The organism is Roseibium sp. (assembly GCF_039982295.1).
Taxonomy (GTDB): domain Bacteria; phylum Pseudomonadota; class Alphaproteobacteria; order Rhizobiales; family Stappiaceae; genus Roseibium.
In genome coordinates this window covers 284,708-342,378 of the sequence record NZ_JBDWYP010000082.1, presented here as the reverse complement: position 1 = coordinate 342,378, position 57,671 = coordinate 284,708, and the positions used below count along the sequence as shown (strand labels likewise).

Annotated in this window: 50 protein-coding genes and 1 riboswitch (1 of these 51 cut by a window edge); of the genes, 19 read left to right on the top strand and 31 right to left on the bottom strand. The window is 56.0% G+C overall.

The features are described from left to right. Positions 1-37: 37 nt before the first annotated feature. Positions 38-1,393: a DUF3422 domain-containing protein gene (locus tag ABJZ52_RS17545; RefSeq protein ID WP_348186093.1), complete on the top strand. Its 1,356-nt coding sequence runs from the start codon at positions 38-40 to the stop codon at positions 1,391-1,393. Positions 1,394-1,449: 56 nt separating this feature from the next. Here ABJZ52_RS17545 and ABJZ52_RS17540 read toward each other — a convergent pair whose 3' ends face one another. Together ABJZ52_RS17540 and ABJZ52_RS17535 are read right to left on the bottom strand one after the other, a co-directional pair. Further along, entirely contained in the window at positions 1,450-1,830 is a 381-nt protein-coding gene (locus tag ABJZ52_RS17540) for a cytochrome c family protein (protein ID WP_348186091.1), read from the bottom strand. A gap of 165 nt (positions 1,831-1,995) precedes the next feature. Next, positions 1,996-2,943, bottom strand: coding sequence for a LysR family transcriptional regulator (locus ABJZ52_RS17535; RefSeq protein WP_348186089.1), 948 nt, complete (start codon positions 2,941-2,943; stop codon positions 1,996-1,998). A gap of 162 nt (positions 2,944-3,105) precedes the next feature. Between ABJZ52_RS17535 and ABJZ52_RS17530 the strand changes: the two genes are divergently transcribed. The 4 genes from ABJZ52_RS17530 (at position 3,106) to ABJZ52_RS17515 (ending at position 7,913) form a co-directional block, all read left to right on the top strand. After that, positions 3,106-4,602 carry an FAD-linked oxidase C-terminal domain-containing protein gene (locus ABJZ52_RS17530; RefSeq protein WP_348186087.1) on the top strand — a complete coding sequence of 499 codons (1,497 nt, stop codon included), beginning with the start codon at positions 3,106-3,108 and terminating at the stop codon, positions 4,600-4,602. Positions 4,603-4,610: 8 nt separating this feature from the next. Continuing rightward, positions 4,611-5,801 carry a glycolate oxidase subunit GlcE gene (gene glcE / locus ABJZ52_RS17525; RefSeq protein ID WP_348186085.1) on the top strand — a complete coding sequence of 397 codons (1,191 nt, stop codon included), beginning with the start codon at positions 4,611-4,613 and terminating at the stop codon, positions 5,799-5,801. Between the two features lie 26 nt (positions 5,802-5,827). Beyond that, on the top strand, positions 5,828-7,162 hold the full coding sequence (glcF, locus tag ABJZ52_RS17520; RefSeq protein ID WP_348186083.1) for a glycolate oxidase subunit GlcF: 1,335 nt from the start codon (positions 5,828-5,830) through the stop codon (positions 7,160-7,162). Positions 7,163-7,232: 70 nt separating this feature from the next. After that, positions 7,233-7,913: a hypothetical protein gene (locus ABJZ52_RS17515; RefSeq protein ID WP_348186081.1), complete on the top strand. Its 681-nt coding sequence runs from the start codon at positions 7,233-7,235 to the stop codon at positions 7,911-7,913. Between the two features lie 49 nt (positions 7,914-7,962). Here ABJZ52_RS17515 and ABJZ52_RS17510 read toward each other — a convergent pair whose 3' ends face one another. Further along, positions 7,963-8,685, bottom strand: coding sequence for a L,D-transpeptidase (locus ABJZ52_RS17510; protein ID WP_348186227.1), 723 nt, complete (start codon positions 8,683-8,685; stop codon positions 7,963-7,965). A 262-nt stretch (positions 8,686-8,947) separates the two neighbouring features. After that, complete coding sequence (locus tag ABJZ52_RS17505) at positions 8,948-9,661, bottom strand: DUF2927 domain-containing protein (protein WP_348186079.1); 714 nt, start codon at positions 9,659-9,661, stop codon at positions 8,948-8,950. 269 nt (positions 9,662-9,930) lie between these two features. Between ABJZ52_RS17505 and ABJZ52_RS17500 the strand changes: the two genes are divergently transcribed. Further along, positions 9,931-10,650 carry a protein phosphatase CheZ gene (locus tag ABJZ52_RS17500; protein WP_348186077.1) on the top strand — a complete coding sequence of 240 codons (720 nt, stop codon included), beginning with the start codon at positions 9,931-9,933 and terminating at the stop codon, positions 10,648-10,650. Positions 10,651-10,777: 127 nt separating this feature from the next. After that, entirely contained in the window at positions 10,778-11,419 is a 642-nt protein-coding gene (locus ABJZ52_RS17495; RefSeq protein ID WP_348186075.1) for a DNA-3-methyladenine glycosylase I, read from the top strand. Positions 11,420-11,444: 25 nt separating this feature from the next. Here ABJZ52_RS17495 and hisG read toward each other — a convergent pair whose 3' ends face one another. From hisG to hisS, 3 genes are read right to left on the bottom strand one after another with little or no spacing between them, the layout of a single operon-like run. After that, the gene (hisG, locus tag ABJZ52_RS17490; RefSeq protein WP_348186073.1) at positions 11,445-12,407 is read right to left on the bottom strand and encodes an ATP phosphoribosyltransferase; all 963 of its coding nucleotides are present in this window, start codon (positions 12,405-12,407) and stop codon (positions 11,445-11,447) included. After that, a complete protein-coding gene (locus ABJZ52_RS17485) occupies positions 12,404-13,555 on the bottom strand; it encodes an ATP phosphoribosyltransferase regulatory subunit (protein WP_348186071.1) in 1,152 nt (383 codons plus the stop codon). Before ABJZ52_RS17485 ends, hisG begins: the two co-directional genes overlap by 4 nt. A 2-nt stretch (positions 13,556-13,557) precedes the next feature. Continuing rightward, entirely contained in the window at positions 13,558-15,105 is a 1,548-nt protein-coding gene (hisS, locus tag ABJZ52_RS17480; protein WP_348186069.1) for a histidine--tRNA ligase, read from the bottom strand. 440 nt (positions 15,106-15,545) lie between these two features. Between hisS and ABJZ52_RS17475 the strand changes: the two genes are divergently transcribed. From ABJZ52_RS17475 to ABJZ52_RS17450, 6 genes are all read left to right on the top strand, one after another. Further along, on the top strand, positions 15,546-16,640 hold the full coding sequence (locus tag ABJZ52_RS17475) for a glycosyltransferase family 2 protein (RefSeq protein WP_348186225.1): 1,095 nt from the start codon (positions 15,546-15,548) through the stop codon (positions 16,638-16,640). A 10-nt stretch (positions 16,641-16,650) separates the two neighbouring features. After that, the gene (locus ABJZ52_RS17470; RefSeq protein WP_348186067.1) at positions 16,651-18,153 is read left to right on the top strand and encodes a glycosyltransferase family 39 protein; all 1,503 of its coding nucleotides are present in this window, start codon (positions 16,651-16,653) and stop codon (positions 18,151-18,153) included. A gap of 97 nt (positions 18,154-18,250) precedes the next feature. Continuing rightward, positions 18,251-19,048 (top strand): ChbG/HpnK family deacetylase, encoded by a 798-nt coding sequence (locus ABJZ52_RS17465; protein ID WP_348186065.1) that lies wholly within the window; start codon positions 18,251-18,253, stop codon positions 19,046-19,048. A 216-nt stretch (positions 19,049-19,264) separates the two neighbouring features. Beyond that, complete coding sequence (locus tag ABJZ52_RS17460) at positions 19,265-19,954, top strand: Crp/Fnr family transcriptional regulator (RefSeq protein WP_348186063.1); 690 nt, start codon at positions 19,265-19,267, stop codon at positions 19,952-19,954. Positions 19,955-19,958: 4 nt separating this feature from the next. Continuing rightward, positions 19,959-20,423, top strand: a complete 465-nt coding sequence (locus ABJZ52_RS17455; protein WP_348186061.1) for a group III truncated hemoglobin — start codon at positions 19,959-19,961, stop codon at positions 20,421-20,423. A gap of 174 nt (positions 20,424-20,597) precedes the next feature. Beyond that, on the top strand, positions 20,598-20,954 hold the full coding sequence (locus ABJZ52_RS17450; protein WP_348186223.1) for an acyl-CoA thioesterase: 357 nt from the start codon (positions 20,598-20,600) through the stop codon (positions 20,952-20,954). 27 nt (positions 20,955-20,981) lie between these two features. On the opposite strand, the gene ABJZ52_RS17445 is transcribed toward ABJZ52_RS17450, so the two are convergent. The 8 genes from ABJZ52_RS17445 to ABJZ52_RS17410 all read right to left on the bottom strand — a co-directional run bounded on the left by ABJZ52_RS17445 (position 20,982) and on the right by ABJZ52_RS17410 (position 28,224). Beyond that, positions 20,982-21,299, bottom strand: a complete 318-nt coding sequence (locus ABJZ52_RS17445; RefSeq protein ID WP_348186059.1) for a hypothetical protein — start codon at positions 21,297-21,299, stop codon at positions 20,982-20,984. Positions 21,300-21,371: 72 nt separating this feature from the next. Beyond that, a riboswitch (SAM-I-IV-variant riboswitch) is annotated at positions 21,372-21,478 on the bottom strand. Between the two features lie 103 nt (positions 21,479-21,581). Beyond that, a complete protein-coding gene (locus ABJZ52_RS17440) occupies positions 21,582-22,127 on the bottom strand; it encodes a ricin-type beta-trefoil lectin domain protein (RefSeq protein ID WP_348186057.1) in 546 nt (181 codons plus the stop codon). A gap of 148 nt (positions 22,128-22,275) precedes the next feature. Continuing rightward, positions 22,276-23,283, bottom strand: coding sequence for an NADP-dependent oxidoreductase (locus ABJZ52_RS17435; RefSeq protein ID WP_348186055.1), 1,008 nt, complete (start codon positions 23,281-23,283; stop codon positions 22,276-22,278). A gap of 7 nt (positions 23,284-23,290) precedes the next feature. Beyond that, positions 23,291-23,509 (bottom strand): SlyX family protein, encoded by a 219-nt coding sequence (locus tag ABJZ52_RS17430; RefSeq protein ID WP_348186053.1) that lies wholly within the window; start codon positions 23,507-23,509, stop codon positions 23,291-23,293. Between the two features lie 242 nt (positions 23,510-23,751). Then, on the bottom strand, positions 23,752-25,398 hold the full coding sequence (gene groL, locus ABJZ52_RS17425; protein ID WP_348186051.1) for a chaperonin GroEL: 1,647 nt from the start codon (positions 25,396-25,398) through the stop codon (positions 23,752-23,754). A 53-nt stretch (positions 25,399-25,451) separates the two neighbouring features. After that, on the bottom strand, positions 25,452-25,739 hold the full coding sequence (gene groES / locus ABJZ52_RS17420; RefSeq protein WP_348186049.1) for a co-chaperone GroES: 288 nt from the start codon (positions 25,737-25,739) through the stop codon (positions 25,452-25,454). Between the two features lie 319 nt (positions 25,740-26,058). Further along, positions 26,059-26,628 carry a hypothetical protein gene (locus tag ABJZ52_RS17415; RefSeq protein ID WP_348186047.1) on the bottom strand — a complete coding sequence of 190 codons (570 nt, stop codon included), beginning with the start codon at positions 26,626-26,628 and terminating at the stop codon, positions 26,059-26,061. 117 nt (positions 26,629-26,745) lie between these two features. Then, a complete protein-coding gene (locus tag ABJZ52_RS17410; RefSeq protein WP_348186045.1) occupies positions 26,746-28,224 on the bottom strand; it encodes a sigma-54 dependent transcriptional regulator in 1,479 nt (492 codons plus the stop codon). 536 nt (positions 28,225-28,760) lie between these two features. Between ABJZ52_RS17410 and ABJZ52_RS17405 the strand changes: the two genes are divergently transcribed. Continuing rightward, positions 28,761-30,242 carry an EAL domain-containing protein gene (locus ABJZ52_RS17405; RefSeq protein WP_348186043.1) on the top strand — a complete coding sequence of 494 codons (1,482 nt, stop codon included), beginning with the start codon at positions 28,761-28,763 and terminating at the stop codon, positions 30,240-30,242. 17 nt (positions 30,243-30,259) lie between these two features. On the opposite strand, the gene ABJZ52_RS17400 is transcribed toward ABJZ52_RS17405, so the two are convergent. The 8 genes from ABJZ52_RS17400 to ABJZ52_RS17365 all read right to left on the bottom strand — a co-directional run bounded on the left by ABJZ52_RS17400 (position 30,260) and on the right by ABJZ52_RS17365 (position 40,547). Further along, on the bottom strand, positions 30,260-31,591 hold the full coding sequence (locus ABJZ52_RS17400; protein WP_348186041.1) for a pitrilysin family protein: 1,332 nt from the start codon (positions 31,589-31,591) through the stop codon (positions 30,260-30,262). Between the two features lie 3 nt (positions 31,592-31,594). Then, on the bottom strand, positions 31,595-33,040 hold the full coding sequence (locus ABJZ52_RS17395; RefSeq protein WP_348186039.1) for a pitrilysin family protein: 1,446 nt from the start codon (positions 33,038-33,040) through the stop codon (positions 31,595-31,597). Positions 33,041-33,267: 227 nt separating this feature from the next. Next, the gene (locus tag ABJZ52_RS17390) at positions 33,268-33,960 is read right to left on the bottom strand and encodes a hypothetical protein (RefSeq protein WP_348186037.1); all 693 of its coding nucleotides are present in this window, start codon (positions 33,958-33,960) and stop codon (positions 33,268-33,270) included. 87 nt (positions 33,961-34,047) lie between these two features. Further along, positions 34,048-34,593, bottom strand: coding sequence for a signal peptidase II (lspA, locus tag ABJZ52_RS17385; protein WP_348186035.1), 546 nt, complete (start codon positions 34,591-34,593; stop codon positions 34,048-34,050). A 30-nt stretch (positions 34,594-34,623) separates the two neighbouring features. Beyond that, entirely contained in the window at positions 34,624-37,584 is a 2,961-nt protein-coding gene (gene ileS / locus ABJZ52_RS17380; protein WP_348186032.1) for an isoleucine--tRNA ligase, read from the bottom strand. 409 nt (positions 37,585-37,993) lie between these two features. Further along, positions 37,994-38,908, bottom strand: coding sequence for a DMT family transporter (locus tag ABJZ52_RS17375; RefSeq protein ID WP_348186030.1), 915 nt, complete (start codon positions 38,906-38,908; stop codon positions 37,994-37,996). Next, complete coding sequence (locus tag ABJZ52_RS17370) at positions 38,908-39,903, bottom strand: bifunctional riboflavin kinase/FAD synthetase (RefSeq protein ID WP_348186027.1); 996 nt, start codon at positions 39,901-39,903, stop codon at positions 38,908-38,910. The genes ABJZ52_RS17375 and ABJZ52_RS17370 overlap by 1 nt, the downstream gene beginning before the upstream one ends. Positions 39,904-40,100: 197 nt before the next feature. Further along, the gene (locus ABJZ52_RS17365; protein WP_348186024.1) at positions 40,101-40,547 is read right to left on the bottom strand and encodes a MaoC family dehydratase; all 447 of its coding nucleotides are present in this window, start codon (positions 40,545-40,547) and stop codon (positions 40,101-40,103) included. 246 nt (positions 40,548-40,793) lie between these two features. On the opposite strand from ABJZ52_RS17365, the gene ABJZ52_RS17360 reads away from it, so the two are divergent. Continuing rightward, positions 40,794-41,177: a response regulator gene (locus ABJZ52_RS17360; protein ID WP_153770836.1), complete on the top strand. Its 384-nt coding sequence runs from the start codon at positions 40,794-40,796 to the stop codon at positions 41,175-41,177. A 178-nt stretch (positions 41,178-41,355) separates the two neighbouring features. After that, entirely contained in the window at positions 41,356-42,030 is a 675-nt protein-coding gene (locus ABJZ52_RS17355; protein ID WP_348186021.1) for a chemotaxis protein, read from the top strand. A gap of 68 nt (positions 42,031-42,098) precedes the next feature. On the opposite strand, the gene ABJZ52_RS17350 is transcribed toward ABJZ52_RS17355, so the two are convergent. Further along, positions 42,099-42,971, bottom strand: a complete 873-nt coding sequence (locus ABJZ52_RS17350) for a TIGR01459 family HAD-type hydrolase (protein WP_348186018.1) — start codon at positions 42,969-42,971, stop codon at positions 42,099-42,101. A 111-nt stretch (positions 42,972-43,082) separates the two neighbouring features. On the opposite strand from ABJZ52_RS17350, the gene mutL reads away from it, so the two are divergent. Then, the gene (mutL, locus tag ABJZ52_RS17345; RefSeq protein ID WP_348186015.1) at positions 43,083-44,969 is read left to right on the top strand and encodes a DNA mismatch repair endonuclease MutL; all 1,887 of its coding nucleotides are present in this window, start codon (positions 43,083-43,085) and stop codon (positions 44,967-44,969) included. Between the two features lie 37 nt (positions 44,970-45,006). Here the strand turns inward: mutL and ABJZ52_RS17340 are convergent, their stop codons facing one another. From ABJZ52_RS17340 to ABJZ52_RS17330, 3 genes are all read right to left on the bottom strand, one after another. Further along, the gene (locus ABJZ52_RS17340; protein WP_348186013.1) at positions 45,007-46,170 is read right to left on the bottom strand and encodes a porin; all 1,164 of its coding nucleotides are present in this window, start codon (positions 46,168-46,170) and stop codon (positions 45,007-45,009) included. Between the two features lie 363 nt (positions 46,171-46,533). Then, positions 46,534-49,734 carry an ammonium transporter gene (gene amt / locus ABJZ52_RS17335; protein WP_348186010.1) on the bottom strand — a complete coding sequence of 1,067 codons (3,201 nt, stop codon included), beginning with the start codon at positions 49,732-49,734 and terminating at the stop codon, positions 46,534-46,536. 209 nt (positions 49,735-49,943) lie between these two features. After that, positions 49,944-50,414, bottom strand: a complete 471-nt coding sequence (locus ABJZ52_RS17330; RefSeq protein ID WP_348186007.1) for a nucleoside deaminase — start codon at positions 50,412-50,414, stop codon at positions 49,944-49,946. Between the two features lie 164 nt (positions 50,415-50,578). Here ABJZ52_RS17330 and ABJZ52_RS17325 point away from each other — a divergent pair, with 164 nt between their 5' ends. Together ABJZ52_RS17325 and rsmD are read left to right on the top strand one after the other, a co-directional pair. After that, on the top strand, positions 50,579-52,054 hold the full coding sequence (locus tag ABJZ52_RS17325) for a pseudouridine synthase (protein WP_348186005.1): 1,476 nt from the start codon (positions 50,579-50,581) through the stop codon (positions 52,052-52,054). Continuing rightward, a complete protein-coding gene (rsmD, locus tag ABJZ52_RS17320; protein ID WP_348186002.1) occupies positions 52,051-52,605 on the top strand; it encodes a 16S rRNA (guanine(966)-N(2))-methyltransferase RsmD in 555 nt (184 codons plus the stop codon). The genes ABJZ52_RS17325 and rsmD overlap by 4 nt, the downstream gene beginning before the upstream one ends. A gap of 33 nt (positions 52,606-52,638) precedes the next feature. Here rsmD and ABJZ52_RS17315 read toward each other — a convergent pair whose 3' ends face one another. From ABJZ52_RS17315 to ABJZ52_RS17300, 4 genes are all read right to left on the bottom strand, one after another. Further along, a complete protein-coding gene (locus ABJZ52_RS17315; protein WP_348186000.1) occupies positions 52,639-53,454 on the bottom strand; it encodes an MBL fold metallo-hydrolase in 816 nt (271 codons plus the stop codon). A gap of 192 nt (positions 53,455-53,646) precedes the next feature. Beyond that, positions 53,647-53,991: a hypothetical protein gene (locus ABJZ52_RS17310; RefSeq protein WP_202981261.1), complete on the bottom strand. Its 345-nt coding sequence runs from the start codon at positions 53,989-53,991 to the stop codon at positions 53,647-53,649. 118 nt (positions 53,992-54,109) lie between these two features. Then, the gene (locus ABJZ52_RS17305; protein WP_348185996.1) at positions 54,110-54,958 is read right to left on the bottom strand and encodes a patatin-like phospholipase family protein; all 849 of its coding nucleotides are present in this window, start codon (positions 54,956-54,958) and stop codon (positions 54,110-54,112) included. 101 nt (positions 54,959-55,059) lie between these two features. Then, a protein-coding gene (locus tag ABJZ52_RS17300; RefSeq protein WP_348185993.1) for an EAL domain-containing protein crosses the window boundary here: on the bottom strand, positions 55,060-57,671 show its 3' portion. 607 nt of this gene lie beyond the right edge of the window; 2,612 of the gene's 3,219 nt are visible here — the last part of the coding sequence; its start codon lies off the right edge, out of view; its stop codon occupies positions 55,060-55,062.

The window sequence follows — 57,671 nt, the reverse complement described above, 5'->3', positions numbered from 1 at the left end:
TTTTTCTGGCATTTTGTGAGAGTGGGAGCGTCGCGGCATGGCAATAGACAAGAGCGGAGTCAAAGACGGCTCGAGTGGCAGCAATACATCACTCCCATTGGAAGGCGTGCCTTCTTTTTCAACTCATCCGTTGAGAGAAGCAGTCCTCGGTGAAGTGCATGCACGTCCGTTTCGTCTCCTGAGCTCACCAAGGGTGGTGTTGCACTATGCTTTTGCGACCAGTGCGGAAGAAGCCAATCGCGATAGGGTCTGGTTTTCAGATTTTTGCTCCAGCCAAGGCGCGGCAGGGCCTGCACCTGACGCGCGTTATCATGTTTTGCCATTCGCCGGCGGAGCATTAAGTTGGGAGCGTCATACCGAGTTCACGACATACACTTGGGATGGGCGGGCAAATTCCGAAGGTTCTTTCGCACCGTTGCCTGCAAATAATCCATTTGGTTCGGCATTTCGCGCGCCAGGGCTTGTGTTGGTGGCAACGCGCCTCGACTTGCTCGATACCACTCCGGGCGAGAATTGGAGGCGACACTTCGATCCTGCGAGTCTGACTGTTTTCAACGTGGAAGGCAGAGCGGGGCTGGCTGCAACGGACTTTCGACCCGACGGAAACGGGCTGACGCGTTTCCTGGTCTTGAACGAGAGGATGAACGAGGTTCAGTGCGGCGCCGTTGTTCAGCGATTGCTTGAAATTGAAACCTATCGAACGTTCGCTTTGCTCGGTTTGTTCGAAGCGAACAAATTGCAGCCTGAAATCTCGGCGATTGAGAGTGACCTTGTCGATCTGAGCCGTCGCATGCAGGCTAGTGCAGATCTGGATGCCAACAAGGGTCTCCTTGAGGAACTCTCTCGCCTGGCTGCCTCGCTTGAAGCAGGATCTGCCTCAAGCAGTTATCGCTTTGGAGCGGGCCGCGCCTATTACGACATTGTCGCCGCACGGCTGAAGGCGCTGGACGAGGAGCCTGTTGCCGGTGATCTCAGCATGTCAGCTTTCTTGGGGCGGCGTCTTGCTCCGGCCATGCGCACCTGCCAGGCAATAGAGGAGCGGCAGGCGACGCTCTCCCGCAAGCTTGCACGTGCGACGACACTGCTGCGGACTCGCGTTGATGTCGATCTGGAGCAGCAGAACAGGTCGCTGCTGGAATCGATGAACCGACGAGCGCGCCTGCAGCTCCGTCTTCAGCAGACGGTCGAAGGCCTGTCTGTCGCTGCAGTGAGTTATTATGTGGTTGGGCTATTGTCTTACCTTGCCAAAGGGGCGAAAGACCTTGGGCTTCCGGTTCCCGCTCCTGCCGTCGCGACAGGCTTGGCTGTACCCGTTGTTGTCCTGACAATTTGGTGGACCGTACGCAAGATCCGGGTACATCACGCAGAAAAGAGCGACGACAATCCGGACTAGGTAAAGGCCGGGCGTTTGCTCGGCCTTTATTCCGTTAAGGGCCTAACCTGAATTCCTCACTGGAATTGTTTCAGGTAGGCAAGGATGTTGTCGCGGTCTTTTTCCTTGCGCAGACCGGCGAAAGCCATTTTCGTTTTCGGAACCACAGCCTTGGGCTTTGTAAGATAAGCAACGAGGGTTTCTTCGTCCCAGACCTTGCCGTCAGCGCCAAACTCGATCATCGACTTGGAATATTTGAAACCTTCAATCGATGCGATCGGGCGTCCGATAATCGCGTTGAGCTCTGGCCCGACTTTGTTTTTCGCACCTTCGCCAACGGCGTGACAGGCCTTGCACTTTTTGAAGACTTTTTCGCCCGCGGCAGCATCACCCTCTGCATGAGCTTGCACGCTCAGGGCAAGGAGCGCTGCTCCTGCGATCATTACGATCCGCTTCATATGTTTCTCCCTCAGTCAGTCAGCGCGTCGGCGCTGGCTACAAAAAATAGGACTTGGTTTTGAGAAACAAGCCGCGAGGGAACTGCGAACGCCATAAAATCCCTTCCTGGGCGGCTATGTCGCAGGCGCAGACTTTAAGCGCAGAAGCACTGGAGCAGGGCATGTTCAGGCTTCTGCGCGATTGACCTCAGGCAGCGCCAACCAATCGTCGAGACCTTCATCCCAATAGGGTGCATGGCCGTAAAGCTGCGCGAGGAAGTCAATAAACACACGAACCTTGGCAGGAAGAAAGCGTCGGCTTGGATAGACTGCGTGCAGGCCAACATCCTTCGAAGCGCGGTAGGTTGGCAGAATGATCTTCAGCTTGCCTTCCCGAAGTTCGGGGCCGATGTCCCAAGTGGATCGCAGGGCGACTCCGACGCCGGCAATAAGGCATTCGCGCGCGACCTCGGAGGAGTTCGTACGCACTGGGGCAAGGGTTCGGACGTTCTCGGGACCGTTTGGACCCATGAGCCTCCAGGGATCCTGGTTGGCTGCTGCCAGGCAGACATGATTTTCGACAAGATCCTCTATGGAACTTGGTTCGCCGTGGCGGGCCAAGTACTCCGGAGAGGCGCAGAGAATCCGGTGGATGGGCGCGAGACGCCGCGCTACGAGGCTTGAATCAGAAAGTTCTGCAATTCTGATCGCCAGATCATAGCCGTCTCCGACAATGTCGACAAAACTGTCCTCGAGGTCGAGATTGACCGAAAGATCTGGATTGGCATCCAGGAATTTGCCGAGATAGGGAGCGATGTGCAAGCGGCCGAAAGACGTCGGCGCAGCGACCTTCAAAGTCCCTCTGGCTTGTGCTGATCCGCGGGCGACAAAAGCTTCGGCCTCTTCCACTGATGCCAGGATCGCGATGACGCGTTCATAAAATCCCTGGCCTGACTCGGTCATTGCAATCTGACGGGTCGTGCGCTGAAGCAGTCGTGTTCCGAGCTTGTCCTCAAGGCGTCTGATACGTTTTGAAACGACCGCTGGCGAAAGGCCCATTTCCCGCCCGGCGGCAGACATGCTCCCTGCGCTTACAACCCTGGCAAAGATTTCCATGTCTGTAAGATTGCTCATTTTCAACCGCCTGGAAAACGTTCTAGTGCTGCTTTGACGTATCGCTGTGCTGGCTTATTTGCCAAAATGGGGTCTGAGGAGCTAGACAACCGCAGCAACAATGATTTGCGCCCTCAGGGCAACAATGAATCATATTTGTTCGGAAATGGAAAGGGAGAGGCCATGACCGCGATCGCAATGCCAGCGCCCGACAGCGCTGTGATGGCCAAAAGAGCCGAGATCGTAAAGGCACTTCAGGCGATCGTTCCCGGAGAGGGCGTGATCCATGATGAGACGGAAATGCGGCCGTATGAGACGGACGCGCTGACTGCATATCGTCAAATGCCTCTGATCGTGGTTCTGCCGGAGACCGTTGAACAGGTGGCCAGGGTCTTGCGCTACTGCCATGAGAACGATGTCAAGGTCGTCCCCAGAGGGGCCGGCACGTCGCTTTCCGGAGGCGCATTGCCTTTGGCTGACGGCGTTCTGCTTTCGATGATGAAATTCAACCAGGTGCTCGACATCGATTTTGAGAACCGCGCGGTTGTGGTGCAGCCCGGCGTTACCAACCTTGGCATCACCCGCGCTGTCGAACATGAAGGTTTCTACTATGCGCCTGATCCGTCCTCTCAGATCGCATGTTCGATTGGTGGCAACATCGCGGAAAATTCAGGCGGCGTTCACTGCCTCAAGTATGGTCTGACGACGAACAACGTGCTCGGCATCGAGATGGTGTTGATCACCGGCGAGGTGATCAGGCTCGGCGGCAAACATCTGGACAGCGAGGGTTACGACCTTCTCGGTCTCATGACCGGTTCAGAAGGTTTGCTCGGCGTGGTTACCGAAGTCACGGTTCGGATCCTGCAAAAACCTGAAACAGCGCGAGCGCTACTGATTGGGTTTCCGACCAGTGAGGATGGCGGTCGCTGCGTTGCCGAAATCATTGCGGCCGGGATCATTCCAGGTGGCATGGAGATGATGGACAAGCCGGCGATCCATGCCGCAGAAGCATTCGTCAACGCTGGCTATCCTTTGGATGTCGAGGCACTACTGATTGTCGAGTTGGATGGTCCGGAGGCGGAAGTGGATTATCTGATCGATCGTGTGGAGCAAATCGCCAAGGCCAACAAGGCGGAGCATCTTCGCATTTCCAACAGCGAAGAAGAGCGGATGACCTTCTGGGCCGGGCGCAAGGCCGCATTTCCTGCCGTTGGTCGTATCTCTCCAGACTACCTCTGCATGGACGGAACGATCCCGCGCAAGGAACTTCCAAAGGTCTTGGCACGCATGCGTGAGCTGGGAGAAAAGCACGGCTTGGGCGTTGCAAACGTCTTCCATGCCGGGGATGGCAACCTGCATCCTCTGATCCTTTACGATGCCAACAAACCGGGCGAACTCGCAGCTGCTGAGGCTTTTGGTGCCGATATTCTTCGATTGTGTGTTGAGGTTGGCGGCGTGCTGACAGGAGAGCATGGGGTCGGCATCGAAAAACGTGATCTGATGCCTGATATGTTCTCGGAGGAAGATCTGAAACAACAGCAGCGTGTCAAATGCGCCTTCGATGACAAGCACCTTCTGAATCCTGGCAAGGTCTTTCCGGTTCTCCACCGTTGCGCTGAGCTCGGCAAAATGCACGTGCACAAGGGAAAACTGCCTTTCCCTGACATTCCGCGCTTTTAGGACATCTTATGGAAGCGACTCTCAAACCGCGTGACACACACGAAACCTGCGATGCCGTTCAATGGGCTGCCGCGGAAGAACAACCGTTGGAAATTGTCGGAAGCCGATCCAAAGAGGCTCTCGGGCGACCGGTGCAGACGGCGCATGTCCTCGACCTGTCGGGTTTGTCTGGCGTTGTTGCTTATGAGCCTGAAGAGCTGGTGCTGACCGTCAAGGCAGGCACGCCGATTGCGGACGTCGAACAGCTTGTCGCAAGCCGCGGTCAGGAACTGTCTTTCGAGCCGATGGATTATGGGCCACTTCTCGGTCGGCCTGCCGGCGAAGGCACGGTCGGCGGCGTCTTGGCGGCAAACCTCTCTGGACCTCGCCGGATCAAGGCAGGTGCGGCGCGTGATCATATCCTGGGCATGGAAGCTGTATCCGGACGTGGTGAGGTGTTCAATTCTGGCGGCAAGGTTGTGAAAAATGTTACCGGCTATGACCTTCCGCGAGCACTTTGCGGGTCCTGGGGAACGCTGGCCGTCGCAACGACTGTCACTCTCAAGGTCAATCCTGCCGCTGAAACAAGCGCCACTTTCATCATCGAGGACCTCGATGACGACAAGGCGGTGCAAGCCATGTGCATGGCAATGGGCTCTTCTGCGGAAGTCTCTGCAGCAGCACACTTGCCGGGCGGGAGTGATGGAGACCGGCCGCGCACGCTGTTGCGTCTTGAAGGGTTCGAAAGTTCAGTCAACTATCGCCTCGAAAGTCTCAGGAAGACGCTCGCGGGCTTCGGTAGGGCCGCCGATGTGGGGCATGAAGAGACGACAAGTCTCTGGAAGGATCTAAGGGATTGTAAGCCCGTTTCAAGCGGCGCGGAGCCGGTCTGGCGTTTGTCGGTCGCACCGACATCCGGCGCCAAACTGGTCGCAGCTCTCAGGGAGCTCTTTCCGCTGGATGCCTACTATGACTGGAGCGGCGGGCTCATTTGGCTGAAAAGCCTGGATGGCTCTCTCTGGGATGGTGAAATCCGGCAGGCAGTTTCGGAATGCGGAGGAGGTCACGCGACGTTGGTGCGCGCGGACGCTTCGCTTCGCAGCACCGTTTCGGTGTTCCAGCCTCAGGCCACGCCGCTCGCAGCGCTTGCGAAACGCCTGAAGCAGCAGTTCGACCCGAAAGGGATTTTGAACCCAGGACGGATGATTGTTGGCGTTTGAGCCCCGTTAAACAGATGTGATTGACGATGCAGACAAATTTCTCACTTGCCCAACTTGCTGATCCGGCCGTCGCTGAATCTGAGAAGATCTTGCGCAAATGCGTGCACTGCGGGTTTTGCACGGCCACCTGCCCGACGTTTACGTTGTTGGGTGATGAACTCGATAGTCCGCGTGGTCGTATCTACCTGATCAAGGACATGTTGGAGAACAATCGACCGGCCGATGAAAAGGTTGTCAAACATGTCGACCGTTGTCTTTCCTGTCTCTCCTGCATGACCACTTGCCCTTCGGGTGTGAACTACATGCATCTGGTAGACCACGCGCGGACGCACATCGAGAGTACCTACAAGCGTCCCTTTGCCGATCGCATGCTGCGCGAACTCCTGGCCTTTGTTTTGCCGTATCCGGGGAGATTTCGTCTCGCTCTCTTCGGTGCGTTTTTTGGGCGCCCTTTGGCGGGCGTTCTGAAGAAGGTCGGAGGACCGTTGGCAAAGCTTGGTGCAATGCTTGACCTTGCTCCGTCAAAGGCACCGATCAGATCCTCGATGGAAGGACCAGCTGTCTTCGCCTCCGGGCAAGCGGAAAGAAAGGGGCGTGTCGCTTTGTTGAGCGGCTGCGCCCAGCCTGTTCTCAAGCCGTCAATCAATGATGCGACAATCCGGCTACTACAGCGCTCGGGCCATGAGATCGTCTTGCCGAAAGGTGAAGGCTGTTGTGGTGCATTGGTTCATCACATGGGCAAGGAAGAGGCCGCTCTTGAGAACGCGCGCCGGAACGTTGATGCCTGGATGCGGGAAATTGAAGGCGAGGGGCTCGACGCGATTGTGATCACGGCCTCTGGCTGTGGTACCACGATCAAAGACTACGGTTTCATGTTGCGTGACGACCAACTTTACGCGGCCAAGGCCGAACGTGTTTCCAATCTGGCAAAGGACATCACCGAGTATCTCACAGAAGTGGATCTTGGCGAGCCGGCGCTTACTCCGCGATTGCGGGCTGCGTATCACTCCGCTTGCTCCATGCAACATGGGCAGAAAATTACCCGTCAACCGAAAGATCTTTTGAAGGCGGCCGGCTTTGAGGTCAAGGACGTACCAGAGGGACATCTGTGTTGCGGATCGGCGGGCACCTACAACATACTTCAGCCTGAGCTCGCGGGGAGATTGAGAGACCGCAAGGTTGCGAACATTGAGAAGACTAAGCCAGATCTGATCGCGACGGGCAACATTGGCTGCATGACGCAGATCGGAAACGGAACCCAGATCCCTGTGATCCATACGGCGGAACTGCTTGACTGGGTCTACGGCGGTCCAGTTCCCGAAGGATTGGAAGATCATCTTGTATCATCTGCGGCAGAATGAGCGAGTGCCCAACGGACACTCGCTCCCAGGCTGCCAGCAGCAGTATGACAAAATCAGTTGAACCTTCGACATGTCCGCAGGTAGTGAACGCACCGCAATCGTAAGCCTTGGCATTTCTTGCCAAAGCGCGCGCCAGATACGCACCAGCATCGGAATTCTGGCCGATGCACTGGGTGAGGACTTTGTCCCCGAACGACATTTTTTCGATGGGCTGATCTCACCGATTGCAGGCCTGGCTCAGCTATTTGAAGACGGATTTCCGATCTTTCGCCGTCAGGATATCACCGCGGGGCCTGGTCATCCGACCTGGCAGCCCTATGGCTTGCGATTCCTGCACCACTTCCGAGAGGAAGGTATGGATGCGGACATCGATGCACACTTTGAAGAAGATCTCTCGCGCTTCAGCTATTTGAGAGAAAAGTTTGAAAAGCTCGCAGACCGTGGCCGAGTGGTTTTTGTCATCTCGAACAGCCAGAACAATCTGGACGAGGTCGCACGCGATACGATGATAGCGGATCTGAATTTTCGCCGGGGCGAATTAGTGCGGCTCCAACGGGCCGTCGATAGATTTCTCGGTAGGTCCTGTGAGTATCTGATCGTAAGCCATCCGGACCGGCACGGCGGTGTGGAGCTGCCCGAACTGACAGTCCTTGAAGCGGACGAAAGCGAATGGACCGGCGACAAGGATCAGTGGCGCCGTCTTTTCCGAAGCTATCTTGGTCGAAAGAACATTGAGCCTTTCGCAGTCTGAATCAAAAACGCCCCGGCAGGGCCGGGGCGTTTTGACAGTGACCAGTTTGTCAGATCACATGAACTGTAGTGCCCACACCGACCCGCTCATAGAGGTCGGTTACATCCTCATTGCGCATTCGGATGCAGCCGGAAGAAACTGCGTGACCAATGGTCCATGGCTGGTTCGAGCCATGAATGCGGTAGAGCGTCGACCCTAGGTAGAGCGCTCTGGCGCCAAGCGGATTGTTTGGTCCGCCTTCCATGAACTTCGGTAGATCAGGGCGACGCTTGCGCATCTCTGCGGGTGGCCGCCAGTCCGGCCACTCCGCCTTCCTGGTCACCTTGTGAGAACCTGCCCATTCAAAGCCCGGCTTGCCAACGCCGACGCCGTAGCGTCGGGCCGTTCCGTCGCGCTGAACGAGATAGAGATAACGCTCATTTGTATCGATGACGATCGTGCCGGCTTTATGCGGCCCTGAGTAATCGACAATGGTCGGCAAGAATTGTGAAGCGACTCGGCGCTGCGGTGCGCGTGCCTGCCTTCGACGCTGAGGCGCAGCCTGGTGCCGTGCAACTGTCTGAGGACGAAGCCAACCTCTGGTTCGTTGTCTGACCTCTGGAGCCCTCTGAGCTGTTGCCGCACGATTGGGTTTGAGCTGTAGAATCCAGGGTTCTGTCAGATTTGGACTCAGGACAAGCGGAGGAGGTGCCGCCCGTCCAGCTGCAGTTCCCTGTGTGGGGCCTAATGCCAGAGAGCAAAAAAACCCAACGGCGGCGACGGCTTTCACCATATGACCAAAGTGCTTCATGGATGTACTCGCAACATTTCATCTGTAAGCCCGCATCAGGATCAGCGAACTTGGAAACGATCACGAAAGGCTAGAGCTTAGAAGCAAGGTTTTGGTGAATAGGACCGTAACCATATTGTGAAATTTGTCATATGGTTAGCAAAGGCTTGGCGAACATGGTTTGCCAAAGGTTACACGCTTTTGAACCGCCGCGACCGACTGATCGACCGCTTCTGAAAAGGCTGCGCTTTTTACGAGGAGTTGGTTAATACACCGCCAGTTTGGCATCCCGAGCCACAATGGGGAGAAGAGTTTCAATCTGTTTGGAGGACATGCCCGGTTTGATCCTTGGATCATAAAGCATGTTCAATATGATCTGATCGAAGACCGTAAAGCGGCTGTGTCGTGACGTGTCGTTAAAGACGGAGTGAGACAGGGACTGGTCGTCGTTCATGGGCCCCAGTCCTTGAAGAACTTCTTCAACCAAACATCTTTGAAACAGAAACTCTCCCTCATCCGAGACAATTACGGCCGCAGATCGCTTGATACCGCGCCGCCCTGAAACGACACGTACAAGGCAGCGTCCGGGAACTTCGGCATTCTCGTTCCGATAGATGCTCTTACGGACAACATCGGAATATTGCGTCCGATCAACGACGAAGATCTGGAAGTTGGATGTTTCGGGAGTGGAGGCCAAGGCGCTTTCCAGCCCCCTGATCTTCCTGTCGAGTCCCTTCAGGAAACGATGCACCACGGGTGTCCGATTTTTGCGCGCAAGATTATGAACATAGAAGCGCACGGGGACCGTGAATTTTTTTACCAGATACGGACGCCAACTCCAGGATCGGTATTCGAGACCGAAAACAGTTTTTTCGAATCCTGAAAGCAATTCCTCTGTCGAGAAGGGTTGAGCCTTGCAGGAGATCGCAGAGCCGGCCCAAAGCACACAAAAAACAAAAAGAGCGCGGATACAATGCATCGAATATTTATGCCAGTGAGACTTAATCTTGTTGCGAATACCCTGCGTCAGGGATTGTAAGCATAGACAATGGTCAGCGCTTTAGAAACAAGAATTTTCCTAGGGGATCAATGGACTTAGCCATTTGAAAATAAATATCGGCAGGAAAACAATTCTTTAAACATCGCTGGCTATATCTGGTTATTAGCAGAGCAGCCCAGACTGAGTTGACGGGAAGAGGACGAAAACGTATGGCCGCGGTGAAAAGATCCTTTCGGGCGGAAAGCTTGATGCGTGTGCACGCTGAATCCAGCAACGACGCGGTCTTGACGGAAGAGCGCCGCCACCAGGAAGTCATGGCTGAGATCGGCGCAGTGAAGGCTCTTCTGGCCAAAGGTGTGCCCGCAGCGTCTCAGGAACCGGCGCTGGACGCCGAGGCCATGAGTCAGAAGATGATGAGTGAATTCCGCAAGGAACTCTCGGAAGCTGCAAAACTCAAGACTGAAATCGATGCGATGTACGAGGCGATCGCGCAGACCAAGAAAGAAATTGCGACTCTCCATCACACGACCGGTTCCGAAGGTGACGACATGACAAGCGTCACCAATGAACTCGACGCCGTTGTGTCGGGCACGGAAGGAGCGACGGACAGCATTCTTTCGGCGGCCGAATTCATCGATGAGACAGCCAACACACTGTCAGCACGCTTGCAGGGGCAGGATTCCGATCTTGCCAACGACATTCAGGAACGTGTCGTTCATATCTTTGAGGCCTGTAACTTCCAGGATTTGACGGGGCAGCGCATCAATAAGGTGGTCGGTACACTTCGCTTCATCGAAGATCGCATCATTCAGATGATGGACATCTGGGGCGGTATCGATAGCTTTAAGGAGATCGAAGCTGTTCAGCAGAAGCTCGCTGAAGGCGATGCTGCCTTGCTCAACGGGCCATCTCTGGAAACAGATATAGATGTTGCCTCTCAGGACGATATCGACGCTCTGTTCGCCTGATCTTCGGATTGGCTCCAGGGAAGCTCTACAAAAACCCGGCCAGTATGCCGGGTTTTTTATTTCTTGTTGGGCGCGGGATCATCTGCAATAAGAACAAATAGTGAATATTGTGCTTGGGGAGCTTCCAATGGCAAGCGATGATGAAACAGGTCTCATTCGGGGCGATGATGGATTATATCGCTGCTGGTGGCATGGCGGCCTGGATGACTATCGCCGCTACCATGATGAGGAGTGGGGGCAGCCGGTCGGCGACGATATAAGGCTGTTCGAGAAAATCTGCCTCGAGGGCTTTCAGGCGGGCCTGTCCTGGCTAACGATCTTGCGCAAACGAGAGTCATTTCGAGCGGCATTTGCTGGTTTCGATTTCGAGAAAGTCGCGGCCTTTACCGAAGAAGATGTTGAACGCTGTCTTCTCGACACGGGCATCGTTCGCCATCGCAAGAAAATCGAGTCTGTCATAAACAATGCCAACAGAGCTTTGGAGCTTAGGTCCGAATATGGCTCCCTGGCAGCCTACGTCTGGCGCTATGAAGCTGCTCCTGAAACCCGTCCGGAACATCTTGATTATGCTGTGGCACGGACGCTGGCTACATCGGCCGAGAGCATTTCGATGTCCAAGGATCTAAAGAAACGCGGGTGGAGCTTTGTCGGCCCGACAACCATCTACGCTTTCATGCAGTCGATGGGAATGGTGAACGATCACCTCGAGGGGTGTTGCCGTCGCGCGCCGGTCGAGCAGGCGCGCGCGGCTTTCCCTCGTCCCAAGTGATTGTTTTCAATTTCCGGACAGAAATTTAAGACAGCTTTTCCGCCAATGGGCTGAAGAGGCTGTTTTCCTTTGTGAAAACATACTCCAGAGTCTCTACAGTGACAGTATCCGCACCGTTCTGAATGAGGCTCCTTGCACAATCGGCGACACTGTCCTTTGGACAAAGTACGCCAAGCATTTGACCTTCGTTGTTCCCGAAGGGCTGGACACTGGCGATTGCCGCAAGGGCTTCCAGAGCTTTGCCATGATCTGCGATCGCAGCCTTCAGCACACGATTGTCTCGCGCTTTTTCTTCCGCGGCCACCCTGTCCAGGATCGCTTTGGCTCCGGCGAGAGCGGTATCGCTCCAATCGGCGCTGAGCGACGCCACAAGATGCGCCTGGCTCTTCAGGATGACGCCGTCTGCCAGTATTTTCAGATTGTTGGCCTGAAGCGTCGATCCTGTGGTGGTGATGTCGACAATCAACTCGGCGGCGTCAGCAGCCGGCGCACCTTCGGTCGCGCCTGCGCTCTCCACGATACGGTAGTCAGCTATGCCGTGGCTCGCAAAGAACGCACGGGTCAGGTTGACGTATTTGGTCGCGACACGAAGTCGACGACCGTGCCGGTTTCTGAAGTCGGATGCGACATCGCCGAGGTCAGACATGGTCTCGACATCGATCCAGGCTTTGGGAACGGCGACCACGACGTCGGCAGAGCCAAAGCCCAAGGGTGTGACGATGTGAACTGACTTCTCTGGCGAGGCGATGTTTTCGTGAACCAGGTCCAGTCCGGTGATGCCGAAGTGAACCGCGCCGTCAGACAGCTCTCTGGCGATCTCTGACGCTGACAGAAAGGCAATTTCAACGTCAGGCAGCCCTTTGACGGTTCCACGGTAGTTCCGCGCACCACCTGGCCGCTGTATCTTCAAGCCGGCACGTCCGAAAAAGGAATGGGTGTTTTCTTGAAGACGGCCCTTGGACGGGATTGCGATGGTCAGTTTGCTCATGCGCCAGCTCCAGTGATCCTCGCAATGCGGTCAAGCCACAGAGAAAAGCCGATGGCGGGGACTTCAGCCTCAGCTCCCAGCAGTCGCACCAGCTTGTCGTAGCGCCCGCCGCCGACCAGCTGTTCGTCTGAAGGGCTGTTAAGGCCATGAATTTCGAAGACAAAGCCAGAGTAGTAGTCGAGGCGACGGCCAAAATCGGCCGCAAATGTCAGCGTCTGCGTTGCGAGTCCCTTTGCCGTCAGGGCGTCAAGTCGGGCACTGAAACTGGCAAGAGGTTCGGAAAGGTCTATGCCGGTCTCCGCTGCAAAAGCTCTCAGTTCGCGGACTGCTGTGTCCGCAGGACCGCTTATCGCGAGATAGCGTCTTAGAATCTCAGCGGCCTTCGGATTTGATCCGGCTCCGTTCGCAAGTTGGGCTTGCTCGAGAAAACGGTCCGCAATCTCGCCAGGCGTGCGACCGCCCACGGCAGAAATCCCGGCGATCGATAGAAGGTCTTCAACGACTGCGTGGGCCGCGGCTGGGTCGGAGCCTTCCAGGGCGGAGAGAAAACCGAGACGAACGTCGCGTCGCTCGTCTTCCTTGTTTGCCTCGCCGCCGGCCATTCGGCTGAGCGCTTCCGATAGCTTTTCCGTGTCACCAAACAGATCCCGAAGCCGACGCTGCCAGACGACCGGCAGATCAAGGCCTTTGAGGACCTGGACGAAAAGTGTCTCGTCCCCGATGCGGATATCAAGATCGCTGAGGCCGAACCGGCGCACTGCTTCCACCGATAGGGCAAGCATATCGGCGTCTGCAGCGACAAAGTCGTTTCGGCCAAGACTTTCAGCGCCGATTTGGGGTATCTCACCGAGGCCGTCTGCGCGCTGGCGAAAGACCGGGCCATGATAGCAATAAGCGGCTTCCCGCGCCGCGGCGCCGTTTTCCAGATGCAAGCGGCAAACAGGGATCGTGAAATCAGGACGCAGACAAAGATCTTCCCCATCCGTCCCGTTGGTCAGGAATAGGCGACGGCGAATGTCCTCTCCCACGAGGTCAAGGAAGACGTCGGCGGGCTGGAGGATTGGCGGAGAGACCTTGTCATGACCGGCATCCTTGAAAAGTGTCAGCACCGTTTCAATATCGCCAGTCGTCAAACTGCTCTGCGGCATCGTTAAACGTCTCCCGACTGGCGTCTGCGATCTTCAGCTTGCTGGTCAAGCAAGGTGCGAATGGTCTGGACGAGATCGTCCGTCTTGATCGTAATCTGCGCCGGGCGGCTTTCGCGCCAGGTGATGTTGTCGACGTCTGTTGCTTCAGAAGCAAGTCGCGCGCCTTCGATCAGGTCCTTGATCTGCAACTCGCCCGCTTCGCGCTCGTCCGAGCCTTGAATGATCGCGATCGGGCAATCTCTACGATCGGCATATTTCAGCTGGTTGCCGAACTTCTTCCAGTTGCCCTGATACATCTCGGCACGAATACCTGCAGCGCGAAGATCCTGGGTCATTTTCTGATAGCGCCCGAGTGCCTCGGCATCTCCATCCATGACTGTGACCAGGACCGGGGCGACAACATCCTCGACATTGACCTTGCCGAGGTTCTTGAGTGCGCTCATCAAACGCGAGACGCCGATGGAAAAGCCGGTGGCTGGCACATCGCGGCCCGTGAAGCGCTTGACGAGGCCATCATAGCGCCCGCCGCCGCCGACAGAGCCAAACTGGACGACTTCTCCCTTTTCGTTCTTCACGTCGAAAAGAAGCTCAGCCTCATAAACGGGCCCGGTGTAGTATTCGAGGCCGCGGACCACTGATGGATCGATTGAGATACGGTCTGACATGTAGCCGCCGGATTTGACGAGATCCGAGACCAGCTTGAGTTCCCGGAAACCAGCATCAAAGCTCTCGTTGATCGCAAATTTGGAAAGCGCGGCTGTCTTGAAAGTCAGATCATTGGTGTAATCTATCAGATCGTCGATTGCGGAGGCTTCCAGGATCTCGATGATGGCGTCGATCGCCATATCGGACAGGCCAGCCCCAGCCGTGAAATCACCGCTCTCGTCCTTGCGTCCGGCGCCCAGAAGCAAGCGAACGCCGTCTGCGCCAAACTTGTCGTACTTATCCATAGCCCGCAAAACGGTCAGGCGGCGTTCTGCGTCGTCTTCGCCGCCAAGCCCGATGGCTTCCATGACGCCATCCAGAACCTTACGGTTGTTCACTCGGATCACATACTGACCGCGAGGGATGCCGAGGGCTTCCATGGCATCGGCCATCATCATGCACATTTCGGCATCGGTCTGGACACCTGGTGCCCCGACCGTGTCGGCGTCAAACTGCATGAATTGCCGGAAGCGCCCGGGGCCGGGCTTTTCGTTACGGAACACCCAACCAGCGCGATAGGTGCGGTAAGGCATGTGTATTTCATTGATGTTTTCAGCGACATGACGTGCAAGGGGCGCAGTCAGATCGTACCGCAAGCTCATCCATTGTTCGTCGTCGTCCTGAACCGAAAACACGCCGGCGTTGGGCCGGTCAGTGTCTGGGAGGAATTTGCCAAGGCAGTCGGTGTATTCAAAGGCCGGTGTCTCGATCGGGTCAAACCCGTAGCGTTCGTAGACTTCACGGATCTTACCGATCATCTCGTCCGACGCCCGCATTTCTTCAGCAGAGCGATCCACAAAACCACGCGGCAGGCGGGCTTTTAGTTTGTTCGGTTTTTTGGCCATTGATGCGTCAGTCCTGGCGAGGTGCTAGGCCCGGCCGAACAGGTCCATGAACTGGACCACAGCGCAGGCGACAATTTCCCGGGTGTCCTAGACGAAACAGGAGGGTAGGGCAAGTTTAGGACACACTCCGGCCTTAGGGGCCATACGGAAAAGTAATGAGTTTGTGCGATCACCCCGCCCGAGAACGGCAGAAGTGGTGCAGGCTCATTGTGAGCGGCGTTTGAGCATTGATCTGCTCGGCCGCAAATATCGCATGGTCAGGATATAGGGTTGCTTGCATTCCCGGTCTGCAAAGTTATGGTCCGCGCACTTTAAAGCGCGATAAACCTGTCGCAGAAACGAATTAAGAAAGCGGAGCACGCGTGTCGATGGAAAGTGCAGCAGAACTGAGGAAGCTCGATGGAGCTGGCAACGCGGCCCCGGAAGGTTTTGCTGACGCGATGCCACGCGCCGCCGAGTTGAGCATCGTTCTGCCGACCTTCAATGAAGCGCAAAACGTACCAATCCTGATCGAGCTGCTGCATGAAACGCTCGATGGCATCGATTGGGAAGCGATCGTTGTCGATGACAATTCGCCCGACGGCACAACAGAAGCTGCGAGAGCACTCGCCCGACAGGACCCGCGGGTACGTGTTATCCGACGCATCGGTCGACGTGGATTGTCGGGAGCCTGCATCGAAGGCATGCTCGCCAGCTCCGCCGACTATGTCGCTGTGATGGACGCTGATCTGCAGCATGATGAAGCGCTGTTACCTGAGATGTTTGCTGAACTGAAGCGCGGCGAAACGGATCTCGTTGTAGCCAGCCGAAAGGTCGAAGGCGGGACCATTGGCGAAGGCCTTTCCAGGTTCCGTGCCTGGGGCTCCAACATTGCAAACTCGCTCGCTCAGAAGCTCTTGAACGTTTCCCTAAGCGATCCGATGAGCGGCTTTTTCATGATCCGCCGGGAGAAAGCCGAAGAAATTGCGCCAAGGCTCTCTGCACAGGGCTTCAAGATCCTGCTGGATATCGTATCGAGCTTTGGTGGACGGCTCCGGATCAAGGAACTGCCGTTCACCTTTAGGGAGCGGCAGCATGGCGAGAGCAAGCTGGATACGCTTGTGACCCTCGACTATTTTGGACTCTTGCTGGCCAAATATTTTGGCAATGCAATTTCCGTCAGGTTTCTGATGTTTGGTCTGGTAGGTGCCAGTGGGTTGGTTGTGCACCTCATTGCGCTTCGCATGTTCCTGGTCGTCGGCGACTATGGATTTAATCTGGCGCAGACTGCAGCTTCCTTTGTTGCCATGACCTCCAACTTCTTCTTGAACAATCAGCTGACTTATCGTGATCGCCGCCTGACGGGTATCAAGGTCATTCAGGGCCTTTTGACCTTCTATGCGGTTTGCAGCGTCGGTGTTCTCGCAAACGTTGGCGTGGCAGGTTTGATCTATCAGGATCCTGCCTACTGGTTGTTCGCGGGCACAGCCGGTGCAATCATGGGGGCTGTTTGGAACTATGCGGCAAGCTCCGCGCTGACCTGGCGCAGGAGCTGACGAGGGCCAATTGACACGTCATCCTGCGGACCAAACCTTGCCGGCCTATCTGAGGCCGGCATTTCTCGTTGTTTTTGTGGCTGCGCTGACCGGGCTTAAGCTTTGGTCTGCCACGAACGCGTACTTTGTCGAGGACGAGGCCTACTATCGGCTTTGGGGGCTTTCGCCCGCCCTGGGTTACTATGATCATCCTCCTATGATCGCGTGGTGGATCTGGATCGGGCAGGCGATCTTTGGCGATACGCCATTGGGCGTTCGCGCCCTTGTCGTTCTTTCCTCTGCGCTCGGCTCACTGTTTCTCTGGCGCACGGCATATATTCTATTCGACCGGCGCGTTGCCGGCTGGTCGGTGCTGTTCCTCAATACCAGCATTCTCGTGGGTGTCGGTGGAATCCTTGCGACACCGGATGCGCCTTCCGTGTTCTTTTGGGGCCTTGCGCTCTGGGCGCTCGCAGAGCTGCATTCCTCTCAAAAGCCCAACTGGCTGCTGGCTGTCGGATTGTTCGCTGGCTTGGGGTTGGACTCCAAGTATTCTGTCTTGTTCCTGGGGGGCGGGATCACACTTTGGCTTGTTCTGGTGCCTTCAGCGCGCCGCTGGTTCGCAGCATGGCAGCTCTGGGCGGGCGGGCTTATTGCCCTTCTGTGTTTTGCTCCGGTGCTCTATTGGAACCATCTCCACGACTGGGTCAGCTTCTACAAGCAATTTGGCCGCGCAGCGCAAGGTGGCTGGACGAGCAAATACATCTTTGAATTCATCGGAGCTGTTCTGGGATTGGTCAATCCGTTGATCGCGATATTGGCCGTTTTGGGAGCGTTCGGGCTGGTGCGGAAGGCAATGCGCGGTGACGCAAGTGCCGGGCTTCTGATTCTGACGATATCGCCCTTTTTGGCCTATCTCTTGTTCCATTCGCTTCATGCTCGCGTTCAGGCCAACTGGCCCGCGCCCATGTTCCCGACCTATGCTCTGATGGCTGCCTGGCTCGTCGCCACGTCAAGTCACAAGGCCTGGCGTTTTCTCGCGCTTGCCGGTGTGACCCTGGGAGTAGTCGTTTCTGTCATTGTACAGATCCATGCGGTCTCGCCCATCAGCGGAAAACTGGCGCGCAAGGATCCCACGTTTCAACTCCGAGGGTGGCCGGCAATCGGTGAAAAAGTCGCAGAACTGGCAGACAAGGAAGGCGCAGCTTATATTGCAACGACTGGCTATGGACTCAACGGACAGCTTGCCTTTCTGTTTGCGGGCGACTTGCCGGTCATTCAGCTGAATGAGCGCATTCGGTACGCGATGGAAGAGGACGTCGACGACGTTATCTTCGAACGCCCTGGTCTTTATGTAAGCGTAGAAAGACGCGACGATAGCGCGGCACTGTCACGGTCTTACAAGAACGTCGAAAAGGTCGCGGTTTTGCCAAGAACTGTCAAAGGCGTCCCGTTGGAAAATCTGGTTGTCTATGTAGTCAGCGAACCTGATGCTGTACCGCTTGAGCCTGTGAACAACATCCGGGCCAAATGACACTACGGCGGCAATGATGCTGGCAAGGTTGAAATCCAACGCGTGATGACGCAGGGATAGAGGGCATCAATCTTGATTTCCGCCAGGCAATGTTTGCATGAAACGAATTACCTTAGGCGCGCTGGACTATGGTCTGGCTTTTGGCGTCGATCGAACGCTACGGACCCTGTTGTTGGAGGGACGACTGAGCGCGGTCGGCTGCATCGTTGCCACCGATCTTTGGTCCCGTGAGTTCAAGCCCCTGCAAGACGTCTCCGGACAAGTGGGAAAGCGTGCATTGTTTGGATTGACGTTGGCGCTAAGCGGTGACCGCGCGCGCCCGCTAAGCGAGAGGATGCAAAAGGTTTATGGCGATGAGATGCCTACGCGCGCCTCGCTCGAGCGCCGCGCCATGGTTCGCCTGCTTCCAGAAGAAATTCTGACAAGTGAAATCCTGGCGCAGGTCAGTGCCTTTACTGCGAAGATGGAAAGAGCGCCGGATTTTGTGACGGTCAGAGAAGGCCTCTTCGATCGCAGTGCGATTGTCCGGCTCGTGATAAATGCACTCTCTCTTGAGGGTTTTGCCAAAAAGCCGAAGATCGTCACCGCCCTTCCACCCGGTTTCCATACAGCTCGGATCAGGCACATTGCGACAAAGGCTGGTTTTGATGTTTTGCCTTGGGGGCCACCTCTTCCCGAAACCGCAGATCCCGATGAGTTGCAGGTAAAGCTGCAGCATCACTTCGACGGCCTTTCGGACATGACCTTCGTTGCCTGCTTGCCTGGCGCTGCGGACGATCGCTTGCGCCGTGATGAGGCGCCCGGCAAGATCGCGGTTCGTGAGGCTCATCGGGAGGTTCTTGCCAGTGAACGGTTCTTCCACACCTTGGATGAAAGGGGCGTTTTTCTCTACTGACTCTGTCGGGACAGGCTCATTGGCTATTGCCGGAACGAAAAAAGGTTCCGGCGGGGAACGGAACCTTTTTCGGGGAGGTCAGAAGCGGTGTGTGTTCCGCTTCCATGTCTTTCCATATAGGTCTATTTTCTGAATATGCACGTGATGTGAGTCACAAACTTGATGTTGGCCGTCGTTTCCCAACCTGGGAAGGCGCTGCCGGGGAAGGGCTGAGCTGTGGCTGAAATTCAGAAATTTCTTCAAAACAGTTTTTCGCTTGAGGGGCTGTCATCGGATCTTGCAGAGCAGTTGTCGAGCCTGGCGAGGCCCATGAAAGTGGCCGCTGGCGCGATCCTTTTTGAAAACGGTGATCCGGGCAATGGCTGCTATGCAGTTTTGGAGGGATCGATGAAGGTTTCCATTCTCTCCATTGAGGGGGACGAGCAGCTGCTCGCGGTGCTTGGGCCCGGTGATTTGGTCGGAGAACTCGCCCTGCTTGATGGTCGTCCGAGGTCGGCAACGGTCAGTGCACTCAAGGCCGCGCAACTGGCATTTATCGACAAGGCCGCATTCGAGCGATTTGCAGATGAGAATCCGGCGGTTTACCGACATATGCTGTCCATTGTCGGCAAACGCTTGCGTCAGGCCAATGACGTCCTTGCTGCGAGGTCTTTCCTTCCGCTTCCAGGCCGTGTTGCGCAGACCTTGCTTCAACTCTCGGAGACATTCGGCAAGTCGCTTGATGATGGGCGCGTGCTGATCCACTACAAACTCAGCCAGGCTGACATTGCCAATATGGCAGGGGCAGCTCGCGAAAACGTCAGCCGGGTGTTGAATGACTGGAAACGTGCTGGGATCATAAGCCGAATTTCTGGCTACTACTGTCTGGAGCAACCTGAATGGCTCAAGCGAGCAGCGACACTTTGAGATCATGACAGAGATCGCCCATTCGGAGGATTTTAATGTTCGATCTGCTTCCGCTCGAACGCCGGTCCATCACGATATCACGGCCGAGGGCATCGATCAGCTGGTCGAGGTGTTCTATGGCAAGATTCAGGCGCACGAACGACTTGGTCCCTTGTTCGAAGCACGTGTCGATGGTCGGTGGCCAGAGCATCTCGCGAAGATGAAGCTTTTCTGGCAATCGGTCCTGCTCAAGACTGGCGACTACAAGGGTAAGCCGGTTCCGGTTCATGTGAGCCAGACGGCGATCCGATCTGATGACTATGGTGAGTGGTTGTCTCTGTTTCGTCCGGTGGCGGAAGATGTCTTTGGTGCTGAGGCGGGGGCTGCGGTGATCACGTCTGCCGAGCGCATCGCGCAAAGCCTCTGGCTCGCAGGCTTTGGAACACCGGGATGCGATATCCCCACGGAGCTCAATGGGGCCAAGCAATAGACCGCAACCTCGGTTTCCCGTTGAGAACCAGTCACGTGGCCAAGAACGTCTTGCGAAGCGGTTTCCAGCCGGTAGTCTTCAAACAACAAAGATGGCCGGAGAGAGAATGTGAGCACAGACCAAGAGCGCGAAGATGCGATAGAAGCCCCATCAGGGGAGCTCACACTGCGCACCATGGCGATGCCGGCGGATACGAATGCGGCGGGCGATATCTTCGGCGGCTGGGTCCTCTCCCAGATGGATCTGGCCGGCGGCATTGCAGCTGGCCAGCGGGCTGGTGGCCGTGTGGTGACCATTGCGGTCGACCAGATGAAGTTCATTCGGCCTGTCCATGTTGGCGACGTTCTTTGCATTTACAGCCGGGTCGACCGGGTGGGCACGTCTTCGATGGGTATCATCCTCGAGGCCTGGGCACTGCGGCACCGCTACGGCCACCGTGAAAAGGTGACGGAAGCCAATTTCACGATGGTGGCGGTAGATGAAGACGGTCGGCCGCGCCCGGTGCCAAAAGCCCCCCCTATAGGAGGTTAGGCATGGTTCAGGCTCTGAAGTCCGAGCTTATGCCCGCCTTGGGCGCCGCCGTTTGAGGATGTCTGCAAACAGCTTTTCGTCGATGACAAAAGGGCAGCCGTTGGCCCAGTATCCCAAAAGGGTTTCAAGCCGGGTGCGTCGATCGCTGCAATCCAGCGCAGGTTGATGCATGGGCAGCCCGCCGAGAATACGAATAGCGTCGACACGTGCTAGCACACAGTCTTCAGCCGCTTCTTCCCAAACCTGTTTTTCCGTGGAGTTTGGTGAAGCACTCGCGCGTACAAGTACGGCGCGTGAAAGATCTGCGAGCTTTGCCGCCTGCCTCGCGAAAGTGTCCTTAGACAAAATAATCCTCCATCGGTTGCCCGAGGAGAACTGGCGCATGAAACGAAGTACCGCTTGGTTGCCGGTTGTTCCCTGGAAGAAATATCTTCCTGAAACCATCCGGCCGCATCCCTGGCGGGGACCACCTTGCCCGGTTAGGCAGGTTGGCGAGGGCGCCAGCCCTTCTCTTGATGATGGCGAGGCTTATGCCATGTCTACTTACTATTGGCAACCGGACCGTAGGTCCGATTGCCACGCCTGGAAGAAACTAATCCTGGAAAGCGATAAGGTGGATGGTGGAGCCTAAAGCTCGTAGAGCGACCAGGTCTGATAGGCTTCATTCGCCGCATCGCAGGGCTGGAGCGTCAAAGGCCGCATCACGTGAACAGGTGAACCGCCCCGGCCCTCTCTCTTTTCCGTTTGACTGACGGTGACGCAAAGCGATGGATTGGTCTGAGCAATCAACTGTCCATTGTCTTGCAGCGAGAACTTCTGGGTGTCGGCATTGCTGCAAGCTCCCAGGACAATGGGGGCTCCGGCTGCCACGGACGACACTTCCATACAGACATCGAAATAGGGAAGGCGAAACTGGCCCTGGCTGAGAAGTTCGGCATCAAAGCCCTGATCCTCGAGGATGCTGCCTGTATAATGATAACAGGTATGAGCCTGAAGGCCGTGATCGAGGGGAGCGTTCTTGCCTTGCCCGCCTGCGATATCCAGGCAATAGCCGCGTTCATCATCCAGTGTGTCCACCAATTGGACTTCCACAAGTTCTTCAGCTGAATGTGCGGGCAAGGCAGCTGCAGTCAGACAGAGAGCCAGAGCTACCGGGCCGATTTTCGTTTTCATGCTAATGTTCCTTGCGCTTAGAGGTGCAGCCGTGAAAAGGCTGATGTCTTCTATTGTCCCACTTGGCAGAATCATTTTGACCGGAATGAGGTAGGCTGAATGAGGATCAGACTAGCCTTTCGAAAGGTCTGGGCTGTTTTCTAACTCGTCAGCCTGCAAGGTCTGTGACCTTGACGACCAACTTGCCCTGGTTGCTGCCATCGAAAAGCTTGTTGAGGGCCTCAGGTGCCTTTTCGAGACCTTCGACGATGTCGAGGCGGTATTTCAGTTGGCCGGCCTGAAGCATTTCGCCCAAGGCTTTGAAGATCTCGGGATAGGTTTCGAGGTGGTCGGTCATGATGAAGCCTTTGAGGCTCAATCGCCGACGCACGATCGCGGTCATATCCGGCATTTCGTCCGGACTGTCGCCATTGTAAACGGAGATGAAACCACACATGACGATCCGACCGAATGCCTTCATGTTGCGTAGCGCTGCAGCGAAAGGCTTGCCGCCGACGTTTTCAAAGTGAAGATCCAGCCCCTCTGGAGCGAAGGCCTGAAGGCCGGCATCCAGGTCGTCGGTCTTGTAGTTGAGCGCAGCGTCAAACCCGAGGTCATTCACCAGCCAGTCGCATTTCGCCTTTGTTCCGGCAATGCCGATCACACGCAAGCCCAACGCCTTGCCGATCTGTCCGACGAGCGATCCGACCGATCCGGCAGCGCCTGTGACGCAGAGTGTTTCTCCGCGCTTCGGTTCGCCGACCTTGACGAGGCCGTGGTAAGCGGTTGCACCTGCAAGGCCAAAAACGCCCATGTAGACTTCCATCGGGACAGTTTGAGGCACGACGCTCAGTGTGCCTGGCTCAACGTCAAGATATTCGGTCCAGCCGGTGAAGCCTGAAACCCAGTCACCTTCGCTCAAGCCGTCACATCTGCTTTCGGTAACAACCCCGATGCCCAGAGATCGCATTGTCTCACCAAGCGGGATCGGAGGCAGATAGCTGTTAGTGGCAGGAGAGACCCAGCCACGCATCGCCGGATCCAGCGAAACATAGACAACTCGCACTCTTGCCTTCCCTTCCTCGAGGGAGGGGAGCGACTCGTTACGGGTCTCGAAGTCGGTGGCTGCAAGTCGTCCGGAAGGGCGACACGTCAAAGCTATGCGTTTGTTCTGCATGAGGTGCTCAATAGTGCGGGGGTTTTTCTACGGTTGGGCTGCCGAGTGCGTTTTCGATCAATTCTTCCATCTGGTCTGTCATCTCTGCGATCTTGCGGCTCAGGCGATAGATCTGTTTGCCTTGGTCGATGACCACCTGATTGAGTTCATCAATCGTGTGGTTGGCGTGGGCCAAGTCCATTTCGATTTTTTCGATCCGCTCTTGCTGGTCAGTTTCGGGCTTCATCTGTTTGCGCGTTGCCTTCGTTTGCTGAGTGCTTTGTCAGCTCTTCTCTATCGTGAAAATGTGGATCGTATGTCTCACGCATCTCAGTGACTGAGCAAACACTTTCCTCGGCCAATCGTTCCAGCGTGGCGGAAAGGGAAGCAAAAATCCTGGCATTCAGGTGATTGCAATGCAGCAGCACACCAACAAAAAGGGCGGCCCGAAGGCCGCCCTTTTCAAATCAATCCGGATGGACTGGCAGATTACATCATGCCGCCCATGCCGCCCATGCCGCCCATGTCAGGCATTGCCGGTGCGCCGCCGTCTTTCTTCGGCAGCTCGGCAACCATGGCTTCGGTGGTGATCAGAAGACCGGCAACAGAAGCCGCGTCCTGCAGGGCAGTACGGACAACTTTGGTCGGGTCGATGATACCAGCGTCGATCATGTTGACGAATTCTTCGCTCTGAGCATTGAAGCCGAAGGTGACGTCATCGTTTTCCTGGATCTTGCCAACAACGATGGAGCCTTCAACACCAGCGTTTTCAGCGATCTGACGGATCGGAGCTTCGAGAGCGCGCAGGACGATCTTGATACCGGCTGCGATGTCGGAGTTGTCGGAAGAGAGAGCTTCAACAGCCTTCTTGGCACGCAGGAGAGCGGTGCCACCGCCAGGAACAATGCCTTCTTCAACCGCAGCACGGGTTGCGTTCAGGGCGTCGTCGACGCGGTCCTTCTTTTCCTTCACTTCGATTTCCGTAGCACCGCCAACGCGGATCACGGCAACACCGCCAGCAAGCTTGGCAAGACGTTCCTGCAGCTTTTCACGGTCGTAATCGGAAGTTGTTTCTTCGATCTGAGCCTTGATCTGACCAACGCGACCCTGGATGTCGTCCTTGGAACCCGCGCCATCAACGATGGTCGTGGTTTCTTTGGTGATCGCAACTTTCTCAGCAGTGCCGAGCATGTCGAGAGTAACGTTTTCCAGCTTGATGCCCAGATCTTCAGAGATCACGGTGCCACCGGTCAGGATCGCGATGTCTTCGAGCATTGCCTTGCGACGGTCGCCGAAGCCCGGTGCCTTGACAGCAGCGATTTTCAGGCCGCCACGGAGCTTGTTGACGACGAGAGTTGCAAGAGCTTCACCTTCAACGTCTTCTGCAATGATGAGCAGCGGACGGGAAGACTGAACAACGCTTTCCAAAATCGGAAGCATCGCCTGCAGGTTGGAGAGTTTTTTCTCGTGCAGCAGGATGAACGGCTTTTCAAGGTCGGCCAGCATTTTGTCAGCATTGGTGACGAAGTAAGGAGACAGGTAGCCGCGGTCGAACTGCATGCCTTCTACGACTTCGAGTTCGGTTTCCAGAGACTTGGCTTCTTCGACGGTGATAACACCTTCGTTGCCAACCTTCTGCATTGCTTCAGCAATGTCAGTACCGACCTGTACGTCGCCGTTTGCGGAGATTGTGCCTACCTGAGCAACTTCTTCAGAAGTTGTGATGGTCTTGGAAGCAGCTTCCAGAGACTTCACAGCAGCCTGTGCAGCAATATCAACGCCGCGCTTCAGGTCCATCGGGTTCATGCCGGCAGCAACTGCTTTTGCGCCTTCTTTGACAATAGCCTGAGCCAGAACGGTTGCAGTGGTTGTTCCGTCACCAGCGATGTCGTTGGTCTTGGAAGCAACTTCACGCACCATCTGTGCGCCCATGTTCTCGAACTTGTCTTCAAGTTCGATTTCCTTGGCAACGGAAACACCGTCCTTGGTGATGCGCGGTGCGCCGAAGGCCTTGTCGAGAACGACGTTGCGGCCTTTAGGGCCGAGCGTTACCTTGACGGCGTTTGCGAGGGTGTCGACGCCCTTGAGCATCTTGGTGCGGGCATCGGACCCGAACTTTACGTCTTTTGCAGACATTCTATCGTCTCACTCTGTATCTGGTGGAAACTGAATGGATCAGGAGGCTCGCCTTAGGCGATCACACCCATGATGTCGGATTCCTTCATGATCAGCAGGTCTTCACCGTTGATCTTGACCTCGGTGCCGGACCATTTGCCGAACAGAACGCGGTCGCCAGCCTTGACGTCCAGCGGGATCAGTTCACCGCTATCCTTGCGGGCGCCTGCGCCAACAGCAACGATCTCGCCTTCCTGAGGCTTTTCCTGTGCGGTATCCGGAATGATGATGCCGCCGGCGGTCTTCTCTTCAGACTCTACACGGCGAACAACGACACGGTCGTGCAGCGGACGAAATGTCATTTGGCTCTTTCCTCTCATGTGGCACGCCCCCAACCGAAAGGCAGCGTGCGGGCATGATAACTTTGGTTCGAAAGATCGCGTGGAATGTTCCTACGCGGCTGTTAGCACTCCCAAAGGGCGAGTGCCAGCAGCGCCAGTGATGTAGGATTTGGCCCGGATTTTGTCAATCCCGGGAAACAGGAATTTGACTCTGCCTTGGATCAAACTCGCCGCTCTGCGGACCGGCGGCCCGTGTGATGCTGGCGACGTTTTTCTGGCCGCGGTCCGGTCATCAAGTCAGTTAAGCGATGAACCGCGACCTTGCGGGTGAGAGCTGGTTTTATTGTGCGGCAGTCATGGTAAAGGGGAGGGCAATGGTTCCGGCCTTGTCCGAAATCTTGTCGGTGTAAAGCGCTTCCAACACGTAATCGCCAGCTGGAAGGCCTTCGAACTGAAAGCTCAGGCTTGTCGGTAGTTCACGCTTGCGGTTGGGTGTTTCCCCGGCAAAGCGGGCAAAGCCATCCTGCTCAGCTAGAACTTGACCAGTTGTGTTTAGGAGCCTGAAACTGACATCGATATCATGGCGGTAGCCCACGGCCGTTTCGGCAAAACCATATCCAACAGGCTCTGCATAAACGGTCATCGTTTCGGCCGGTGAGAAACGATTGCTGTCCCGCGCAGTGTATTGACCGTAGCCGGACGCGTTGGAAGTCGCGAAAGTCGCTGAGGTAAAGGCCAGTTCACTTGCATCCCAGGACGCATCCAGGGCTGCCAGTGAGCTTGTCATTGCTTCAGTGGGCGTGGGGAATGATGGCGAAGTAGTCTGGGCAAGAGACCCAGTCGCCACCGCCGCCGCCAATGAAAAAGCAGCAGCTGCGAAAGCTGAACGTGCGAATTTACCTGACATCATCGAATTAACCCCTGCGTATGCCCGATCACGTTGTTTTTCAACTTGTTTTAAGCTGATATAGACTGACTTTCATCGAGGCACAAGGAATTGAGTGCGGTGCGGTAAACGCTGTGCTGGTTAACAACTACGTTCAAGCCAGCTTTGCTTTTTGCGGTAGATCGTCGAGGGACTGATTTCCAGAGCCGCAGCGGCCATCGCGATGTTGCCGTCAAAAGCAACAAGCGTGTCTTCGATGATCCGCCGTTCCTGGGCCCACAGTGGTTCTATGGTTCCGAATGGGCGTATCGTCGGCTGGCTTTTTGCGCGCTCACGCGACAGATCAATCACCGACGTCGTCCGGCCAGATGGATCCCGGATCAACATGGGCAGCATGTCGATCGTGACGGACTGGCCTTCGTTCATCACAACGATCTGGCGGATGGTGTTTTCAAGCTGGCGTACATTTCCTGGCCAGTTGTAGGCCAGCAGGCTGACTTCGGCGTCAGCATCAAAGCCCTTGAAACCGCGGCGTTCTTCCGAGGAAAAACGCTGCAGGAAGATCTGTGCCAGATCCATGATGTCATCGCGCCGTTCCCGCAGGGGCGGCAGCAGGATCGGAAGCACGTGCAGGCGGTAGTAAAGGTCTTCTCTAAAACGTCCTGCAGAAACTTCTGCGAGCGGATTTCTATTGGTCGCACAGATGATCCGGGCGTCGACTTTGACGCTCTTGGTGTCGCCGAGGCGTTGAAACGTGCCAGTCTGCAGAAAGCGGAGTAACTTGCTTTGCAGCATCAGGTCCATTTCTCCGATCTCGTCGAGAAAAAGGGTGCCGCCGTCGGCCTGTTCCGCTGCGCCGGTCCGGTTTTCCGTCGCACCGGTAAAGGCGCCGCGAACATATCCGAAGATCTCACTTTCGATAAGGTCACGTGGAATGGCCGCACAGTTGATCGTGACGATCCGCTCCTTGTTGCGGTCCGACAATTTGTGAAGCGCGTTGGCGCAGAGCTCTTTGCCCGTGCCGGACTCTCCCGTGATGAATACTGGCGCCTGGGACGGCGCCATACGGGCGATCTGGTCGTAGACCGCCTGCATCGGAAGCGATTTTCCGATCAGTTGATCAAGCGCACCCGCTTTTTTTGCGGCAGATGGCGTCAGCTCTTCACTTGCCTCTGGAGACGCAGGCTTTGCGCCGTGCGTTTGCTCTACCCGGGTGCTGAGGTTTGGCTTTCTCTGATCCAGCTGAAACGAGATTTTCGAAGCCAGGGCATCGAGGGAAAACGGTTTGGTGAGAAAGTCGTGTGCGCCGGAGCGCATGGCATTGACTGCGCGGGAGACTGATCCCTGTGCAGAGACAGCGATAATGACTGTTGATGGACACCGGACCGCAAAGGGTTCCAGCGCGCTTTCGCCGCCAATGGTCTCCAGGTCCAGGACAAGCACGTCGGTATTATCCCGGGTCAGATCTTCCAGACAGTGTTCGGTTACACTGTACAGAGACGGATCTTCGCACTCGACTGCGAGCTTCGCACTCACGGCTGCTGTTCTCGCTGCGTCGGCAGGAGAGCAATCCAGAACACGTACCATCACAGGCCCTGTCAGGCCCTCTTTACTCCCCATTGCTGGGCGTCCCCCGTCTCTATTGGCTGGGTTGATTCGGGTCAGTCGATGTTCTCAACCGGCATAACGATAATTCTACGAACAGGGTAAACAAAGCGTTGTCGTTGCTCCGAAATTGCATTCAGACCAGTGTGACCTGGCCCGGAATGGCTGGTCGTATCGTAAGAAGCTGAGGTGCTGCAGGTCACTTGAGAGTTGAGTTTCGAGAGGCCGTGTCTTTAAAATTTGTAACGTCTGTGGACGTCATATGACCTATCACTTGTCTGCAGACGCGACGGCAGTATGGCTATTGTCGATCAACGCCAAGGTCTTTGTCGGTCGAGACAAGAAGGCGAGATGAGGCGAGTTTTGGAGCATTTGAGCGCCATATCAGGGGACAACCCCTTTTATCCGCAAATGCATACGGCATTGGATTCGGTCGCCGCCAAATCTTAAGGCATGATTAACGTCAAGTTTCTGATTCGAGTTGAGAGCCTTTGGTGATCATGGGGCGCACCGCCACCTTTTTCATAGCCATCTGTATGGGCATTATTGCAATGTCCGTCGCCGCCGTGCTGATTTTCCAGTTCGGGCGGCCTTTCGGCGAAGCTGTGTCCCTTGGGCTTGCGTTGATGTGCACAATGATCCTGTTTCACCTGCTGGTGAGCCGGGCCAGAGATCGTGGCGCTGTCAGTGATGCTGTCGATCGGCTTGAGGATCGTATGGCTGAGCTGGACGAGGATGTTGGTAATCTGGAAGGCCGTTTGACCGGCGTTGAACATACAATTCCTCATCGAACGCGAGAAGAAATTGACCCTCTCTTTGCTGAGGTGGAAGTTCTTGGAACGTTGGTCAAGCAGATGGCGGAAGCAATGTCCGACCTCGAGACGCGGGTCGAGGATCAGAAGGCCCTGCCACCGGCACCGGCGCATGCCGAGCTTCCGCACTACCCGAATACTCCGCCGTTCCAGAGCCAGCCTTATCCTCAGCCTCAACGTGAGACGGTAGCTCCGCCGCAGCAGGTCTCTTATCAGGCCGAGCAATATGTGGCAGCCCCGAGCTCTGGCAATTCAGGTCATGAGGCGAGTCAGTCGACTTTTTCCGAGCCAGCCAGCGCATCTGGACAGGAAAATTTGAACGCCAGCATGGGGGCTGCATCGGACGCACCTGCTGGTGTCTTTACTGCTACAGATGCTGCGGCGCCATCTGCGTCCGAGCCCGAGGTGCCGGTGTCGGCGAGTGCCAGCTCGGATCCGCTCATGCGCGAGTTGATTACGTCTGCGCTGAACTCGAACCGCGTTGAGCTGCATTTGCAGCCGATCGTGACCCTGCCTCAACGCCAGGTGAAATACTATGAAGCCTTTACGCGTCTTCGCGACTCGCGTGGAGAGCTTGTGGAGGCTTCGGCCTTCTTGCCGGAAGCCGTTCGGTCTGGCCAGATTGCCCGGATCGATAACCTGTTGCTGTTTCGATCGGTGCAGGTCATTCGCCGCTTGACCTCGCGCAACCGCAATGCTGCGCTCTTTTGCAACATATCATCGCTCTCGCTCGTCGATGAGACATTCTTTCCTGGATTTCTCGAGTTCGTAAATGCGAACCGCACCCTGTCGGATGTTCTGATTTTCGAGTTTAGCCAGAGCGATGTTGCTGAAATGGGCGTGATGGAAATGGAAAGCCTCAGCGCGCTGTCTGAAATCGGCTTCAGCTTCTCGATTGACCGCATCGTTGACATGAAGATGGATTTTAAAGCGCTCGCGCAAAAGGGCTTCAAGTTTGCCAAGCTGAATGCAGACTACCTGATTGGGCGCCGCTCTGCGGATCACGGTCATATCCATCCGTCAGATTTTGGAGACCTGCTCCACCGTTACGGCATCGAGCTGATCACCGATCACGTCGAGACGGAATCACAAGTTCTCGAACTGCTCGACTACGATGTCCATATTGCGCAGGGCAATCTCTTCTCGCCGCCCCGGCCCGTGCGCGCTGAAGTCCTTCAGGGAACGCCAGCCCCCACGGCACGTAAGCGCGCCGCAGGCTGACTTTTTCCTCTCGGGTCCTAATTCGATGCAGGGCCAACGGTTGAGACCGTCGGTACTTTTCCAGAAAGAAATCGTTTTGCGACGCGGCGAACGTCCTCAAGTGAGACAGCTTCGATCTCTGCATTGCGCCTATCGAAATAGTCGATGCCCAGGTCTGCGTTCTGCAGGGCGACGAGCTGCCTGGCGATCTTTGAAGATGCGTCAAACCGCAATGGATAGGAGCCGGTCAGGAAGCGCTTTGCACTCTCAAGCTCAGCTTCTGTCGGACCTTCGGTTGCCATGCGCTCAAACTGCTCCATGATCACCGCCAATGTCTCTTCCGCTCGGTCGGCTCTTGTCGCCGCAGAGCCAATGAGAAGTCCTCCTGCATCATAAGGAGACAAGGATGTGCCTGTGCTGTAGCTGAGTCCGCGCTTCTCGCGAACTTCCTCATAGAGCCAGGAGGTGAAAGTCCCACCACCCAAAATATGGTTCATGACAAACGCGGCCTGGTAGTCGGGGTCATCCCGCTTGAGACCGGGCAGCGCAAAGACAAGTTTGGTCTGGGGAACAGGCATCGCGTGATCGACCCGTTCACCGGCTCGAACTTCCATTGCAGGGACGGGGCTGATATCGCTGGTGCCGGGAAGTTCTGAAAATACGAGATCAAGCAGTGGGGCAAGCGTCTCTGCACTGATGTCGCCGACTACACCGATGCGAAGCGCATCACGTGAGAAGATCCTCTTTTGCTGAGAGATTAGGTTGGCCCTGGTCAGATTTCCCAAGCTCTCTTCTGTACCACTTGTCGGGGTGGCGTAAGGGTGCTTTCCCAGCATCGCCGTCAACAGGTTTCGGGATGCGATTGAGTCAGGGTCACGCGTTGCCCGCCGAATGCCGACAGCCAATTGGGCCTTCATGCGATCTACCGCAACCTCGTCAAATCGAGGAGCATTAACTGCCTGCTGGAGCAGGTCGAACGCCTCGTCGCGTGCGGGGGTCAAGGTTCGGAGGCTGCCGTAAAAGTAGTCTTTGCCAGTGTTGAAGCTGATGCCGACTGCTAGATCTTCCATTCGGGCCTGGAACATTTCAGACGAAAGATCACCTGCACCTTCATCCAATGTCGAGGCGAGGAGACGTGTCAGACCTTCCTTGCCTTCGGGATCTTGAGTAGCACCGCCTTTGAACGAAAAATTGACTGAGATGATCGGAACCGTGTTGTCTTCAACGAGCCAGGCCTCAATACCCTTCGGACTGACAACGCGCTGGATGTCGACAGCATGAGCCGTCGACAGGGTCATGCCCAGCGACCCAAGCGCAACCGCACAGGCTGAGATCGCATGACGAAGGTGTTTTTGTGCAATATGCAGCATGGATCACGACTTCTCTGGTTTGGTTGTGTCGGAAAGGGCTGTGTCTTCCGCAGGTGTCAACAATCGACCGACAACGGGCTTCCCGGAAAGGTACTTGCGTGCGACTTCCTGGACATCCTCGGGCGTAACCGCGCCAAGCTGAGCGGGCCAGGTCTGGACATCCGCGATCGTCTGCCCGGTTGCCAGTGCGCTGCCGAAGATTCTGGCCAGGCTTTGCTGGCTGTCCTGGGCATAGATTGCACTGGCGATCATGCTGCGTTTGGCCCGGGCGAGTTCTTCCTCCGTAATACCGTCGGAGATGACCTTCTTGAGCTCTAGGTGAATGATGGCTTCGATCTCGTCTAGCGTATGCCCTTCTCGCGGAGCACCGTAGAAGCCAAAACGACCGTCATCCAAAGCACCGCCCTGATAGTAGCTGCCTGCGTTGATAGCGAGTTTGCGCTCGAGAACGGCTTCCTTGTGCAATCGGCTGGTAGCGCCACCGCCAAGAACATATGCCAGCACGTCAAGCGCTTCCGCCTCGTGTCCGTGACCGGTTGTCTGGCTGGGAACAATCCAGGTCATGGAGACTGTTTCTTGCCGGACACGGGGGTCAGAGACGGAAATGCGGCGTTCGCCTGCGAGTGGCGGTTCGGCCGGGCGTATCCTGGCGCCGGGTTCAGCGCGGCGGGCAACTTTTCCGTAGGTTTGCTCCGCAAGTTTTTTGACGTTTTCTGCGTCAACATCACCGGCGATAACGAGCACAGCATTGTTCGGCGTGTAAAAGCGATTGTAGAAAGCTATCGCAGAATCCTTGTTCAACGCTTCTATTTCGCTTTGCCAGCCGATGACCGGCGACCCATACGGGTGGTTGACGAAGGTGATTGCTGTAAGCGCCTCGCGAAGCTTGGAGCCCGGGTCACTGTCCACGCGCATCCGGCGTTCCTCAAGAACCACGTCGCGTTCCGGTGCAACCACCTCTTCGGTCAACACCAGATTCTCCATGCGATCGGCTTCCATTTCCATCATCAAGGGAAGGTGCTCTTTCGCCACGCGTTGGAAATAGGCGGTGTAGTCGTTGCTTGTGAATGCGTTTTCCTGTCCGCCATTCTCGGCGACCATGGTTGAGAAAGCGCCTTTGGGATGGTTCTTGGTGCCTTTGAACATCAGATGTTCGAGGAAATGAGCGACGCCCGATTGCCCCTCCGGTTCGTCCGCAGAGCCAACCTTGTACCAGAGCATATGGGTGACGACGGGTGCCCGATGATCTGGAATGACAACCACTTCGAGGCCATTATCGAGCGTAAAGTGGCTGAGATCAGGCGCAATCTGAAGGTCGGAAGGAAGCTCCAGGGCGGGGCTCTCTTGAGGCTCCGTTGCTAGCACGGGAAATGGCAGGCTCAAAAGAGTGGCCGCCAACGTCAGGGCAGCAGCCTGGCTGCGGCGGAATGATCTGGGGTGGGTGCGCAAGATGGCCTCCGCGAAAAGGGGTGTCGTGTATCTTTTCGTGGCTGCGTTCATGCATGCCGGACGAAAGGTACTTTGATTGTTATAGGAGCGGAGGTCGCCGAAGGCTCATTAAAGATCGGTCATTTTCTCGCGGGCTTGCACCTTGCGTGACCCATCACATAAAAAAATCGCCCCACGACCGACGCGGGGCGATTTAAAATGGTCACGCCGAACTGAGCGCCGAAATGTTACCCGCCTCGGCGGCAAGCACCGCCACTTTCCTCGAGACACCGCATGTCGAGCGGCGAACTGTCATATTCGTCTTTGACGGCTTCTGTCTTTGTCTCAACAATATTCGGCATCGGCGCATCAGCTGATGGGACAGAATAGGCCGAAGGGGGATCCGTCAGGTATCTGCGGGTCGGCAGGCTATTGCGTGTTGCAGCGTTGGCCTCTTTGGTCAAATCGTTCGCTGACGTGTTCTGCGCACGCATCTCTGTACTCGTCATACGATCCCCAGAGATCAGATCCTCGTCGCGTGTCTCGGCGACAATATTACGTTGCGTATTGGAACTGATGTTTATGCCGCGCATCTGTTCAGGCGTGAGAACATCTGGGTGCCGTCCGTCTGCGCTGGCGTAAATCGCCTTCACTTCGGCCAGGTCTTTGTTGCCGGCATTCTTGGGCCATGCATCGGATTTGCTGCCAGCGACTTGGGTTTCAGGTTCCGGAAGAGCAGTTGAATTGGCCGGCATGGCAAGTGGTGCACGCGGTTTGTATTCAATCGGTTTTGCGTTCGGGTCGACCGCACCGAGGCCGGACATCAAACCGGCTACAAGAGCCGTGTCGGGCGCCTGGGTTGTCCCGTCTGCTGCCTGGCATGCTGCAAGAGCAGCGCCTGCGACGACGGTCAAGGTGACCTTGCGAATGTTTGAAATCATTGCCCGCAGCACCCCGGACTCCTTAAGTCTTTGCCATTTTAAAGCGCTCTGGAGGATGTTCCTGTCGCTTGACCAACGCTTAAAGCGCTATTTTGCGGCTTTATTTGGACCGCTCTTTATCCCGTCATACAGGAGACCGGCGACCCCGGCAACGATCCAAACGTCTGCCAGGTTGAACACGTACCAAGAGAAGGTGCCTACGTGGAAGTGTACAAAGTCGACCACAGCGCCATAGGCCAGGCGGTCAATGCCGTTTCCGATCGCCCCCCCGACAATGAGAGCGAGAGCGAGCGCCAGAAAGCGCGTCTCGGCCCGAACCGACCAAATCCACAATCCGATTGTGGCAGCCACCGTTCCAATCGCCAGGATCCAGCGTCCAAAATCTCCGTCCTGCTGAAACAGGCCATAGGAAATGCCGCGATTCCAGACGAGCACGATGTCGAGCACTGGCACAACTGCAACGGGACCTGCCTGTGCAAGATTGAAGCTGTACAGAAGCCAGAGTTTGGATGCCTGGTCGAGAACAAGTCCTATCAGAGCGATCCAGAACACGAGGCGACTGTACCGTCCCCATAGCCATCTCTCAGCCCAGCTGCTTGGCACTGATGACAAAGGCGTGGTGGGCTGGTCCATGACTTCTCGTTTCAAGTGTGGCAGCGGCCGTCAGGCCGCCGCGTTGTCCTTGTCCCATTCGCGCAAGGCATCCGCATCGCGCAAGGTGACCTCCGGATAATCCGCGTCAGAACCGACTTCCGGAAGAATTTTCCAGGACCGTGCGCATTTCTCGCCTGTCGCAAGTCCCGGCACCACGGCAACACCCGGAGTGTCGTTCAGCGTGAAGGCGCCTTCGGGTGCTGGATCTGCCGTGAGGGTGATCTGGCTGGTGATGGCGATGTCCGCCATGTCGCGGCCTTCCAGAGCGGCCATCAGATCAGCGTCGGTCACATGTACGACCGGATGGGCTTCCAGCGACGAACCGATACGCTTCTCACGGCGTTCGATCTCGAGCGCTCCGGTGATTACGCGGCGGACGGTCTTGATCTTGGCCCACTTCGCGGCAAGAGCATCATCCTTCCACTCGCTGGGGACGGACGGGAACTGCTCAAGGTGCACCGAGGTTTCCTCGCCATAGCGGGAGGTCCAGGTTTCATCCATGGTGAAGGGCAGCATCGGAGCCATCCAGGTGACCAGACAGTTGAACAGCTTGTCGATCACATGGAGGGATGCCTTGCGGCGCACGGACGACTTCGCATCACAGTAAAGTGCGTCCTTGCGGATGTCGAAATAGAACGCCGACAACTCTACTGTCATGAACGTGAACAGGTGATGGAACACACGTTTGTAGTCGAAGGCCCAATAGGCTTCGCGCACAAGCGTATCCAGCTCCGAAAGCCTGTGAAGCATCAGGCGTTCCAGTTCAGGCATGTCCGCCAGCGTCACGTCTTCGTTGCTCGCATGCGCGAGAGAGCCGAGCATCCAGCGCAGGGTGTTACGCAATTTGCGGTAACTGTCGACGCTGGTCTTGATGATTTCCGGGCCGATGCGCTGGTCTTCGGCATAGTCGCAGGACGCTGCCCACAGGCGCAGGATGTCGGCGCCATATTGCTTGATGATGTCCTGCGGGAACACCTGGTTGCCGAGGGACTTCGACATCTTGCGTCCATCCTCGGCCATGGTGAAACCGTGGGTCAGAACTGCGTCATAGGGGGCGTGACCACGAGTGCCGCAGCTCTCCAGCAGAGAGGAATGGAACCAGCCGCGGTGTTGATCCGACCCTTCCAGGTAAAGAACGTAGTCGCCGCCGCCAACGCCCTTGCGCTTCGGGTTCAGATCGTCACGCTTTTCCATGCAGAAGGCATGGGTGGAGCCGGAATCAAACCAGACATCAAGGATGTCCTTCACCATGTCCCATTCGTCGGCCCTGTAGTCCTTGCCAAGGAAACGCTCTTTCGCGCCTTCCGCGAACCAGGCATCGGCACCTTCAGAGGCGAAGGCATCGTAGATGCGCTTGTTGACGGCGTCATCCTTCAGGACTTCTGACGTGTCCTTGTTGATGAACACAGTGATCGGCACGCCCCAGGCGCGCTGGCGAGACAGAACCCAATCCGGGCGGTTCTCGATCATCGAGCGCAGACGGTTCTGACCGGAATCCGGCACGAAACGTGTCTGGTCGATGGCTTTCAGAGCGCGGGCTCGCAGCGTGTCTTTCTCGTCGCTGATGTCGCGGTCCATGTAGACGAACCACTGCGGCGTGTTGCGGAAGATGATCGGCTTCTTGGAACGCCAGGAATGCGGATACTGGTGCTTCAGGCGGCCAAGGCCGATGAGGTTTCCACTTTCCTTCAGGGCTTCGATGTTCGCCTTGTTAGCCTTGCCCTTCTCGCCCTTGTGGGTGATCACCTGGTTGCCGTCAAAGCCAGGCGCCTGCTTGGTGTAGAAGCCGTCATCAGCGACTGTGAAGGGGATCGCCGTATCGATGCCACGCTCTTCCAGATCGCGTGCGTTGGCCGTCCAGATTTCAAAATCGTCTACGCCGTGACCGGGTGCCGTATGTACGAAGCCGGTACCCGCATCGTCGGTCACGTGGTCGCCGTCAAGCAGTGGCACGTCGAACTGGTAGCCACCCAGATCCAACTCACGATAGGGGTGCGCCAGAGTGAGCGCGGTCAGCTCATCAGCAGTCACATCGCGCAGCTTCTTGAAGTCTTCAATGCGCGCGTTCTTGAAAACATCGCCTGCAAGTGCATCTGCCAGAATGAGCGTATCGCCGTGTTGGACCCAATTGTCGTCTGGCAGGCCGTCCTGGGTGACCTCATAGAGGCCATAGCTGATGCGCGATGAATACGAGACCGCGCGGTTGCCCGGCATGGTCCAGGGGGTTGTCGTCCAGATGACGACCGCGGCGTCGAGAAGCTTTTCGGCAGCATCTTCATTGATGCTGCCTGCTTCAACGACAGGGAACTTCACCCAGATCTGGTCCGACTGATAGTCGTGATACTCGATCTCGGCTTCCGCAAGTGCTGTCTTCTCCACCACCGACCACATGACCGGCTTGGATCCGCGGTAGAGCTGGCCAGAGGTTGCGAACTTCATCAGTTCCTGCGCGATGACCGCTTCCGATTCAAAGCGCATGGTCAGGTAAGGATTGTCCCAGTCGCCCTCGATGCCGAGGCGTTGGAATTCCTTTTTCTGAACCTCAATCCAGTGTGCGGCAAAGTCACGGCATTCCTGACGGAATTCGTTTACGGGAACCTCGTCCTTGTTTTTGCCCTTGGCGCGGTACTGTTCTTCGATTTTCCATTCGATTGGCAGACCGTGGCAATCCCAGCCTGGAACATAGTTGCTGTCCCAACCGGTCATCTGCATCGAGCGCGTGACAATGTCCTTGAGGGTCTTGTTGAGCGCGTGGCCAATATGGATGTTTCCGTTGGCGTAGGGAGGCCCATCGTGAAGAATGAACTTGTCTCGACCGCTGCCGGCCGCACGAAGCTTCCTATAGAGATCCATATCCTTCCAGCGCGCAATGATTTCTGGCTCTTTCTTCGGCAGGCCAGCGCGCATCGGATAGTCGGTTTTGGGCAGGTTCAGGGTTTCGGAATAGTCGCGGGTCTTGGTCTCGGTCATCACTTAACGGATCCGGTCGGATGGGCGCTTAGTAGCGCGCGTCATCGGGCAAATTTCGAAACGGCCTTCAGGGCCGCAGGCGTATAGGGAAACTCCCGGTCCTTCAGCGCCGCTGTTTGCGTCAGCCGAAGGCCGGGCCGATAATTCGGTGAGGCCGAATGTTCATTTGAGCTTGTATCAAAGCGAAGCAAAACATCATGGCGCAGGACATAGCAGCACTTGCCGTCCGAATAAAGCCATTCCCGGATCTGTAGCTCGTGCGAAATGGAACGACGCACTTCTATAAAGGGATCGGCAAGGCATCTTGCTTAAGGTGCCATCGTGAGTAGTCGATTTTCAAAAGGGTCTGGCGAGTTATGCTTCAAGGGGTGAGAACAGGCAGCTGGGCGACGATCGGAACAACCGCTTCCTAATGGCTGCGAATGCGTTCACGGTGCGCAATATAAAGACCGCTGCCAACGATCAGACTAATGCCGACCCAGGTCATCGCATCCGGGAAGTCGCGGAAAACCAGATAGCCGAACAGTGTCGCGCTGACGATCTCCAGATAGGTAAAAGGAGCGAGAAGCGACGCCTCGCCGCGTTGAAATGCCAAGACGACAAGTCCATGTCCTGCGAAAGAAATGGCTCCAATACTCGCCAGCAGACCGAGTTGATCAAACGATGGTGTGACTAAGGCGAACTCACTGCGCCCCATTGCTGTTCCGACCAGAAGCGCTGATCCAAGCACCGCGCTGCCGGCTAGGCCTGCGCTGAACTGGATGGCAAGCAGGTTGTCAGCTCCTGCGTAGCGTCGATTCAAGAGAAGATAAAATGCAAAGAAGGTCGCGGTCCCTAGCGGTAAAAGGGCAGCAGGCCCGACTTCGGCAAAACTCGGGCGCAGGATGAGCAACGCACCGACAAGCCCGACGACAATTGCTCCGACCCGGCGTAGTCCGAATTTCTCCTTCAGGACAAGAGCTGCCAAGATCGTCAGAATCATCGGCTCGACAAAGAAGATCGAAATAGCCGTGGTGACCGGCATGAATTTGACGGCAGTGAAGAAAAACAAGGACGCCAGGGCAAGCAGTAGGCCACGCAGAAAATTGACGCCGGGACGCTTGCTCTTCAAAGCTCTCCATTGCCCGCTCACTAGAGCGGCGACGAGGCAGATGACGAACTGGAAAAAGAAACGCCCAAATGTCACCTCAAGCGGTGGCAAGCTGGTCGACAGATATTTTGCGATTATGTCCATCACCGGAATGATCAGCATCGCGCCAGACATAAGCGTGACAGCGAGAAAGCTATCGCGCGCATCGGTTTGTCCGTCCGGGGCATTCGCCATCAGGTGACCTGGGTGAGTTGTAGGTCGAGCTCAGAAATCGGTTGCATGGAGGCGAGCGCTGCACGGGCTTCTTCGCTGTCCTGATCCATTTGTTCGATCAAGGCTTCGGCAGTGTCGAATTTTTCTTCACCGCGCAAATAGGAGATCAGATGAACTCTAATCTGCTTTCCATAAATGTCCTGCTTGAAATCAAATAGGTGCACCTCAAAGAGAGGTGAGCCATTGTCAAAGGTGGGTCTGCGGCCGAAGCTGGCGACGCCGTCAACCATCTTTTCGTCAACGCGAGCTTTTACGGCATAGATGCCACGCTTCAACGGACATCCGGCGCCAAGGCTCAAATTGGCTGTGGGATAGCCAAGATCCCGGCCGCGCTTGTCACCATGCTGTACATGCGCGTCGAAGAACCAACGGTATCCGAGCAGTCCATTGGCAAGAGGTATATCTCCCTCCGACAAGGCCTTCCTGATCCGCGACGAAGAAATGATCTCTGCCCCTTCGTCATTCTCTGGTGAGACAATGCTGACTCCGAAACCGTGATCATCCCCAGCCTGCCTTAGGAAGTCCGGAGTGCCTTTGCGCGCTTTACCGAAATGAAAATCATATCCGGTGACCGCATGGCTGATCGCGAGCCTGTCGATCAAGATATCACGCACGAAGTCTTGTGCTTCGACGCCGGCGAACTCTCTTGTGAACGGCAACATGAGGACGCCGTTTAGCTCGCAGTCCTTCAAGACCTCGCATTTCGCATCAAAGGGTGTCAGGCGAAAAACCGGACGATCTGGATTGAAGACCGTTCGTGGATGCGGTTCGAAGGTCATTGCGTAAACTGGGCAATTCAGGCGGTTGCCAAGTTCAAGCGCTTCACCCAGAACAGCCCGGTGTCCGCGGTGGACGCCGTCGAAATTACCAATTGCGACGACGCCACCTTTCAGATGCGCTGGAAAGTCATCGAGATCCGTTACAACCGAAAAATCGGCAGGGGAGTTACCTGGCATGCAGAAAACCTTTGAGCTCCGGTCGCACTGGGTCAGAGCAGATATCGCAAAAGCAGCGCAACGCAAGCGAGACGCTGTCTCTTGGAAAGGGTCAAGAACCTAGGGCGCGAAATTGCCGTTTTAACCCCGAAAGGTCAAGCAGCCTCGCAGGGAGCAGGCTTTTCGGCGTTCTGCCGTGCACGAAACGCGCTTAACGGTCATCGATCCAGGCGGTCCTCTTCGCGCGTGGGTACTTTGACAAGCGCTTCGCCTTCCAGAACGACAGTGTCCTCAACGCTGCAAATGCACGAAAGTCGTGCACGGTTGCCGCGCTCCATCAGTTCTTCGACCGTGACGGCAACGAGAACATCATCACCAATCCTGACCGGGGCCTTGAAGTTCAACGTCTGCGAAAGATAGATGGCGCCGGGGCCAGGCAGTCGAGTCCCCAAAACTGCAGAAATAAGACTGGCTGTATAGAGACCATGCGCGATTCTGGTTTTGAATGGGGTCTTTGCAGCGAAGTGCTCCGAAAGATGTATCGGATTTCGATCGCCCGAAACCTCGGCAAAGCCGACGACATCAGAGGAGCTGACGTGTTTGATCAGTGTTTCTGTCATGCCGATCTTGAGATCTTCATAGCATAATCTCTGCAATTCAAGCATAGCCGTCCATTTCGATTTCCCGCCGGAATCCTTCGGATTTGCAGGCTATGGAACATCGCAGATCGCAGCAATTGTGCTTTGGATGCATAAAATATCGCGCATTAACGGACTTTTCAGGGGCTTGCCCTAATGTCCATCAGGTGTGGGGAGGCGAGGACACTTTAAGTGTCTCTCTCCTTTAAAGTCATATCGCGTTTCCACGGCCCAAGGCCAAGGGCCGCGCAGCTTGACAGTATGGAGTAGACGATGGCCCTTGATCTTCAGATGCCGGTCCTCGTGGTCGATGACTACAAGACGATGATTCGTATTATCCGGAACTTGCTGAAACAGCTTGGTTTCGAAGACATAGACGACGCAGCCGATGGCACGGAAGCCCTGGAAAAGATGAAGCAGCGCAAATACGGGCTGGTCATCTCGGATTGGAATATGGAGCCGATGACCGGTTACGAACTGCTGAAGCAGGTTCGCGCCGACGGCAGCCTCAGCAAAACACCATTCATCATGGTAACTGCTGAATCCAAAACTGAAAACGTGATCGCAGCCAAAAAGGCCGGCGTGAACAACTACATCGTGAAGCCGTTCAACGCGCAGACGTTGAAGGGCAAGATCGAAGCGGTCTTCTCAGAGTAGACGGCCCTGTGACTGGCGGAGCCCGGACAACCGGGGCCGCCTGCGCCTATCAATAAAAATAATTGGGGGACTGTGTCGGGGGGCATGGGCACCGCCAGCGTAGCATTCGACGCTCTCTTGAACTGCTTAGGGACGGGCAGGGGCGAAGAATAACGCTTCTCTCAAGAAAGGCTTAAAAATGGCCGAAATGACAAAGGAAAACGTGGCGCGAGTCATAGATTTCCTTCAAGAAAACAAAAGCCGTGGCGGTGATGTATCACTGAATGACGTTATGCACCTTGCAGAAGTCATGTCTGGTTCGATGCATGACTTCCTCACCACTGTGCAGCCTGCCGTCACTGAAGAGTTGACGATGATCGCCCGTGAAATCTCCCGAATGAAGGATGAGATCACAGCGTTGCGTGCCAATGACATGACTTCAAGCAAGATCCCGAGTGCCGGGCGTGAGCTTGATGCCATTGTTGAGGCCACTGAAACCGCAACCAATTCGATCATGGAAGCAGCCGAAGAGATCATGTGCGCCGATACCAGCGATCCTGAAGCTTATCAGGAACTGGTCAGCGGCAAGATGATTGGAATTTTCGAAGCTTGCACTTTCCAGGATATCACTGGACAGCGAATTTCGAAGGTGGTTTCGACGCTCAACTACATCGATGAGCGTGTAAGTGCCTTTGTAGACAAATTGCGTATTCCGGAAGATATGGAAGCCCCTTCCGATGAGACCGAGGAAGAGCGGCGCCAGCGGGAGCTGATCCTGCACGGGCCTCAACACGATGGCGAGGGTGTCTCGCAGAATGACATCGACGCCATGCTTGGCGACGCACAGGCAGACATCGACAAGCTCTTCGATTGAGATAACGATCGAAACATAAAATTTAGAAGGCCGTCCGTTTGGGCGGCCTTTTGTATTTCTGAAATGGGTTACCAGATCAGGCGTGGAACTGCAGCTCTTGCCCGGAGGCCTTCTTCGGCAAGACGGCGCCTAACAAGATGCTCGTCGGGATCATCTGTTGCACCGAAGTCCGCAGCATGAATGCCGCCGGTAATGAAGAGAACATCCAGATCCTGAGCAACAGCTCCGCGAATATCAGTCGGGAGGCCATCTCCGACGGCCAGGATCTTTTGTGGGGCTACGGTCTCGCCTCGTGCTGCTTCCAATCGTTCGACCGCTGCCTTGTAAATGGGCGCATGGGGTTTACCGAGGATCGAGACAGTGCCTCCCAGGTCTTCATAAAGCCGGGCGAGAGCACCAGCGCACCATATGAGACGGTCACCACGTTCGACCACTATATCGGGATTGGCACAAATCATGGTCAATCCACGTTTCGCCAAAATCGAAAGGCGGTCACGGTAATCGTCGGGCGTCTCGTTTTCGTCGTCAAAAAGACCTGTACAGCTGATCAACTCCGCATCCTCTTCTGATGCGAGGACAACGCCTGTATCATCATAAAGCGGCAAGTCTCTTTCAGGACCTATGTGCAACAGCTTTGCGCCAGCATTGGCATGCAGGAGGTCACGCGTAACGTCGCCAGAGGTCACAATGTCATCATAAGCCTCAAGCGGCACGCCAAATCCGGCCAGCTGCTCTCGGATCGGGGCATTGGGCCGCGGCGCGTTTGTGATCAGGACAACGGTCCCTCCAGCCTCTTGTCGAAACGATGTAAGTGCCTGATGAGCTTGCTCAAATGCACTCACCCCATTGTGCAGTACGCCCCAGACATCACATAGGATCCCGTGATAAGCCGGCGCGAGCGCACTAAGGCCTGGAACAAGAAGCGGTGCAGAAGCTGTCATGATGGGTCACTCGGAAGCTGGGGGATCTGATAGAGTGCGACGGAATCGATGGTCGTCGCGCGGGACCATATAGGAAGCAAGCTGTCTGTGAAACAGTGGAAAGGGCTTTGAATGCACGTCAGGCAATTGGGCGAGGATGTCATCAACCGGATTGCTGCCGGTGAAGTCATCGAACGACCGGCCAGCGTCATCAAGGAACTCGTCGAAAACGCCGTCGACGCGGGCGCTTCCTCAATAGAAATCGTGACAGCTGCCGGGGGAAAGACCTTGATGCGCGTCTCCGATGATGGACATGGCATGCGTCAAGCAGACCTGGAACTTGCAGTGCGCCGACATTGCACCTCCAAGATCACTGAAGATAATCTGTTCGACATTCGTACGCTCGGTTTCAGAGGCGAGGCTTTGCCTTCGATCGGTTCCGTTGCTCGATTGGGCATTCAGACCCGCCACCAGGGCGAAGATCATGCCTGGAAGATTGCCATCGAGGGTGGCGTTGAAAGTCCGGTCATTCCGGCAGCCCGACGAAGGGGTACACAAGTCGAGGTCCGAGACCTTTTCTTTGCGACGCCCGCGAGACTGAAATTTTTGAAATCTGACCGTGCCGAGACGGCCGCAATCACTGAAATCGTCAAACGGATCGCGCTTGCCTATCCGACAGTTGGTTTTTCCCTGTCAGGGGCAGATCGCCAGCCCCAGTCCTGGCCTGCGGCCCGAGGCGATGATCCGCGCATGGCACGCATCGCTCAAATTCTCGGTCAGGATTTTGTCGACAACGCCATGGAGATCGACGCCGCGCGCGAGGGCGTGCGCCTGACCGGGTTTGCCGGGTTGCCAACTCACCACCGTGGCAATGCTCAGCACCAGTTCTTTTTCGTCAATGGAAGGCCGGTTAAGGACAAATTGCTTCTGTCGGGCTTGCGCGGCGCCTATGCGGATGTCCTGGCGCGGGATCGCCATCCGGTCGTCGTACTTTTCGTTGAACTCGAACCTGCACTGGTTGACGTGAACGTGCATCCGGCAAAAGCAGATGTCCGCTTCCGCGATGGACAGCTGGTCCGAGGTCTGCTCGTTGGTTCGATAAAGCACGCTCTTGTTCAGGCCGGACACAGATCATCCACGTCAAATGCCGCTGTTGCGATGGATGCCATTCGGGCCTCCGGGTTCTCATCTCCTGCTTCTGCATCTCCGCATGGTGATATTTATCGGACGTCTGCGGTCCTGCCCGGGACATCTCGCGGCTGGGAAGCCTCAGATTTTGCGCCAAAGGCGGCGCATCATGCTGCTGGCTTGGGTTTCGCGGACGCTGAAGATCTTATCGCTTTGCGGTCAGAGGAGATGCCGGCTGTCTTGCAAGGCCTTGTCACACCATCGGCTGATGCGAGGGCAAATGATGTGGAGCCTGACCAAGGGCGGATGTCGCTTCCGCTTGGTGCAGCGCGGGCGCAGGTCCACGAGACTTACATCATTTCACAGACCGAAGACGGGGTCGTGATTGTTGACCAACACGCAGCCCACGAACGCCTCGTCTATGAGCGCCTGAAAGAGGCGCTCGCAAAGAAGCAGGTCGCGCGGCAGATTCTCCTGATTCCAGAAGTCATTGAGTTACCAGAAGAAGACGTTGGTCGACTGGCGGAGCGCGCCGATGATCTGACTGAGGTGGGGCTCTGTCTAGAGGCCTTCGGGCCAGGCGCAATTGCTGTTCGAGAAACCCCCGCAATGCTTGGTGACATGGATATTCGCAGTCTTGTCAAAGACCTGGCGGATGAGCTCGCGGAATGGGATACGGCAACGGGATTGCGAGAAAAGCTTGATCACGTCGCTGCGACCATGGCTTGCCACGGTTCGATCCGCGCTGGACGTCGCATGCGGGCGCAGGAAATGGATGCGCTCTTGAGGGACATGGAGGCTACTCCCCTGTCGGGACAGTGCAATCATGGTCGCCCCACATGGGTCGAGCTCAAGCTCTCCGATATTGAAAAGCTCTTCGGCCGGAAATGAAGGAGCCCCTCCGGTGAAGGGGCCCCTCGTCTTTCGATCAGAACGTTCTTTGAACTCGCAGGGTGCCGTAGATCTCGTCCTTGTCGCTCAAGCCTGACGCGGTATCGTAGTTGACTTTGCGGTACTGCAATTCGCCGCCAATCCCGAAGCCGGGAACTGGCTTCCAGACGACGTTGCCGGTGATGCCCCACTGACTGAAGTCATATGCCGCTGTGCCGGCATCGGCGACGTGATACCCACCTTCCAGGTTGGCTTCGAGCGTCTTGGAAAAATTATGGTTCCAGCCCGCCGAGATGTTCCAGGTCCTGGTGGTTTTAGTGCTTCCGGCGACATTGATGGCGTCCGTGATCCGATCGTCCCAAGTGTCCAGCGGGAAGGCGCTTGCCCCGTCCGAGTAGGCGACTTGAACGGCAAACGCATCGTCTTCACCCAGGATCGGCACATTTATCTCGACACCGCCGCCGATGACCCAACCCAATGTGCCTTCTGCGGATGCGTCAGCGAAGCGGACCTGATGCAGTGCGCCCATCAACTGTGCAGAGCCCCAGCTCTGATCAACACGAAGGTTGGCGACCACGTCCGGCATCTTTGTGCCCGCGTAGCCATTGTCACCGGCCGAGATAAGATTGGACTGGCGCGACGTTGCATCTTCCAGCGAAACTGTGGCGGAGAAGCCGTTGCCGAATGAACCAGTGTAGGCAAGAACGTTGGATTTGACATCCGAGTAGTCGGTTAGCTGAGCACCATAGGAATAGCCGGTCCAGAAATCCCAGAACGATTGCGCATGACCAAACGTGAAACCGCCAAACTGGATATATGCAAATTCCAGTGAAGAGCTTTCGTTGCCGCTTGTATTGGTAAGATAGATGCTGGTGTAGGTGCGCAGCAGGCCAAATTCCGTGTTTGTGCGCGAGTCCAGATACAGGTAACCGCGGCCGACGAAGTTGAGGTCGTCGTCGCCGCGATTGGACCAGTCGCTCGGTGCACTGCCGAAATTGTTAAAACGATATTCAACACGGAGACGACCACCAACGCGCAGGCATGTCTCGGTACCCGGAATGTAATAAAAGCGGGTGCCATAGCTGTCACAAACGCGCGCATAGTCAATCGGCTCGGGAGCGATTGGTAGGTCGGCGGCGAAGGAAGCGGTCGATAGCGGCAGAGTGCCGAATGCCGCGATAGCTAAGTGTGCGAAACGCATGGCGATACTCCTGAACCCTTGAAGCGCGAGGCACTCGAGAGCGCCCGAACAGGAGAACCCTACGTCATTTGATGAGAAGTTGATATGGCGCGGAGCTTCACATTGCACTGAGAAGGGCAGATTATGAAAAGTTGTGACCACATCGCAACATTTGCGGAGTATTCCGTGCGTAGTACACGTTATTCGGGAGGCGGGTTCGCAAGCGCTTTGCAAGCGATCTACCAGACCGGCTACCTGACTTCGCAAATTGGGCTTTAAACCTGACGAGGTGGAGTTCCGGTATTTGGTATTTTCCATCTTATGGGCCTGAAATGTTTCAAGGCGAAACTTCATCCAAACCGCCAATCAATGCGCGATGCCTCTTTAAAGAGCGTCTTCCAGCATCGCCGGTGGCCCCTTTTCCTTGAGCGCGGCTTTAACAGAAGTTGGGATTTCGGCGCCGAGCGCGCTCTCCGGCTGAGGTTTGCCTATCAGGAACCCCTGGATTTCGTTGCAGCCACTTTTGATCAGAAGTTTGAGCGTGTCCAGATCCTCGATCCCTTCTGCTGCGATCCTCATGTTCAAGGCGTTGCCGAGGCGGATAACGGTTTCAATGATGGCAAGTGAATTGCTGTTTTGGCCTGCGTCGCTGACGAATGAGCGATCGATCTTGATGGTGTCGAATGGAAATCGACTGAGGTAGCCGAGAGAAGAATACCCAACCCCGAAGTCGTCCAGAGCGATCTTGACGCCAACAGCTTTCAGGCTTGTTAGGATAGAGAGCGCCCGAGCGTCGTCCTCGATAAGCAGATTCTCCGTGATCTCAAGTTCGAGCCTGCTCGCAGGGATGCCAGATGCTTCGATTGCTCGGCGGACGTCTTCCACGAAGTCATTATCGCGAAACTGAACCGGACTGACGTTTACGCTCAGGCGTGCGGACGGCAACTTATCGGCAGCGGTCGCGAGTGCAGTTTGAATAACCCATTTGCCAATTGGTATGATCTGGCCGGACTCTTCCGCTGCGGGAATGAAGTCTGCCGGGCTCACCAGCCCTTTTCGCGGGTGGTTCCAGCGGATCAGCGCTTCATAGGAATCTATCGAACCGGAATTCAGATCGAGCCTCGGTTGATAGAAGAGTTCGAATTGCCCTTCCTCAATCGCAGAGTGGAGATCTTCTTCAAGGTCACGGCGTTGGCGTACCAGGTCGCCCATGCCTTCTTGAAACAGGCAATATGTATTGCGGCCCATGTTTTTCGCATTGTAGAGCGCAATATCGGAGTTCGAGACCACGGTGTCTGTCGTATCGCTGCTGTGACCGACCATTGCAACCCCGATGCTGGCGCTTGGCCGTAGGCGAATACCGTTGCCGCATTCAATCGGTTCTGACAGCCTCTGAACAAGGCGATGGGCCATGTCAGCCGCCTGGTTCGCGAACTGAATATCACTCTGGATGAGTGCGAATTCATCACCGCCCAGCCGGGCAATTGTATCTTGGCTCCGGCTATGGTCCCGAAGTCGCTGGGCGGTGACCCGGATAACCTGATCGCCTGTCGGATGGCCATGAAGGTCGTTGATGTCCTTGAAGCGGTCCAGATCAATCAGTAGAAGCGCTGCAGTTTTTCCCTTTTTTCGGAACTGCTCGATAGCGCGATTTAGCTCCGCATTGAAAACGGCCCGGTTCGGCAGGTCCGTCAAGGGGTCGTGTTGAGCCAGGTGCAGTATCTGGGCTTCCGCCTTCTTGCGCTGGCGCAAGTCAACGAGCGCCGACACACGTGTAGGTGTTCCCCTGTAGGAGATAACGCGGGTCCTGATCTCGACCGGAATGCTTTCGCCGCTGCGATTGACCACCTCGAGCTCTCTCGGGCTGAGCTCGGCCTTGACCAGATGGCTCTCAAGCGTGCCTGCGAGCTCGGACTGCACAAACTCATAGAGGCCGCGCATCTTGAGTTCGTCAATTCGATAGCCAAGCAAGTCTTCCAATGCAGCGTTGCCGTCCAGAATTCGGCCCTCGACCGAAATGACAATGGCGTCGAAGGTTGCGTTCGTCAGGGCGGACAGACGCTCTGATTCTTCTCGAGTGCGCTTGGCATCGGCTACTCTGATTTGCGCGACCTCTTCATTCTGGATGGTGTCCATCAGGGCATTGAACATGCGTGTAAGCCGTTCTGAATCATCTCCTGGAGACACCTCGAGGCGCATGTTCAGGTCCACCTTGCCAGCGATCACCTTGTCGAGCGCATCCTCAACATGTCCGATGCCGAGCCGAGTGCCATGTTCGGCTTCATTCATGCCGATTTCTTCATCGGAGGGCATCACTCTGAGTGGGATCAAGCGGCGCAAGGCCTTCAGGAAGAGAAAGCCAAGCCCGAAACACCAGATGAAGTTCAGCGCGACGCCTTCGAGCTGAACGAGCAGCTGAGAACCGCGATTGCCCAAGGGCAGGCTGGTTTCCGGGGCGAGGAACACGAGCCCGATGGTCCCGACGATACCGGCGAATCCATGGACGCCGATAGCTCCGACCGGATCGTCGATTTTGAACCTGCTGTCGAGGATGAGATTCGCATAAACCGCGACGAGCCCGCCAAGAAGACCAACCGTGGCAGCACCGAGAGGGGAAAGAATGTGACAGCCCGCAGTCACTGCGACCAGACCACCTAATAGCCCGGATAGCGATTTTTCGGGCAGGATGAGGTGGTCCTGATGCCAGCCAAGGAAGTAGCCACCGGCCGCGCCGGCCGCTGCTGCAAGGACCGTGTTGGTGATAATCAACGCAACGTCTGACGAAGCCGAGAGTGTCGAGCCTCCGTTAAATCCGATCCAGCCAACGAAAAGTAGAAATGCGCCCGCCGTGGCCAGCACTGAACTGTGACCCTGAATGCGCATGGAGCGGCCTTCATGGTCGTAACGGCCAAGTCTTGGGCCAAGGACGATACAGGCAGCGAGGCCAATCCAGCCACCCGTGCTGTGAACGACCGTGGATCCCGCAAAATCGACAAAACCACCTTCGGCGAGAAAAGCGGTTTCGTTTGGAACAAGCGCATTGCCCCATGCCCAATGGGCGAAAACCGGGTAGATGATGCCTGCAGTGAAGACCGAGCACCAGACATAAGCAATAAGCCGCATACGTTCCGCGACAGCACCCGAAACAATGGTCGCAGCAGTTCCGCAGAACATCACCTGAAACGCGAAAAAGGCATAGATCCAGGGTTCGAGGTCCTGAAGAAGCAGGAGTTTCGTGTCCCAACCAACGACGAAACCGTTGCTGCGGGCAAAGGCGAACATGAATCCGACCGCCGCGAAGATCAGGACTGAGAAAGTGAGGTCTAGGAGGTTCTTTTGAGCAACGTTGATGGAGTTTTTCGAACGGACGAGCCCAGCCTCTAGAAGCATGAAGCCAACCTGCATCAACAAGACAAGCGCCGCTGCGACCATTACCCAAATCAGGTCGAGGCTTTGTTGCAACGACTCTTGAATTGCGAGTGCTGTCGCTTTCCCGTCTTGTGCTCGTGCAGTACCGCATGCGGTTTGGACGAGCGCAAGAGCAAGCAGCCCGTTCAAAGGCTTGGACAAAGACGCCATGTTCATTTGGAGTTCCCAACTCTAATCAAGAAGTCAGGATTTCCTCCAAAGGGTTAATCATGGGTATGTGCATAGGTATTTAATACGATATGTATTCGATGGATCGGGAGTGTTGTATCGGTGCAAGTGAGTATTGATTACAAATTGTGCATTCAGCCGTATTTTAATATAGCTTTAACCATAGCATCCTGTAACCGGAGCGCAGTTTGTTTGGCTCAAGGCCTCTTGGACTGAAAAAAGTCTTTGAGCAGGCTTGCTGCGGCGCGCTCCGAGATTCCGGAATAAACCTCAGGCACATGATGGCAGGTCGGCTGGCGGAAAAAACGCGTGCCGTGATCGACTGCTCCCCCCTTTTCGTCGGCAGCTCCAAAATAAAGGCGGCGTATCCTTGCGAATGAAATCGCAGCTGCGCACATGGGGCAAGGTTCGAGCGTCACGTAGAGATCGCAACCTGGAAGACGTTGGCTTTCAAGCTTCTGGCACGCCTCTCGGATCACCAGCACTTCCGCATGGGCGGTTGGATCGTTGTATTCCAGCGTTCTGTTGCCATCGCGTGCGAGAATTTTCCCTTCGCAAACGAGGACCGCGCCAACTGGAACTTCACCTCTGGCCGCGGCGTTCTGCGCTTCTTGAAGGGCGAGGTCCATAAAATTGCTCGAGCCGACATCGGTTGAGGCATCGTTCATTCTTTAAGTCCAGAGCGTCGTGTGTTTGAGGCGAGGTTGGGCATTCTTTAGCGGCTTGTTGCGCAAGTGTCAGCTTTAAGGCATGCGATTGTCGAATGGCTCATTTGCGAAAAACCTCGCACTTGTTGATTTCCGAAAGCCACCGGCTCTGCTATGACGCGATCATGACGAAAGAACAGCCTCCTAAAAAACGCCGCGGACCAGGTTCGGCCGACGGCCCCAAGAAGCGTTTTTCCGGTGCAAAGCCGGGCGGGCGCTCGGAACGTGACTCTTCCGAGAAACCGCGCGGCGAGCGACGCGACGGTTCCGGCGGAAAACCGGCGCGCAAGTTTGGTGCGAAATCGGCGCCGAACAAGGCGCCACGCGGCAATCGGGATCGCAGCGCAGGTGCACGGCCCCAAGCCAAATCTGAGAGCCCCGAGGTTGCGTCCTCGTTTAATCTTGAAAAAGGCGAACGGATTGCGAAGGTCATGGCTCGCGCGGGGCTTTGTTCGCGCCGCGATGCTGAAGCCTGGATTGCCGCAGGTCGCGTTGAACTGAATGGCAAGCCGCTCGAGACACCTGCCATCACTGTAACGGCCGCCGATAATGTGGTTGTCGATGGCAAGCCGCTCCCCATGCGCGAGCGCACAAGGCTGTGGCTCTATCACAAGCCCAAGGGGCTGGTGACGACAAATAAAGACCCAGAAGGCAGAACCACCGTGTTCGAGCGACTTCCGCGTGATCTTCCACGTGTGCTCGCCGTCGGCCGTCTGGACATCAATACAGAAGGTCTGTTGCTGCTTACCAACGATGGCGGATTGGCGCGTGTCCTTGAGCTGCCGGCCACAGGCTGGCTTCGCAGATACCGTGTTCGGGCCTTTGGTAAGGTGACCCAGGAACAGCTGGATAGCCTCGCCGAAGGCGTTGCAATCGAAGGCGTTCTCTATGGCGCGATCGAGGCGACACTGGACAAGGAGCAGGGTGACAATGTCTGGCTGACAGTCGGCTTGCGCGAGGGCAAGAACCGCGAAGTCAAGCGCGTGCTCGAGCATCTGGGTCTGTCTGTGAACCGTCTCATTCGCCTTTCCTTCGGTCCGTTCCAGTTGATGGACCTCGAGGATGGCGGCGTGCGCGAAATTCGCGGACGTGTGCTGCGCGACCAGCTTGGCGAGAAGCTCGCAGAAGAAGCTGGGGCCGATTTTGATGCTCCCATCTTCCATGAGGCCAAGCCAGAAGACGAGAAGGCACCTCGTGACAAGGGGCGCAAGGCTCCCGGCCAGAAGGGAAGCAAAGGCTCCTGGATGACTGAGCGCGAAGGTAAAGCAGCCAAGTCAGACAAAAAGCCACGGGGCGATCGACCTGGGGGCGCAAAAGGGCGTGGTGGGGATCAAAATCGGCGAAAGAATTCTGGCGAACGGCAGGAAAAAGTGTCTCCCAGAAGCCGCTTTCGCATGACGAGCGAGCCAAAACCGCGCGCTGAATTTCGGTCGGAGGACCGTCCGAACCGTCCCACACGCAGAATCTGGGGCGAAGAGGGGCTTGTCGAGGACAAGCAGCAGGAAAGCCGGATGACGAGCGAAAAGCGTAGTGATCGTCGTGGCGGCGATGAACGGCCCGATCGGGGAGGACGTCCGCCACGTGGCGGCAAGCGCTCTTGAGGATCGTTGCCGGACGCTTTAAGGGAGCGGCTATAGTCGCTCCCAAAACTCAGGCCACCCGGCCGACGAGCGATCGCCTGCGCGAAACGATCTTCAATATACTGGCTCATGGCGTGGAGACTGAGGTCGAGGGTGCACGTGTGCTTGATCTTTTCGCCGGCAGCGGCGCGCTCGGACTGGAGGCTTTGAGCCGGGGCGCGCGCCACTGCACCTTCATTGAAGAGGGCGCAGAAGCACGGGGCGTCATAAGGCGAAACATGGAAGCTCTGGGGCTCAATGGCGTCGCAAAGATCTTTCGGCGTGATGCGACGCGTCTGGGAGATGCAGGCAACATCGAGCCGTTTGACCTCTTGTTTGCGGATCCGCCTTACGGAAAGGGTTTGGCAGACAAGGCGCTGCAAACTGCAGGCGCTGGCGGCTGGGTGAAGTCCGGCTCAGTCTGCGTGCTCGAAGAGCATGCAGGAGTTGACGTTAGTCTTCCTGCAGGCTTTGAGGAGCTCGACCGCCGCGTGGTCGGAGACAGCCAGGTTCTCTTTCTCAAGGTCGCCTAGACGAATTTTATCAGGAGAATACGCAATGTCGCCTCAGCTCCCGGAAGGCGTCATGATGTAAGCTGTTTTCTGGATCGGAAGCTGCTGCCGACTGATGATCAGCTGAGGATCTTCCGCCATCTTGATTTCATAGCCCTCGCTTGATGCTCTGGCCATGAAGGCCTCGAGTGCCCCGTGAAAATGGAAATGCATCGGGATGACCATCGCCGGTGAGATCGCGGACAGAACGTCGATCAGGCTCTCCAGCCTGAGCGTCGATGAATTGTCTATGGCAGCAAATACAATATCGATCTGGCCGAGGCGTGTAAGGTCTTCCTGGGTAAGCCTGTGATGTAGATGGCCGAGATGGGCAATGCAAAGATCGGCGACTTCAAAGACAAAGATCGAATTTCCCAGTCTCCTGCTTTCCCCATCCCAACCTCGGATGTTCGTCTGTATATTCCGAACGCGGAGATCTCTGACAATCAAGTCATGGTCGATGGGGCCGCCGTCCTTGTTCCAGCCAGGAAGAACATGCTCGATCTCGGGATCTGGCATCAGACTGTAATGGGTACTGTGCGCGCCATTCATTGTTGCAATGGTAGGAGGTTGGGCCGGTCGGAAGCTGTCATTGTAGTCTGTTGCGACGCGCACCCCTTGGGGCGTTTCGATTTCGAAGGTCGAGTGACCGATATAGCGAATTTGAATTTCATGTGGCGCAAGCGCTGTCTTGACGCGAATAGGCTCAAACGGAGCGTTTTCTGCCACGAGCTGGCAGACCGCCGTAGCGGGCTGCATAAGCCCTAAAATCCCTGCCGTAGCAAGCGCTGCAATCGTCAGGAGTTTGGGGAATTGTGCTGCATTAAACATCGCATACCCTCCGCTTTTCAGCCTCCCGAAATGGTAAGCTTACGCTTGGGCATTGCAAGGTCAAATTCGCGGTAGCGGAGCAATCTTAGAGGGGTAGAAGTTGGCAACCGTTCCGGGAGGTTACTAAACAGAAGGAACGGTTGCCAGGTGGGGTCTGGTGGGAGGAGGTACCAAACCCATATCTGGATGGATCTAGCAGTTGTAAAGGCTGACCGGGCGCTTGACGTGGCGCGGGGCCATATAGCGGTCGCCCGCAAGCGTTGCTTCCATGTTCTGCGCCTGAAAATGGATCAATTCGCCCGCATGACCGCTCTCCTCAACGAGTGCTCGCTTCGAGCACGTGGCAGCAATCGCGAGGCCCAGCCGTCTGAGATGAGTGCGGCGATAACAGAAAACTGCGAGACGGCTCCTGTCCTCGTCGGGCAGTGCGCAAGCCAGATCGCTTGCAGCAGTGAGAGAGGCGCTCACAAGCCGAGCGAACGTCAGCTCGTCGACCGGACATTCTTCCAGCTCTTCGGAGGTCAGTTGATGGGTCATTGTGCGTGCTCTTTGTGTTGTCGTAATCCAACACTGGTTTGATTTAATTAACGAATAATTAAAAGCAAGTTATTTTAAAATTAAAAATCAATGCATCCCGAAAAGTAACTAGGAGTATTTACTCAAAATTCCTGTTCTGTTCATGGTTTTCTATAGCAGTGGTAACTCCACGCTTGACAGTTTCGCCGAGAGGTGCTGCGACATCAAGGATGTGTTTGGTCTTGAGGAAGTCCAAAACGCGTATGTTGTCATCCGGTGGTCGCACCAGCAGATCGGGTGATCTGCTTTTCAGTTTTTCGGAAGTTATTGTCTGCATCAGGATTTGAGATGTGCCGAACAAGGCATCCATTGACGTAGGAAGCTGCCGCCCCGGCCGTGGGACTGGTGAGCCAACCACATCAACGGCGAGAATGAAGTCACAGCTGTCGGGCAGACGGTCGAACGGAAGCGGGTTGACAACGCCACCATCAATGAGGATGCGGCCTTCGCGCTTGATCGGCTTGAAGATGGCAGGTATGGCGATCGAGGCTGCTACAGCCGGCATAAGCGGTCCACTCTCGATGTCTATTTCTCTGCAACCATAAAAATCTGTAGCAAGGACTTTGAGTGGAATTGAGAGATCTTCAAACGTCTCAGGAATGTTGCCACCTACGAATGCGTTCAGGACCTTTAGCGGATCAAACTGCACCATGTTGCCATCGAAGAGCTCAGCAAGTTTCCGGGGACGCAGCTTCCACAGGGAGGCGAGCACCTTGTTGCGCTCACCAAAGGTCTCCATCGCGATGTCCCGGATTTCTGCACCAGACAACCCACCAGCATAGGCGGCGCCAAAGATCGCCCCGATTGACGTCCCTGCAATTGCGTGAGGTTTGACGCCGAGGTCGTCCAGAGCTTCGAGAACAGGGATGTGTGACATGCCGCGTGCGCCGCCGCCGCCCAGCGCAAGGCCAACGCGCAATTTGCTCATGATCTGGTTTCCTTTGACATCCTGCCTGTAAATGGGGTGGAAGTCAGGCTTTGCCAATATCCCAGGGCGGAAGATCTAGTCGGTCACGTCTACTCGATGCATCAGGCGAGCTCGAAAGACAGGTCCGCTTGCGCGGACGTGAGCCAATTTGAAATACTCTCAAACGGCATTGGCCGGGCAATGAGATATCCCTGGACCGAAAAGTTGCCCATCATGCGCAAACGATCAAACTGACTGTCGGTCTCGACACCCTCGCAAACGATGTCGATGTCGAGCGAACGCGCGAGATGTATAAGGTGATTGACCACAATTTCCTTCTTCGCATCCGTCAGGATTTGCGCAGTGAATGATCGGTCAATCTTGAGGCCGTTGATCGGCAGATCCGCGACATGCGATAGCGAAGCGTAACCTGTTCCAAAATCGTCGAGCTCGATGTGCACGCCAAGATTATGCAACTCTTCGAGGACTTCGGAATTGTTGCTGCGCTCGCTGTCGAGGAAGACAGATTCAAGCACCTCGGCAGTGATGAAATTTGGCAGAACCCCATGTTTCGTCATTGCGTTGTTGAAGTCGTCGAGCAAGGTCCCGGATGTGAGGTGCGATGGCGACAGATTGACGGCGATGCGACCAAAGTCCAGTTGGGATGCCTGCCAAAGGCTTGCTGCTTCCAGCGCTTTGTCGATGACAACCTGTCCCAGAGGAGCCGCCAGACTGGTCTTTTCGACAATGGGCAAAAAGCTGCCGGGGCCGAGAATACCGCGCGTCGGGTGTTGCCAGCGTACGAGAGCTTCAATCCCGGTTACAAGCTGGGTTCTGATGTTGACCTGAGGCTGAAATACCAGAAAGAACTCGTCGCGACGAAGCGCGTGACGCAGTTCTTGCTCCATTCGGGCTTCTTCGTCGCTGTCAATCTTCATGTCGCTGGTGAAGTAGCTCCAGCGATCCTTGCCGTCGTCCTTTGAACGATACAATGCCAGATCAGCGTGAACCAGAAGCGTCGCGAAGTCCTCACCATCACTTGGGCAACAGGCAACACCAAGGCTGACTGACGGCCAGATTTGATTTCCTTCGAACTCCATCGGTGCCCGCATGACAATATTCAGTCGCTGGCACAGCTCCTCCGGATCGGCATCGCTATGAAGTGCAACGATGACGAACTCGTCGCCGCCCCAACGATAACCCTTGCCCAGATCGATGCAGCAGGTTCTCAATCGTTCTCCGGTTTCTTCCAGACATGCATCGCCAGCGCTATGCCCCAGCGTATCGTTGATGCGTTTGAAATTATCGATGTCCATATGGATAATGAAGGCGGGCTTGGACTCATTGCTTTCAGCAAAGGCAGCAGCAGCGTCGTTCTGGCACGCTGCGCGATTGGGCAAGCCCGTTAGTTCATCGAAGTAGGCTATGCGTTCTGCTGCTTGGCGGGCCGCTTGTGTTTCTCGCTCTCGTGCTGTCCGGTCGGTAACATCGTTGCAAATCGCAACCAGAAGAGAGGTGTTCTGCGTTTCGTGAAGCTGGATGCGGACTTCAACCGGATATTCGCTGCCATCCTTGCGTCGGTGCGTGCCTTCGAGGCTTAGAAGGGACGTCTCTCCCTCAAGCAAGGGACGCAGGGTTGCGCGTAGCAAGTGCTCGTCGCCGTCGCCTAGAATTTCCCAGGCTGGGCGGTCTGCGAGTTCTTCCATCGTGTAACCGATGTTGTCGCGAGCGCATTGGTTGGCGTGCTGGTAGCGCAGCGTCCTTGGGTCGAAAATGTAGATTTCATTCAGCGACGCCTCGAGAATATTCGCAAGGCGTTTGCTGCGCTCTTGGGAGTTGTGGTGCTCGGTAACATCGTGGGCCGTGCCGCATATCATTGCGGGGCCGCCATCGTCACCAGTCTGTACATATCCACGGACATGCAGGTGCCGTGTCTCGCCATCTCTGCGTATCAGCTGATGCTCGAAGTTGAATTCGCCGCAAGTCATGACGGCCTGTTCCAGCTCCGTTTCGACCGCCATACGTTGCCAGGGCGGGATGAGCTTATAAAACTCTTTGCGCGCTTCGAAGGGCGAAAGGCTGAGTGGAAGGCCCGCGATCCGGTACATTTCATCTGACCAGTAAAGCGAACCGTTCTGGAGGTCGCGCTCCCAGCTTCCCAGCGACGCAATCTTTTGTGCTTCGATCAACCTTTCTTGAGAGTATTGCAGCGCGTTTGTGTTGGCCTCAACTTCTTCTTCAAGCTTGCGCCGGGTCTTGACGACCGAGGCCTGCAGGTTGCGTGCAAGGCAATTGAAAACTAGCCACGCGACAAACGCGATCAGGCTGGCCATAAGCAGCGAAACACCTGTGTGAAGTAAAAATGTTTTCGTCTGATGAGTTATATCCTGAAGCAGGACAAGGTGAGAGCTGCTTGCGCCATTCGCGAACAAAAGCGGGAAGCTGTAGGCGATCTTTACAGCACCATCATTGAAAACAATGCGCTCGAACCGGGAAAGCTGATCGAGATTGCTTTCGACGAGTGCCCCAATGTGAGATGGAAGTTCAACGTCGCCGACCGTGCGATAGGCCACGCTACCGAAATTGAGCCAGCCGTTTCGCGCATCAGCTGGCGCTGTTCCAGGAATGAGACTGCGCGTCTTGTGAACTTCGATAACGTCAGCCTGCAGCGTCTTGCTGATAAAAGCCAAGGGGCGGCGAATTTCCATGCCGAGCTTTAGGAAGCCTAGAAACT

Coding starts and splice junctions, on each gene's coding strand:
- ABJZ52_RS17545 (WP_348186093.1), top strand. CDS start 38: ATGGCAATAGACAAGAGCGGAGTCAAAGACGGCTCGAGTGGCAGCAAT.
- ABJZ52_RS17540 (WP_348186091.1), bottom strand. CDS start 1,830: ATGAAGCGGATCGTAATGATCGCAGGAGCAGCGCTCCTTGCCCTGAGC.
- ABJZ52_RS17535 (WP_348186089.1), bottom strand. CDS start 2,943: ATGAGCAATCTTACAGACATGGAAATCTTTGCCAGGGTTGTAAGCGCA.
- ABJZ52_RS17530 (WP_348186087.1), top strand. CDS start 3,106: ATGACCGCGATCGCAATGCCAGCGCCCGACAGCGCTGTGATGGCCAAA.
- glcE (WP_348186085.1), top strand. CDS start 4,611: ATGGAAGCGACTCTCAAACCGCGTGACACACACGAAACCTGCGATGCC.
- glcF (WP_348186083.1), top strand. CDS start 5,828: ATGCAGACAAATTTCTCACTTGCCCAACTTGCTGATCCGGCCGTCGCT.
- ABJZ52_RS17515 (WP_348186081.1), top strand. CDS start 7,233: ATGTCCGCAGGTAGTGAACGCACCGCAATCGTAAGCCTTGGCATTTCT.
- ABJZ52_RS17510 (WP_348186227.1), bottom strand. CDS start 8,685: ATGGTGAAAGCCGTCGCCGCCGTTGGGTTTTTTTGCTCTCTGGCATTA.
- ABJZ52_RS17505 (WP_348186079.1), bottom strand. CDS start 9,661: ATGCATTGTATCCGCGCTCTTTTTGTTTTTTGTGTGCTTTGGGCCGGC.
- ABJZ52_RS17500 (WP_348186077.1), top strand. CDS start 9,931: ATGCGTGTGCACGCTGAATCCAGCAACGACGCGGTCTTGACGGAAGAG.
- ABJZ52_RS17495 (WP_348186075.1), top strand. CDS start 10,778: ATGGCAAGCGATGATGAAACAGGTCTCATTCGGGGCGATGATGGATTA.
- hisG (WP_348186073.1), bottom strand. CDS start 12,407: ATGAGCAAACTGACCATCGCAATCCCGTCCAAGGGCCGTCTTCAAGAA.
- ABJZ52_RS17485 (WP_348186071.1), bottom strand. CDS start 13,555: ATGCCGCAGAGCAGTTTGACGACTGGCGATATTGAAACGGTGCTGACA.
- hisS (WP_348186069.1), bottom strand. CDS start 15,105: ATGGCCAAAAAACCGAACAAACTAAAAGCCCGCCTGCCGCGTGGTTTT.
- ABJZ52_RS17475 (WP_348186225.1), top strand. CDS start 15,546: ATGCCACGCGCCGCCGAGTTGAGCATCGTTCTGCCGACCTTCAATGAA.
- ABJZ52_RS17465 (WP_348186065.1), top strand. CDS start 18,251: ATGAAACGAATTACCTTAGGCGCGCTGGACTATGGTCTGGCTTTTGGC.
- ABJZ52_RS17455 (WP_348186061.1), top strand. CDS start 19,959: ATGACAGAGATCGCCCATTCGGAGGATTTTAATGTTCGATCTGCTTCC.
- ABJZ52_RS17450 (WP_348186223.1), top strand. CDS start 20,598: ATGGCGATGCCGGCGGATACGAATGCGGCGGGCGATATCTTCGGCGGC.
- ABJZ52_RS17440 (WP_348186057.1), bottom strand. CDS start 22,127: ATGAAAACGAAAATCGGCCCGGTAGCTCTGGCTCTCTGTCTGACTGCA.
- ABJZ52_RS17435 (WP_348186055.1), bottom strand. CDS start 23,283: ATGCAGAACAAACGCATAGCTTTGACGTGTCGCCCTTCCGGACGACTT.
- ABJZ52_RS17430 (WP_348186053.1), bottom strand. CDS start 23,509: ATGAAGCCCGAAACTGACCAGCAAGAGCGGATCGAAAAAATCGAAATG.
- groL (WP_348186051.1), bottom strand. CDS start 25,398: ATGTCTGCAAAAGACGTAAAGTTCGGGTCCGATGCCCGCACCAAGATG.
- groES (WP_348186049.1), bottom strand. CDS start 25,739: ATGACATTTCGTCCGCTGCACGACCGTGTCGTTGTTCGCCGTGTAGAG.
- ABJZ52_RS17415 (WP_348186047.1), bottom strand. CDS start 26,628: ATGATGTCAGGTAAATTCGCACGTTCAGCTTTCGCAGCTGCTGCTTTT.
- ABJZ52_RS17410 (WP_348186045.1), bottom strand. CDS start 28,224: ATGGGGAGTAAAGAGGGCCTGACAGGGCCTGTGATGGTACGTGTTCTG.
- ABJZ52_RS17405 (WP_348186043.1), top strand. CDS start 28,761: ATGTCCGTCGCCGCCGTGCTGATTTTCCAGTTCGGGCGGCCTTTCGGC.
- ABJZ52_RS17400 (WP_348186041.1), bottom strand. CDS start 31,591: ATGCTGCATATTGCACAAAAACACCTTCGTCATGCGATCTCAGCCTGT.
- ABJZ52_RS17390 (WP_348186037.1), bottom strand. CDS start 33,960: ATGATTTCAAACATTCGCAAGGTCACCTTGACCGTCGTCGCAGGCGCT.
- lspA (WP_348186035.1), bottom strand. CDS start 34,593: ATGGACCAGCCCACCACGCCTTTGTCATCAGTGCCAAGCAGCTGGGCT.
- ileS (WP_348186032.1), bottom strand. CDS start 37,584: ATGACCGAGACCAAGACCCGCGACTATTCCGAAACCCTGAACCTGCCC.
- ABJZ52_RS17375 (WP_348186030.1), bottom strand. CDS start 38,908: ATGGCGAATGCCCCGGACGGACAAACCGATGCGCGCGATAGCTTTCTC.
- ABJZ52_RS17370 (WP_348186027.1), bottom strand. CDS start 39,903: ATGCCAGGTAACTCCCCTGCCGATTTTTCGGTTGTAACGGATCTCGAT.
- ABJZ52_RS17365 (WP_348186024.1), bottom strand. CDS start 40,547: ATGCTTGAATTGCAGAGATTATGCTATGAAGATCTCAAGATCGGCATG.
- ABJZ52_RS17360 (WP_153770836.1), top strand. CDS start 40,794: ATGGCCCTTGATCTTCAGATGCCGGTCCTCGTGGTCGATGACTACAAG.
- ABJZ52_RS17355 (WP_348186021.1), top strand. CDS start 41,356: ATGGCCGAAATGACAAAGGAAAACGTGGCGCGAGTCATAGATTTCCTT.
- ABJZ52_RS17350 (WP_348186018.1), bottom strand. CDS start 42,971: ATGACAGCTTCTGCACCGCTTCTTGTTCCAGGCCTTAGTGCGCTCGCG.
- mutL (WP_348186015.1), top strand. CDS start 43,083: ATGCACGTCAGGCAATTGGGCGAGGATGTCATCAACCGGATTGCTGCC.
- ABJZ52_RS17340 (WP_348186013.1), bottom strand. CDS start 46,170: ATGCGTTTCGCACACTTAGCTATCGCGGCATTCGGCACTCTGCCGCTA.
- amt (WP_348186010.1), bottom strand. CDS start 49,734: ATGAACATGGCGTCTTTGTCCAAGCCTTTGAACGGGCTGCTTGCTCTT.
- ABJZ52_RS17330 (WP_348186007.1), bottom strand. CDS start 50,414: ATGAACGATGCCTCAACCGATGTCGGCTCGAGCAATTTTATGGACCTC.
- ABJZ52_RS17325 (WP_348186005.1), top strand. CDS start 50,579: ATGACGAAAGAACAGCCTCCTAAAAAACGCCGCGGACCAGGTTCGGCC.
- ABJZ52_RS17315 (WP_348186000.1), bottom strand. CDS start 53,454: ATGTTTAATGCAGCACAATTCCCCAAACTCCTGACGATTGCAGCGCTT.
- ABJZ52_RS17310 (WP_202981261.1), bottom strand. CDS start 53,991: ATGACCCATCAACTGACCTCCGAAGAGCTGGAAGAATGTCCGGTCGAC.
- ABJZ52_RS17305 (WP_348185996.1), bottom strand. CDS start 54,958: ATGAGCAAATTGCGCGTTGGCCTTGCGCTGGGCGGCGGCGGCGCACGC.